The 55,954-nt window shown below is 33.9% G+C and carries 72 protein-coding genes (1 of these 72 cut by a window edge); 46 read left to right on the top strand and 26 right to left on the bottom strand.

Annotated elements, in window-relative coordinates; all coding sequences use genetic code 11:
* Positions 1-264, top strand: the 3' portion of a protein-coding gene (locus EJ01_RS07595) for a glycoside hydrolase family 26 protein (RefSeq protein ID WP_048082110.1). Its footprint begins 858 nt before the window's first position; only the last 264 of its 1,122 coding nucleotides appear in the window; its start codon lies beyond the left edge, outside the window; it ends in the stop codon at positions 262-264.
* Between the two features lie 137 nt (positions 265-401).
* On the opposite strand, the gene EJ01_RS07590 is transcribed toward EJ01_RS07595, so the two are convergent.
* A complete protein-coding gene (locus tag EJ01_RS07590; RefSeq protein ID WP_048082109.1) occupies positions 402-1,583 on the bottom strand; it encodes an argininosuccinate synthase in 1,182 nt (393 codons plus the stop codon).
* 81 nt (positions 1,584-1,664) lie between these two features.
* On the opposite strand from EJ01_RS07590, the gene EJ01_RS07585 reads away from it, so the two are divergent.
* From EJ01_RS07585 to ehbP, 18 genes are all read left to right on the top strand, one after another.
* Positions 1,665-2,384, top strand: coding sequence for a succinylglutamate desuccinylase/aspartoacylase domain-containing protein (locus EJ01_RS07585; RefSeq protein ID WP_048082108.1), 720 nt, complete (start codon positions 1,665-1,667; stop codon positions 2,382-2,384).
* A 50-nt stretch (positions 2,385-2,434) separates the two neighbouring features.
* Positions 2,435-3,115, top strand: coding sequence for a metal-dependent hydrolase (locus EJ01_RS07580; protein ID WP_048082107.1), 681 nt, complete (start codon positions 2,435-2,437; stop codon positions 3,113-3,115).
* A gap of 208 nt (positions 3,116-3,323) precedes the next feature.
* Positions 3,324-3,638 (top strand): Na+/H+ antiporter subunit E, encoded by a 315-nt coding sequence (locus EJ01_RS07575; RefSeq protein WP_048082106.1) that lies wholly within the window; start codon positions 3,324-3,326, stop codon positions 3,636-3,638.
* A gap of 15 nt (positions 3,639-3,653) precedes the next feature.
* Entirely contained in the window at positions 3,654-3,914 is a 261-nt protein-coding gene (locus EJ01_RS07570; RefSeq protein ID WP_048082105.1) for a monovalent cation/H+ antiporter complex subunit F, read from the top strand.
* Position 3,915: 1 nt separating this feature from the next.
* Entirely contained in the window at positions 3,916-4,191 is a 276-nt protein-coding gene (locus tag EJ01_RS07565; protein WP_048082104.1) for a monovalent cation/H+ antiporter subunit G, read from the top strand.
* Positions 4,184-4,420 carry a DUF4040 domain-containing protein gene (locus EJ01_RS07560; protein ID WP_048082103.1) on the top strand — a complete coding sequence of 79 codons (237 nt, stop codon included), beginning with the start codon at positions 4,184-4,186 and terminating at the stop codon, positions 4,418-4,420. The genes EJ01_RS07565 and EJ01_RS07560 overlap by 8 nt, the downstream gene beginning before the upstream one ends.
* A gap of 29 nt (positions 4,421-4,449) precedes the next feature.
* Complete coding sequence (locus EJ01_RS07555; RefSeq protein WP_048082102.1) at positions 4,450-4,812, top strand: cation:proton antiporter subunit C; 363 nt, start codon at positions 4,450-4,452, stop codon at positions 4,810-4,812.
* 87 nt (positions 4,813-4,899) lie between these two features.
* A complete protein-coding gene (gene ehbF / locus EJ01_RS07550; protein ID WP_048082101.1) occupies positions 4,900-6,396 on the top strand; it encodes an energy conserving hydrogenase EhbF in 1,497 nt (498 codons plus the stop codon).
* A gap of 14 nt (positions 6,397-6,410) precedes the next feature.
* Positions 6,411-6,749 (top strand): hypothetical protein, encoded by a 339-nt coding sequence (locus tag EJ01_RS07545; protein WP_048082100.1) that lies wholly within the window; start codon positions 6,411-6,413, stop codon positions 6,747-6,749.
* Positions 6,742-7,029, top strand: a complete 288-nt coding sequence (locus EJ01_RS07540) for a hypothetical protein (protein ID WP_048082099.1) — start codon at positions 6,742-6,744, stop codon at positions 7,027-7,029. Before EJ01_RS07545 ends, EJ01_RS07540 begins: the two co-directional genes overlap by 8 nt.
* Positions 7,026-7,526 (top strand): MnhB domain-containing protein, encoded by a 501-nt coding sequence (locus tag EJ01_RS07535; protein ID WP_048082098.1) that lies wholly within the window; start codon positions 7,026-7,028, stop codon positions 7,524-7,526. The genes EJ01_RS07540 and EJ01_RS07535 overlap by 4 nt, the downstream gene beginning before the upstream one ends.
* Complete coding sequence (locus EJ01_RS07530; protein ID WP_048082097.1) at positions 7,523-7,771, top strand: hypothetical protein; 249 nt, start codon at positions 7,523-7,525, stop codon at positions 7,769-7,771. The genes EJ01_RS07535 and EJ01_RS07530 overlap by 4 nt, the downstream gene beginning before the upstream one ends.
* A 142-nt stretch (positions 7,772-7,913) precedes the next feature.
* Positions 7,914-9,269: a 4Fe-4S binding protein gene (locus EJ01_RS07525; RefSeq protein ID WP_048082096.1), complete on the top strand. Its 1,356-nt coding sequence runs from the start codon at positions 7,914-7,916 to the stop codon at positions 9,267-9,269.
* Positions 9,266-9,763, top strand: a complete 498-nt coding sequence (locus EJ01_RS07520; RefSeq protein ID WP_048082095.1) for a 4Fe-4S dicluster domain-containing protein — start codon at positions 9,266-9,268, stop codon at positions 9,761-9,763. The genes EJ01_RS07525 and EJ01_RS07520 overlap by 4 nt, the downstream gene beginning before the upstream one ends.
* 30 nt (positions 9,764-9,793) lie before the next feature.
* Positions 9,794-10,240, top strand: a complete 447-nt coding sequence (locus EJ01_RS07515) for an NADH-quinone oxidoreductase subunit B family protein (protein WP_048082094.1) — start codon at positions 9,794-9,796, stop codon at positions 10,238-10,240.
* Positions 10,241-10,296: 56 nt separating this feature from the next.
* The gene (locus EJ01_RS07510) at positions 10,297-11,451 is read left to right on the top strand and encodes a hydrogenase large subunit (RefSeq protein WP_048082093.1); all 1,155 of its coding nucleotides are present in this window, start codon (positions 10,297-10,299) and stop codon (positions 11,449-11,451) included.
* Between the two features lie 65 nt (positions 11,452-11,516).
* The gene (locus EJ01_RS07505) at positions 11,517-12,515 is read left to right on the top strand and encodes a respiratory chain complex I subunit 1 family protein (protein WP_048082092.1); all 999 of its coding nucleotides are present in this window, start codon (positions 11,517-11,519) and stop codon (positions 12,513-12,515) included.
* 47 nt (positions 12,516-12,562) lie between these two features.
* Positions 12,563-12,823, top strand: a complete 261-nt coding sequence (ehbP, locus tag EJ01_RS07500; protein WP_048082091.1) for an energy-converting hydrogenase B subunit EhbP — start codon at positions 12,563-12,565, stop codon at positions 12,821-12,823.
* Between the two features lie 19 nt (positions 12,824-12,842).
* Here the strand turns inward: ehbP and EJ01_RS07495 are convergent, their stop codons facing one another.
* The 8 genes from EJ01_RS07495 to EJ01_RS07460 all read right to left on the bottom strand — a co-directional run bounded on the left by EJ01_RS07495 (position 12,843) and on the right by EJ01_RS07460 (position 18,736).
* Positions 12,843-13,472 carry a flavodoxin family protein gene (locus EJ01_RS07495; protein ID WP_048082090.1) on the bottom strand — a complete coding sequence of 210 codons (630 nt, stop codon included), beginning with the start codon at positions 13,470-13,472 and terminating at the stop codon, positions 12,843-12,845.
* A 58-nt stretch (positions 13,473-13,530) separates the two neighbouring features.
* Positions 13,531-14,175 carry a flavodoxin family protein gene (locus tag EJ01_RS07490; RefSeq protein WP_048082089.1) on the bottom strand — a complete coding sequence of 215 codons (645 nt, stop codon included), beginning with the start codon at positions 14,173-14,175 and terminating at the stop codon, positions 13,531-13,533.
* Between the two features lie 24 nt (positions 14,176-14,199).
* Positions 14,200-14,775, bottom strand: coding sequence for a nitroreductase family protein (locus EJ01_RS07485; protein WP_048082088.1), 576 nt, complete (start codon positions 14,773-14,775; stop codon positions 14,200-14,202).
* A 42-nt stretch (positions 14,776-14,817) separates the two neighbouring features.
* A complete protein-coding gene (locus tag EJ01_RS07480) occupies positions 14,818-15,516 on the bottom strand; it encodes a flavodoxin family protein (RefSeq protein WP_048082087.1) in 699 nt (232 codons plus the stop codon).
* A gap of 10 nt (positions 15,517-15,526) precedes the next feature.
* Positions 15,527-16,297: an EFR1 family ferrodoxin gene (locus EJ01_RS07475; protein WP_048082086.1), complete on the bottom strand. Its 771-nt coding sequence runs from the start codon at positions 16,295-16,297 to the stop codon at positions 15,527-15,529.
* A 99-nt stretch (positions 16,298-16,396) separates the two neighbouring features.
* The gene (locus EJ01_RS07470; RefSeq protein WP_048082085.1) at positions 16,397-16,948 is read right to left on the bottom strand and encodes a nitroreductase family protein; all 552 of its coding nucleotides are present in this window, start codon (positions 16,946-16,948) and stop codon (positions 16,397-16,399) included.
* A 143-nt stretch (positions 16,949-17,091) separates the two neighbouring features.
* On the bottom strand, positions 17,092-17,520 hold the full coding sequence (locus EJ01_RS07465) for a flavin reductase family protein (protein ID WP_052375959.1): 429 nt from the start codon (positions 17,518-17,520) through the stop codon (positions 17,092-17,094).
* 445 nt (positions 17,521-17,965) lie between these two features.
* A complete protein-coding gene (locus EJ01_RS07460; RefSeq protein ID WP_048082084.1) occupies positions 17,966-18,736 on the bottom strand; it encodes a carboxymuconolactone decarboxylase family protein in 771 nt (256 codons plus the stop codon).
* A gap of 143 nt (positions 18,737-18,879) precedes the next feature.
* Between EJ01_RS07460 and EJ01_RS07455 the strand changes: the two genes are divergently transcribed.
* Positions 18,880-19,161 (top strand): PadR family transcriptional regulator, encoded by a 282-nt coding sequence (locus tag EJ01_RS07455; protein WP_084689175.1) that lies wholly within the window; start codon positions 18,880-18,882, stop codon positions 19,159-19,161.
* Positions 19,162-19,269: 108 nt separating this feature from the next.
* Here EJ01_RS07455 and EJ01_RS17510 read toward each other — a convergent pair whose 3' ends face one another.
* The 9 genes from EJ01_RS17510 to EJ01_RS07415 all read right to left on the bottom strand — a co-directional run bounded on the left by EJ01_RS17510 (position 19,270) and on the right by EJ01_RS07415 (position 28,761).
* Complete coding sequence (locus tag EJ01_RS17510; RefSeq protein WP_169740447.1) at positions 19,270-19,425, bottom strand: hypothetical protein; 156 nt, start codon at positions 19,423-19,425, stop codon at positions 19,270-19,272.
* A gap of 148 nt (positions 19,426-19,573) precedes the next feature.
* Positions 19,574-20,023 (bottom strand): SRPBCC domain-containing protein, encoded by a 450-nt coding sequence (locus EJ01_RS07450; protein ID WP_048082083.1) that lies wholly within the window; start codon positions 20,021-20,023, stop codon positions 19,574-19,576.
* Positions 20,024-20,094: 71 nt separating this feature from the next.
* Positions 20,095-20,856 (bottom strand): flavodoxin family protein, encoded by a 762-nt coding sequence (locus tag EJ01_RS07445; protein ID WP_048082082.1) that lies wholly within the window; start codon positions 20,854-20,856, stop codon positions 20,095-20,097.
* Positions 20,857-20,901: 45 nt separating this feature from the next.
* The gene (locus tag EJ01_RS07440; RefSeq protein ID WP_048082081.1) at positions 20,902-22,191 is read right to left on the bottom strand and encodes a GMC family oxidoreductase N-terminal domain-containing protein; all 1,290 of its coding nucleotides are present in this window, start codon (positions 22,189-22,191) and stop codon (positions 20,902-20,904) included.
* Complete coding sequence (locus tag EJ01_RS07435) at positions 22,188-22,793, bottom strand: L-2-amino-thiazoline-4-carboxylic acid hydrolase (protein WP_048082080.1); 606 nt, start codon at positions 22,791-22,793, stop codon at positions 22,188-22,190. Before EJ01_RS07435 ends, EJ01_RS07440 begins: the two co-directional genes overlap by 4 nt.
* The gene (locus EJ01_RS07430; protein ID WP_245611172.1) at positions 22,790-25,573 is read right to left on the bottom strand and encodes an AMP-binding protein; all 2,784 of its coding nucleotides are present in this window, start codon (positions 25,571-25,573) and stop codon (positions 22,790-22,792) included. The genes EJ01_RS07435 and EJ01_RS07430 overlap by 4 nt, the downstream gene beginning before the upstream one ends.
* Positions 25,555-26,787 (bottom strand): polysaccharide pyruvyl transferase family protein, encoded by a 1,233-nt coding sequence (locus tag EJ01_RS07425; RefSeq protein ID WP_048082078.1) that lies wholly within the window; start codon positions 26,785-26,787, stop codon positions 25,555-25,557. The genes EJ01_RS07430 and EJ01_RS07425 overlap by 19 nt, the downstream gene beginning before the upstream one ends.
* A 139-nt stretch (positions 26,788-26,926) precedes the next feature.
* A complete protein-coding gene (locus tag EJ01_RS07420) occupies positions 26,927-28,108 on the bottom strand; it encodes a DUF116 domain-containing protein (RefSeq protein WP_048082077.1) in 1,182 nt (393 codons plus the stop codon).
* Between the two features lie 11 nt (positions 28,109-28,119).
* Entirely contained in the window at positions 28,120-28,761 is a 642-nt protein-coding gene (locus tag EJ01_RS07415) for a TetR/AcrR family transcriptional regulator (RefSeq protein ID WP_048082076.1), read from the bottom strand.
* 441 nt (positions 28,762-29,202) lie between these two features.
* Between EJ01_RS07415 and EJ01_RS07410 the strand changes: the two genes are divergently transcribed.
* Positions 29,203-29,514 carry a hypothetical protein gene (locus EJ01_RS07410; protein WP_048082075.1) on the top strand — a complete coding sequence of 104 codons (312 nt, stop codon included), beginning with the start codon at positions 29,203-29,205 and terminating at the stop codon, positions 29,512-29,514.
* 1 nt (position 29,515) lies between these two features.
* Here the strand turns inward: EJ01_RS07410 and EJ01_RS17260 are convergent, their stop codons facing one another.
* A complete protein-coding gene (locus EJ01_RS17260; protein ID WP_157203587.1) occupies positions 29,516-29,653 on the bottom strand; it encodes a hypothetical protein in 138 nt (45 codons plus the stop codon).
* A 354-nt stretch (positions 29,654-30,007) separates the two neighbouring features.
* Here EJ01_RS17260 and EJ01_RS07405 point away from each other — a divergent pair, with 354 nt between their 5' ends.
* From EJ01_RS07405 to EJ01_RS07390, 4 genes are all read left to right on the top strand, one after another.
* Positions 30,008-30,475, top strand: coding sequence for a pyridoxamine 5'-phosphate oxidase family protein (locus EJ01_RS07405; protein WP_048082074.1), 468 nt, complete (start codon positions 30,008-30,010; stop codon positions 30,473-30,475).
* Between the two features lie 7 nt (positions 30,476-30,482).
* Positions 30,483-31,082: an NAD(P)H-dependent oxidoreductase gene (locus EJ01_RS07400; protein ID WP_048082073.1), complete on the top strand. Its 600-nt coding sequence runs from the start codon at positions 30,483-30,485 to the stop codon at positions 31,080-31,082.
* 28 nt (positions 31,083-31,110) lie between these two features.
* A complete protein-coding gene (locus EJ01_RS07395; RefSeq protein ID WP_048082072.1) occupies positions 31,111-31,926 on the top strand; it encodes a DNA-formamidopyrimidine glycosylase family protein in 816 nt (271 codons plus the stop codon).
* A 250-nt stretch (positions 31,927-32,176) separates the two neighbouring features.
* Positions 32,177-32,833, top strand: coding sequence for a DUF5612 domain-containing protein (locus EJ01_RS07390; protein WP_048082071.1), 657 nt, complete (start codon positions 32,177-32,179; stop codon positions 32,831-32,833).
* Positions 32,834-32,847: 14 nt separating this feature from the next.
* Here EJ01_RS07390 and EJ01_RS07385 read toward each other — a convergent pair whose 3' ends face one another.
* From EJ01_RS07385 to EJ01_RS07375, 3 genes are all read right to left on the bottom strand, one after another.
* Positions 32,848-33,132 (bottom strand): hypothetical protein, encoded by a 285-nt coding sequence (locus EJ01_RS07385; protein ID WP_048082070.1) that lies wholly within the window; start codon positions 33,130-33,132, stop codon positions 32,848-32,850.
* 196 nt (positions 33,133-33,328) lie between these two features.
* Positions 33,329-33,628 (bottom strand): hypothetical protein, encoded by a 300-nt coding sequence (locus EJ01_RS07380; RefSeq protein WP_048082069.1) that lies wholly within the window; start codon positions 33,626-33,628, stop codon positions 33,329-33,331.
* A 383-nt stretch (positions 33,629-34,011) separates the two neighbouring features.
* Positions 34,012-34,302: a hypothetical protein gene (locus EJ01_RS07375; protein WP_048082068.1), complete on the bottom strand. Its 291-nt coding sequence runs from the start codon at positions 34,300-34,302 to the stop codon at positions 34,012-34,014.
* Positions 34,303-34,587: 285 nt separating this feature from the next.
* On the opposite strand from EJ01_RS07375, the gene hcp reads away from it, so the two are divergent.
* The 4 genes from hcp to EJ01_RS07355 all read left to right on the top strand — a co-directional run bounded on the left by hcp (position 34,588) and on the right by EJ01_RS07355 (position 36,983).
* Entirely contained in the window at positions 34,588-36,072 is a 1,485-nt protein-coding gene (gene hcp, locus EJ01_RS07370; RefSeq protein WP_084689174.1) for a hydroxylamine reductase, read from the top strand.
* Positions 36,073-36,212: 140 nt separating this feature from the next.
* Entirely contained in the window at positions 36,213-36,401 is a 189-nt protein-coding gene (locus tag EJ01_RS07365) for a hypothetical protein (RefSeq protein ID WP_048082067.1), read from the top strand.
* Between the two features lie 28 nt (positions 36,402-36,429).
* Positions 36,430-36,645, top strand: coding sequence for a ferredoxin (locus EJ01_RS07360; RefSeq protein ID WP_048082066.1), 216 nt, complete (start codon positions 36,430-36,432; stop codon positions 36,643-36,645).
* A gap of 17 nt (positions 36,646-36,662) precedes the next feature.
* Entirely contained in the window at positions 36,663-36,983 is a 321-nt protein-coding gene (locus EJ01_RS07355; RefSeq protein ID WP_048082065.1) for a cupin domain-containing protein, read from the top strand.
* Between the two features lie 27 nt (positions 36,984-37,010).
* On the opposite strand, the gene EJ01_RS07350 is transcribed toward EJ01_RS07355, so the two are convergent.
* From EJ01_RS07350 to EJ01_RS07335, 4 genes are all read right to left on the bottom strand, one after another.
* Positions 37,011-37,820 (bottom strand): CRISPR-associated protein Cas4, encoded by an 810-nt coding sequence (locus EJ01_RS07350; protein WP_048082064.1) that lies wholly within the window; start codon positions 37,818-37,820, stop codon positions 37,011-37,013.
* 233 nt (positions 37,821-38,053) lie between these two features.
* Positions 38,054-38,323, bottom strand: coding sequence for a hypothetical protein (locus EJ01_RS07345; protein WP_048082063.1), 270 nt, complete (start codon positions 38,321-38,323; stop codon positions 38,054-38,056).
* Positions 38,324-38,454: 131 nt separating this feature from the next.
* The gene (locus EJ01_RS07340) at positions 38,455-39,744 is read right to left on the bottom strand and encodes a homoserine dehydrogenase (RefSeq protein WP_048082062.1); all 1,290 of its coding nucleotides are present in this window, start codon (positions 39,742-39,744) and stop codon (positions 38,455-38,457) included.
* Positions 39,745-39,907: 163 nt separating this feature from the next.
* Complete coding sequence (locus EJ01_RS07335; protein ID WP_048082061.1) at positions 39,908-40,930, bottom strand: DNA polymerase subunit beta; 1,023 nt, start codon at positions 40,928-40,930, stop codon at positions 39,908-39,910.
* 447 nt (positions 40,931-41,377) lie between these two features.
* Between EJ01_RS07335 and EJ01_RS17970 the strand changes: the two genes are divergently transcribed.
* The 17 genes from EJ01_RS17970 to EJ01_RS16470 all read left to right on the top strand — a co-directional run bounded on the left by EJ01_RS17970 (position 41,378) and on the right by EJ01_RS16470 (position 55,409).
* The gene (locus EJ01_RS17970) at positions 41,378-41,506 is read left to right on the top strand and encodes a hypothetical protein (RefSeq protein ID WP_269221174.1); all 129 of its coding nucleotides are present in this window, start codon (positions 41,378-41,380) and stop codon (positions 41,504-41,506) included.
* A gap of 57 nt (positions 41,507-41,563) precedes the next feature.
* Complete coding sequence (locus tag EJ01_RS07330; protein WP_048082060.1) at positions 41,564-42,916, top strand: radical SAM/SPASM domain-containing protein; 1,353 nt, start codon at positions 41,564-41,566, stop codon at positions 42,914-42,916.
* Complete coding sequence (locus EJ01_RS07325) at positions 42,888-43,814, top strand: ABC transporter ATP-binding protein (RefSeq protein ID WP_048192867.1); 927 nt, start codon at positions 42,888-42,890, stop codon at positions 43,812-43,814. Before EJ01_RS07330 ends, EJ01_RS07325 begins: the two co-directional genes overlap by 29 nt.
* Before the next feature lie 4 nt (positions 43,815-43,818).
* On the top strand, positions 43,819-44,565 hold the full coding sequence (locus tag EJ01_RS07320) for a hypothetical protein (RefSeq protein WP_048082058.1): 747 nt from the start codon (positions 43,819-43,821) through the stop codon (positions 44,563-44,565).
* Between the two features lie 33 nt (positions 44,566-44,598).
* On the top strand, positions 44,599-45,504 hold the full coding sequence (locus EJ01_RS16945; protein ID WP_048082057.1) for a CPBP family intramembrane glutamic endopeptidase: 906 nt from the start codon (positions 44,599-44,601) through the stop codon (positions 45,502-45,504).
* A gap of 187 nt (positions 45,505-45,691) precedes the next feature.
* Positions 45,692-46,072 carry a PPC domain-containing DNA-binding protein gene (locus EJ01_RS07310; protein WP_048082056.1) on the top strand — a complete coding sequence of 127 codons (381 nt, stop codon included), beginning with the start codon at positions 45,692-45,694 and terminating at the stop codon, positions 46,070-46,072.
* Positions 46,073-46,109: 37 nt separating this feature from the next.
* A complete protein-coding gene (locus EJ01_RS07305) occupies positions 46,110-46,682 on the top strand; it encodes a DUF366 family protein (protein ID WP_048082055.1) in 573 nt (190 codons plus the stop codon).
* A 112-nt stretch (positions 46,683-46,794) separates the two neighbouring features.
* On the top strand, positions 46,795-47,277 hold the full coding sequence (locus EJ01_RS07300) for a 6-carboxytetrahydropterin synthase (protein ID WP_048082054.1): 483 nt from the start codon (positions 46,795-46,797) through the stop codon (positions 47,275-47,277).
* Positions 47,278-47,303: 26 nt separating this feature from the next.
* Positions 47,304-48,005, top strand: coding sequence for a 7-carboxy-7-deazaguanine synthase QueE (locus EJ01_RS07295; protein ID WP_048082053.1), 702 nt, complete (start codon positions 47,304-47,306; stop codon positions 48,003-48,005).
* Between the two features lie 11 nt (positions 48,006-48,016).
* Positions 48,017-48,592, top strand: a complete 576-nt coding sequence (locus EJ01_RS07290) for a CBS domain-containing protein (protein ID WP_048082052.1) — start codon at positions 48,017-48,019, stop codon at positions 48,590-48,592.
* Entirely contained in the window at positions 48,589-49,401 is an 813-nt protein-coding gene (locus tag EJ01_RS07285; protein WP_048082051.1) for a CBS domain-containing protein, read from the top strand. The genes EJ01_RS07290 and EJ01_RS07285 overlap by 4 nt, the downstream gene beginning before the upstream one ends.
* 85 nt (positions 49,402-49,486) lie before the next feature.
* Entirely contained in the window at positions 49,487-50,428 is a 942-nt protein-coding gene (locus EJ01_RS07280) for a CBS domain-containing protein (protein WP_048082050.1), read from the top strand.
* Between the two features lie 49 nt (positions 50,429-50,477).
* Positions 50,478-51,320, top strand: a complete 843-nt coding sequence (locus EJ01_RS07275) for a CBS domain-containing protein (protein ID WP_048082049.1) — start codon at positions 50,478-50,480, stop codon at positions 51,318-51,320.
* Between the two features lie 45 nt (positions 51,321-51,365).
* The gene (locus tag EJ01_RS07270; RefSeq protein ID WP_048082048.1) at positions 51,366-52,190 is read left to right on the top strand and encodes a CBS domain-containing protein; all 825 of its coding nucleotides are present in this window, start codon (positions 51,366-51,368) and stop codon (positions 52,188-52,190) included.
* A gap of 39 nt (positions 52,191-52,229) precedes the next feature.
* The gene (locus tag EJ01_RS07265; RefSeq protein WP_084689173.1) at positions 52,230-53,444 is read left to right on the top strand and encodes an RNA ligase; all 1,215 of its coding nucleotides are present in this window, start codon (positions 52,230-52,232) and stop codon (positions 53,442-53,444) included.
* A gap of 471 nt (positions 53,445-53,915) precedes the next feature.
* The gene (locus EJ01_RS07260; RefSeq protein WP_052375954.1) at positions 53,916-54,941 is read left to right on the top strand and encodes a hypothetical protein; all 1,026 of its coding nucleotides are present in this window, start codon (positions 53,916-53,918) and stop codon (positions 54,939-54,941) included.
* 72 nt (positions 54,942-55,013) lie between these two features.
* Positions 55,014-55,409: a hypothetical protein gene (locus EJ01_RS16470; RefSeq protein WP_052375952.1), complete on the top strand. Its 396-nt coding sequence runs from the start codon at positions 55,014-55,016 to the stop codon at positions 55,407-55,409.
* Positions 55,410-55,954: the final 545 nt, after the last annotated feature.

Genomic DNA, 55,954 nt, shown 5'->3' with positions numbered 1-55,954 from the left:
ATATCTAAAACAAAACCACTTGCAGTTTTGGAATTTGGAGTTAACGAAGGGAAAGATAAACCTCAATGGATAAAAGAAGCACTTGAATCAATAAAAAATGGAAAATATCCAAGAATTAAAGCTGTAAGTTACTGGAATGAAAATTGGGAAGAAGATGACGGAACTACCTCTAAACTAAGGATAGATTCATCTAAAGAATCTCTGGAAACATATAAACAAGAAATAAGTAATCTTTTCTTTATAGATAAACCAATATTTAATTAAATAGCCTTTATTTTTTAGATAACAGCCGCATATTAATCCATAGCATACTGAATACTTAAAAAAGGTTTAAAGCTGATAAATTTTATTTAAAATAGTATACGATTCAAAATGCAAATAAAAAATAAAAACAAAGGACATTAGTCCTTTTTACATATCTTATTATATGTTGCAGCCTGCATACCGTAGTTTTTGACCATTCCAGTCATTTCACGCTGGTCTATTCCTTTGTCTTCAAAGGAAACTGCTTCTTCACTGTAAATACTGTAAGGAGATTCCCTTCCAAGTATCCTCATGTTTCCTTTGTGGAGTTTCACTCTTACAGTTCCAGTTACCCTTCTCTGCATGTTATCAACAGCGCTGTCAAGGTCTTCCCTTAGAGGATCATGCCACAGTCCATCATATACAAGTTCAGAATAGATTTCTGAAATGTATGCAGCGAATTTAAGCTCGCTTCTTGTAAGTGTGAGCTGTTCTAATGCTTTGTGAGCAGTTATAAGTAAAATTGCTCCAGGTACTTCGTAATTTTCCCTTGATTTGAGGCCAATTATTCTGTCCTCAATAATATCAATTCTACCAACACCGTGCTTACCTGCAATTTCGTTGCATTTTCCAATTATATCCAGAGGTTTCATTTCTTCATTATCTAAAGCTACAGGCACCCCGTTTTCAAATTTGATTTCCAGTACCTGTGCTTCATCTGGAGCATCTTCAGTTGAATTTGTCCAGCTGAATGCTTCTTCTGGTGTTTCAACCATTGGGTCTTCCAGGATATCTCCTTCTATGGATCTTCCCCATATGTTTTCATCGATACTGTAAAGTTTATCAGAAGCAAGAGGAATACCATGGTCCTTTGCATATTTTACTTCTTCTGTTCGGGTAAGATTTAAATCCCTTATTGGAGCTATTATATCTGCATTGGATTTAGATCTTATCATAGCTTCAAATCTAAACTGGTCGTTACCTTTACCAGTGCATCCATGAGCTATTGCGTCTGCACCTTCTTTTTTAGCAAGTTCTACGATTTTCATCGCTATTAACGGCCTTGCAAGTGCAGTGCTTAATGGATATCCTTCATATAATGCATTAGCTTTAATTGCTTTGAATATAAAATCTTCTGCAAATTCATCCTTTGCATCTATAGTATAATGTTTTGAAACGCCTATTTTATCTGCAGCTGACGCTGGTCTTTCTATTTCATCTTCAGGCTGTCCTACATCTACGCATGCTGTTACAACTTCCATGTCATATTTTTCTTCAAGTAACTTGATGCACACTGATGTATCTAGACCTCCACTGAATGCGAGAACAACTTTTTTCATTATTTCACCTTGATTATTTATATGAGTCTATAAAAATATAAGATAACTATAAACAATTATCAATTTAAACTTGGTGGAAGTATGGCTATCAAAAATATAACTACAATATCTAATGAAACTAAGGGAGAAATTGAAAAAAATATTCACTTAATGGAACATGTTCCTGAAAGTGAAATCATAGCTGACTTAGTTCAAACAGCAAAATCTGGAACTCCCCTTTTAAAAATAGGCCACGGATTTCCAAAAATAATGATAACTGCAGGAATACATGGAAATGAACTCCCACCGCAGGCAGCTGCAGCCAGGCTTATAGCAAATTTATCATATCAAGATCTAAATGGAACAATTTACATAATACCTTTTGCAGTACCCCATGCCACTATGGAAAATTCAAGGAGATTTAAAGGAGTAGATATGAATAGAGCCGCTTCAAAGGGAGGATTTATATCTAATAATATATTAAATGCCATTAAAGACCTTAAAATAAGTGCGGTAGGTGATTTTCATTCCACCAAACCCGGGAGCAATCCCGGGGTTGAAAGTGTTTTTTGTTCTAAAAGCCCATGTTATAAAAGCTATTTGATAGCAAAGTACATAACAGAGTCTACTTCTTCAAAAATAATATGCCATAAAGAAGCCGGCGCCCTATACAATGGAGCGCTTGAAGATGAATGTAATCTTGAAGGAGTCCCGGCCGTGACATGTGAAGTTGTATCACAAAATGGGCTAGTAACCAATAAAAGCCAGGAACGGTCTTACCTGCAGATGATATCCTACTTAAAATATTTTGATATAATTTAAATTCAATTTCACCACTAATAATCCATTATTTTTCTATTACAGTGATTAAAATGCCGTCTTACAAAAAACATGCCCTCTTCTCCATAATAATAACAATACCATTCGTTCACGATATCTTCTATCTTTCACTTGCATTAATTGGAGCGTCCATGATAGACATGGACCACCACATACGGAAGAACGATCTAATTCTTCTAGCAGTATTAGGGGTTTTACTGACACTTTCGCTTTATATTTTGAAACTGCCATTTTTAATAGGAATTTCATTAATTGTAATGGCATTTATCTTCTATTTATCAAAACACAGGGGATTTGTACATTCCATATTCGGAGTGCTGGCCCTGTCATTTTTACTTGCTTTTTCCATCATTGGAATTTATGCATTACTTCATGGGTTTAATATAGATGAAAAGATCAGCCTAATTGTAATTTCTGTCATTTTAGGCATTGTAACTTTAAATAAAAAATTTTTACTGCCTTTTTTTATTCTGGTGCCTGTTGGAATAATTATAACAAAAAATCCAGACTTAAACCTGTTTTATGCATTTTTAGCTGTATTAATTGGGTCTTTAAGCCACATACTACTTGATCTTTTCACTCCCAGCGGAATACGATTATTTAGTCCACTATCATCTAAAAAATTTAAAAAAAATTATGGAACCATTTTATTTATATTATGGGCATTTTTAGCCTTTATTTATGTTTTTAAGTTTAACAGTACCCTATTTTGATTTAGGATCATGAAGTTAAAGTGGTTCCTGTTTTTGAGTAATAAATTAGGGCACACTAGTCATCCAAAGATAAAAGGGGTAGCTTTATATATCATGTTTTATCATTATAATTACATGATATAATGGTTGATTTTCAAGGTGATGGCCTAATTTCACCTTAAGCCATAAAAATTAAATGATTACATTGTTTGCAAAGAGAGGTTACTCCATGAATATCATATTCAAAATGTTTTATGCAATTGCTTATTTCATCGTACTTATTATAGAGATTATAAAAGCTACTTTAGATGTAGCAGGAAGAACGTTGAATGGTAAAGTCGAACCAGAAATAATAGAAATTGAAACTGAACTTAAAAGGCCAATTTCTCAGGTTATACTTGCAAATAGCATAACTTTAACCCCAGGTACACTTTCAATTGATGTAGACACTGAAAACTGCATTATAAAAGTTGCAACAATCGTTCCAAGAAAAAAAGAGGATGTAATTCCCTTTGAACCATATATTAAAGGGTGGCTAGAGTAAATAAAAGGTGTTAAAATGGATATACTAACGATATCTGAATACATTTTGATGGGGGCACTTGCAATCTATGCAATTGCTACAATACGGATTTCAACAAGGAAAACCATATCCATGGGTATTGTAGGGCTGCTTGGTTTGAGTATTGCAGTAGCAACATTATTAGTTTTAATAGGACAAGTTTATGGAATATTATATTGTGAGACTATAGCCCTTGCACTGGTTATTCTGGGCCCTATAGGTACCATAGCGTTTTCAAAGGTTATACGGGGATGGTAATTTGGATGATATAATAACTTTGATAAGATCAGCGGTAATGATAATAGCTGCAATCCTCATAGTCCTTACAGCAATTGGACTAATTAGATACAAAGATGATAAAGATAAAATTCTCTATGCAAGGATACACATGCTTGGTGTTACAGATATGGCATGTATCGTGGCGTTAATTGCCCTTTACCAGCCTTTTTTAGCTATTATATACTTATTCCTTACACCGCTCGCATCTCATGCTATAGCTAATGCTTATTATTATGGAGAGGAAAAAAATGATTGATTACATATTAATGATTATAGCAGTCTTCGGAGCAATTATAGCTTTAATTCAAAGAGATCTCCTTAAAGCTGCCATATTAACTGGAATTTCAGGAACTGCAATTGCTTTTCTGTTCCAATACTTACTGGCTCCAGATGTAGCATTAACTCAAGCAATTGTAGGTTCAGCTATAATACCCGTATTTATTGCACTCGCAGTTAAGAAAACACGTAGAATGGAGGAAGAATAGTTACATTTATTGCATCTTGAGGGATTATCATGGTTATAGATACACAGCTTGCATCGTTTTTTACATCAGGGGCATTAATAATAATAGGCATATTTGCCGCTTTATTTATTGATAATTTAATAAAAAAAGTCATAGGGCTAGCCTTTATTGCAGATGGAGTAAATCTATTCATTATCACAATGGGATATAAAGCCGGCGGGATCGTGTATATTTTCATGCCAGGCATGGTAATTGACCAGTTTGCCCAAAATGCATCATATCCACTCCCATTTGCTTTAGTTCTCACCAGTATTGTAATTGGGGCAAGTACACTGGCTGTAATGCTCGGTTTAATAATACTACTATACAAAAAGTACGGGTCAATAAACGCGTCAAAGATTCTTGGAGAGTAAAAAGATGTCCGGAATAAAAAACACAGATATTCAAAATCACATTAATCTGTCTTTGAATACACCTAAATGGTTAATTGGGGGCGAACTATGAACCCATTAATTCCACTCATGGTTATAATTCCAATTACATGTGCATTGCTTTTAAACCTGTTCCATACAAAGGACCGTATTGTAAAAATACTCTCAATTGTAGTAGCTTTAGCTTTACCGATTATACCTTTAGTTACAACCTACGGTTTTCACTACGTAGGAGGGTATAGCACATTAGCAAACAGTCCCACGCTAGCACAGGGATTACCAGCTTTCATTACAAATTCTGCGTTAAACCTGTTCCATATGGGCATAGTCTATTCATTTGGTAGTGCTCAGCAGATTTTAATATTTATATTGGGCTTAATTGCATTTTTAGCAATATTTACGTCTTTAAGCGAAACAAAAAAAGCTTCTGGAGTCTATGCATTCCTGATGTTTATGGGAACAGCTGCAATGACTGCAATTCTCCTTACAGATGACATATTCAACCTTTATGTCTTCTTTGAAATTGCAGCAATAGCACAGGTTGGTATTGTGGTTGCATCTAAAATTAAAGGCAGTTACGAGACGGCCTTAAAATATATGATTCTAGGAAGTATTGCTTCCCCATTACTATTACTTGGAGTAGCGCTCCTTCTAGGAGTTACAGGTAACGTAAATATAACAGATATAGTTTATTCCCTACAACATGGATTAGTAGATCCTAAAAACCCGGTACTGCTTATGGCATGTGCACTTATAACATTTGGATGGCTTTATGCATCAGGACTCCCACCATTCCATACTATAAAATCAGATATATACAGTAAAGCTTTGCCTCATGGAGCTGCTTTGCTCCAGGTATTTTCAGTATTTACACTTGCAGCACTTGGAGTCATAATCCTCAGAATATTCTCATATCTGGCATTTTCAAAGGTATTTATAATAGCCGTATCTTTAGCTGCGATGATACTCAGCATAACCATGGCACTCATGCAGACCGATGTCAAAAGGATTATTGGATATCTCGCTGTTGGTGAATTAGGTTATATTGGATTAGGACTGGGAATTGGAACTGCAGCCAGTATAACAGCAGGGCTTTTCCAGGCAGTAAATGAAGCAGTGATAACCGCTTTCTTGTTCATAGGATTCGGTAATATCCTTTATAAGACAAAAGAAAGTGATATCAGAAAACTCGGTGGAATGATGGTAGAGACACCTAAAACTGCCCTACTTGTACTTTTAGCAGGGCTTGCAATGGCCGGTGTTCCACCACTCAACGCATTCCAGAGCAAATTAATGTTAATTCAATCAGCTTTAAGTGCAGGAATACCTGAACTAGGTATAATCATGATACTTCTAAGTATTGTGACATTTATGACATTTATGAAGGCATTTTATGCCGTTTATATGAGGCCTAAACCAAGAGAACTTGAAATCAAAGAGGGTAAAATACCTAAAGCAACCATATTCTCTCTGGTTGTACTCCTGATTGTATGTATTATATTAGGTCTTTTCCCACAGGTTGCAACTGGTTTCCTGCAGGGACTGGCAAATAGCTTGGTAATATAAAATAGAGGGATTCTATGGGCATTTATGATATTATAATAAACAGAATAAAGAAAGTTCAAGGACAGGATGGAGAAGATAAACCTGTAACCAGTATTGAGACTTCATCAATGTTAGCAGCAGAAATAACGCTTTTATCATCCCTTTTGGTTGCAGTGATAATGTTAAGATTCTTCAACAATGCTTTAATGATCGTTGCAGTTCTGCTGGTAATTGTAATAGCATTTTTTGCAATGCCTGTCATGCCAAAATTAAAGGAAGAACAAAATGATTCACTTAATGGAATGGTATTCTATACAATTTTAGCGCTGGGAATCATTTCAGTATTGTTTTACTGGGGGAGTTTAAATGTCTGAGGGATTAAGAAATCTTATTGCAAGTATTTCATTATTATTATTCGCCGTGACACTATTCCATACCATATATGGGTTTGATCAGATATTGAACCCCGGAATAAGTTATATTTATAACTGGATAGGCCCTCATATCGCTCCAAACATGGTTACAAATGTAGTATTTGACTGGAGAGGATATGATACACTTGGAGAAGCACTGATACTTGTAACTGCAGTTGTTGTTGTACTGCTTATATTTGGAAGAGGAAAAGTTGATTACGGTGGGGAGGAAGACAAATGAGTACAATCCTTAAATTATTTGTATTCCCAATATCACTTATAATAATTCTCATAGGGCTAAATACAATTCTTGGAGGACATATAACCCCTGGAGGAGGATTTCAGGGAGGTGCAATGATAGCAGGAGGCATAATATTCTGTATCATTGTCTATGGACTTGAAGAAAGTCCCATCAAAATTTCACACAGCTTTATGGCATCCCTCGAAAGTGCAGGCGCTTTAGGCTATATATTTTTAGGACTTGCAGGATTAGTATTCTCAGGGTTCTTCATGTACAACCTTGGTGTTGATCTTTACAATATAGTACCACAATTCATACAAAACCTGTTTGACTATCCTGACCCCGTACATGCAGGAATTATACCCTATCTGAACTTTGTAGTGGGTTTAAAAGTGTTAGTTGGTCTAAGTGCAGTGGTAATAGCTTTCTTAGAGAGTGACAAACTTCTTAGAAGCAATGAACAAAGTGAGAATCTTTTTGGAGAGGATGAACAATGATTTTCTACCTTGGTCCATTGGTACTTGGATTTCTGCTGGGATTCATATTAGGAACAAGAATAAAACCAGTTCCAGAAAGTAAATTGAAGTTTGATAAAGAAGTTTATGCCATTGTGGTAATTGTAGCAATCATAATAGCTTACTATCAGGGGCCTTTCCCATATTATCAAGATATTCCTTTAGCATCCGGAATTTTATCAGGCATTGTAGGTATAATCGTTGGTAAATTAACTTTCGGGAGATAATAAGACTTTAAAACAAGAAGGTAATAATATCTAAAAAACATTGATTTAGAGTTAGAAGTGCAGTGTAGTAAGTACACTTCACAATAATCAAAGATCCAAATCACGTTTAAACATTCGAAAAAAAAGTTAGAGGGTAAAGATTATGTTTTTATCAACAAAAAAATGCGAAGGCATCGGAGAATGTATCAAAGAATGCCCCACAGGTGCCATTAGATTAATAGACGGTAAAGCATTCAGCTGTATTACCTGTGGCGCTTGTGAAGAAGCATGCCCCAACAGAGCTATTTTTAAAAATAGATATGGAGGTTATGTTGTTGATAGGGCAAAATGTAACGCATGCGGAGTCTGCGAGTTAACCTGTCCTGTAAGCAGCATATCAATTGAGGGAGATCTGGTAAAAGGGATATGTTCCAGATGTGGAATATGTGCAGACAACTGCCCAATTGGTGCCCGTGTTGACGCGTATGACGTAATAGAAGACAGACAAATTAAATTCCTTGAATCTTTAAATCTTACAAACCCACCGCAGATAAAGGTTAAAAAAGAAGAAGGAAAAGCAAGCAGAGTTAATGTGATTACAGACACGCAAAAGTGTACATTCTGCGGTAGATGCGAATATTACTGCCCAACAGACGCCATTATAGTCAACAATACCCTTGAAGGCGTGTGCCAGGAATGCAGAATATGTGAAGATGTATGCCCTGCAGGCGCCATATCAAACGGGACAATAGACGAAACAAAGTGTACCCTCTGCCTTAAATGTGTTAAAGAATGTCCAAACAATGCAATATCCATTGAAGACTTTAAGATTAAAAGGAATACTAACTCCAAAGAAGCTGAAGGCTGCATTATTTCATGTTTAAACTGCGGCTTGTGTACCGAGGCATGTACACATGGAGCGCTGCAGATGATAAATGGTAAAATACGTTATGACCCTTCACTTTGTGAGGAATGCGACACCATGGAATGTCTAGATGCTTGTCCAGTAGGAACATTAAGAGTATCTGATGAAAAAGAACGGCCTATTAAAGGATACTGTGTTTCATGCGGCAGATGTGTTAAAGCATGTGATGTAAATGAAGCAAGGGGCTTCAAAACAGTTACATGGAAAGGTGATGTGTCTGAAGATTGTATATCTTGCGGCATATGTTCCGAAATATGTCCAAAAGATGCAGTTACTCTTAAAAGGGGAAGTATCGAAGTAGATCTTGAAAAATGCGTGCTATGTGAAAAATGTGCAATTCACTGCCCTCAAGATGCAATTCCACAAACCACAATGAGAAAAAAATCCATAAAAGATGGTTTTGTATTTGTAGAAAACAAGTTATGTATGAACTGTAAGCTTTGTATTAAAACCTGTCCAGAAGAAGCAATTACTGAAGATGAAATGGGCAGGGTTACAGTAGATGATTCAAAGTGCATATACTGTGGTGCATGTAGCAATGTATGTCCTGCACGAGCCATACTATTTGAAAGAGAATTCGAGGTAGCAAAATGAAAAACTTAGGCATCATATTTTTAGAGGGAATATACAGCAACATAAAAAGGATTCTTTTCGCATCAGATCGAGTAACTGATATGGAACTTCGAAATAAAATCCTGAATGGAGAAATTGTGCCTACAGATAAGGTTGCTGAAGTACCCTGTATTGGATGTTCTGGATGCAAAAATGTATGCCCGACAGGCGCGATAGAAATGGTAAGCCTTGAAGAGCCTGTTGAAGTAATAGAAGGTATCATTAAAAAAGAAAAGCCAGAGCTGAATAGTTTAAAATGTGTGCATTGTTACCATTGCCATGATTTTTGTCCACTTTACGCATTATTCGGAGAAGCGGGTACTATACATCCCAATGATGTCGGAGACGTGAATCCAGATATAAAAGAGTTGCTTAAAAAGCCAGTTAAGATATCTGAAGATAAAATAGCTTATATTTCCAAGTTTCTCTCTGACAATGCAGTAATAAGAAAAAGAGAAGATCAAAATTCTAAATAATAATCAAAACAATCACTAAGAGGGATGAGTTTGAGTTTAAAATCATATTCAAGAGCAAGAGCCGTGCATGTGATGCTTGTATATACTGGAGGATGTAATGGCTGCGATATAGAAATAGTAAACTGTATACTTTCACCAAAATACGACGCAGAACAGTACAAAGTATTTTTAACATGGAACCCAAGGGAAGCAGACGTGCTTGTAGTTACAGGGCCTGTTACCAAACATGTAGAAGCGCCTTTAAAAGCAATTTATGAATCAATTCCAGAGCCTAAAGCTGTTGTGGCAGCAGGAGCATGTGCAACAATGGGCGGAGTTTACAAGAACATCCATGGAGATATTCCCTCTGAAGAAATATCCGGACCTGTTGATCAGATCATACCAGTAGATGCTAAAATCCCAGGATGTGCTGTAAGGCCAGAAGATGTCTTATCCGGAGTTGTATCAGCTTTACCTTTACTATTAAATGCAAAATAAAATTATTGAATTATAATTAACGAATTAGGGAAAAATAAGCTTAGCAGGGATATATTATGAGTAACAATAACCAGGTTAACAGCAAAGTAATCGAAACAGAAGTTCCTCTGGGAACAGTACACTCTGCAGCATTAGAACCATACAGAGTAAGATTATTTGTTGAAGATGAATATGTAAGAGATGCCGAGATAACAATAGGTGTCAACCACAGGGGAATCGAAAGAATAATGGAAGGGCTGCCTGTTGAAAAAGCAAATGCCCTTACAGAAAAAATATGTGGAATATGTTCCCATATCCACATCTGGAACTCATGCCTTGTAGCTGAAAAAGGGCTTGAAATTGATGTTCCTCCAAGAGCAGAATATATAAGGCTTATTATGGGCGAACTTGAAAGATTACACAGTCATTTGCTTTATCTAGCCCACGGATGCGAGGTTTTAGGTCACGAAACGTTTTCAATGAGGATATTTTACATAAGAGAGACTGTAATGGAACTCCTCAGGATGATCGGAGGTAACCGTGTCCAGTACGGTGTCCCTGTAATTGGAGGTATAAGACCTCGTTCAGATCTAAATGAAATGAGGATACAGAAAATCAAAGAAGGTATGGATCTTATCGAAGAAAAAGTTACAGAGTTTGCAGACAGGTTCACAAGGGATCCTATGATAATGTCCCGTGTAACAGGAGTTGCTGCGCTCAGTAAAGAAGATGCCCTAAGGTTAGCTGCAACCGGGCCAACTCTCCGTTCAACAGGAGTTGAAGTAGATTTAAGGAGAGACATGAGGCAGTATGACCCCTTTGAATTTGAAGTAATTACTCAAGAGGACGGGGATGTTAAATCCAACCTTTTAATGCGTGCACTTGAAATTTTTGAAGCTATAAAAATAATAAGACAGGCTGTTAAAGACCTTCCAGAAGGAAAAATCACAAATAGAAGCTGGGAAATGCATGATACAGGCATAATAAGAAGCTATATAGAAGCACCAAGGGGTAAACTCTACCACTCTTACAGGTTAGAGGATGGAAGAGTAAGAAATTCTATAATACGGACACCCTCCATAACAAATATAAATGCGATGGAACATGCCTGTGTTGGAACTCACATAACTGATGCACAATTAGCAATAGTTCAGTGCGATCCATGTTTTACATGCACCGACCGTGCAATACAAATAGTGGATCACCCGCTCAAGAAATCAACAATAAAATAGTTTAAACTTATTCAAATTTTTAAAAATAATATCGAATTACAGTTAATAAGTAGGAGAAATGGCAAATGGATACATCAATGATTATAAGTTCGGCAATTGCAGTGGTTGGAACATTAATTATAGCATTTGCAGTCAGTGTCTGGCTTCCAGGTATTGAAAGAAAGTTCGTTCATGCAAGAATTCAACAGAGAGTAGGCCCTCCAGTTTCAAGTCCTGGACTCATGGCTCCCATTAAGTTTTTCTTTAAACAAGCCGTAACCCCAAACTCTCCAATGCCAAGGTTATACAATGCAATTCCTTTAATTAGCCTAATTATAGTAACAGCTATACTATTAATTATAATGCCACAAATGTACTTCTTAGGAGGATTAGCGAGCATTATAGCAGTTGTGGGATTGTTAAAAGTTGAAGAAATTACATACATGTTTATGGGTTCACTTTCCAAATCAGTATTATCAGTAAACATGCCTTTCCCAGACCATGCAAAAGGAGCTAAACACGTGGATGCAACACGTTCATTTATTGAAGAACTAAGTACCCTGCGTGCATTTAGACTTATAGCTTTCGGGTCATTCCCACTTTACATAGCGCTTTTCGTGCCTGTTGCAATGTCTAAAAGCATATACCTCAGCAATATAATTGCATTCCAGCAGTTACATGGTCCAGTACTCTTTACTGTAGCTGGTGCCATAGGTGCTGTCGTCTATTTCATTGGTTCCATGATATTACTCAACGAATACCCATTTGCCATAATGAAAACCAAAGCAGACGTTATAGAAGGACCAATGCTCGAGTACATGTCAAAATATAGAGCATACACTTATATTACAAAAGGTTTATTGATATTCGTGCTTGCAAGCTTATTTGCAACCATGTTCATCGGAATACCACCAAACCTGTTCAGCCCAGGAATACTGGTAACACTTGCAACAGCAATAATATTCCCAATTTTGATTGCATCAATGAGTGCATTCTCCCCAGTATTCACATTCAAACAATTTTACCCAGTTGTAGCTGCTACTTCAATATTAGGAGCAGTAGCTATTGCTGCATCTTTCCTGTAAAAAAATTAAGTTAATATCCAGAAAAATTAGATCATGAGGACAGTAATATGAAATTCGTAGTAAGACCTCTCCATATCATAAGTGTTGGAGGATACATCGTTGAAGTCGATTTTCCATACAGGAACATCATCGTTGTAAACCCAACAGAAGAGCCTATAAAAATTGATATCCCTGTATTTTCTACAGAATGGATCGATGAGCAACGGAAATTAGGACTAGAAATTATCCCTACAAAGGATGATGATTCATTTTTAAAGGCATTTAAAAAAGCTAAGGCTAAACTGGATATATTAAAAGCCGAAGCTTAATTTTTATTTAATTTAAAAATTAATTACTTTTTTTCAATATTTCCTCTGCAACATTATCAGCCTGCTTTAAAACATCTTTTCTACAGACAATGTCTCCTTTATTCAGTACACCACATGCCCGAATCAGGTAATTTTTGCTGAAACCTTTCTTTTCAAAGAAATATTTATATCTGGTGAAGATATCATTGAACATATTTTCGTCTGGATGTCCCTGGGCCAGTATCATGACCAGACATTTTCCAGATTCTAATCTACTGGAATTAGGATTAGTTATAAAATCAGGGGCATTAAAAGAGTATGTCCTATCTATAAAACCCTTAGTCTGAGAAGTAAGATCACCGTAATAAACACTAGATGCTAAAACTAAAACATCTGATTCCCTGACAGCTTCAAGGACTTCCTGAAGGTCATCATTTATAATGCATTTTTCTGCATCAGTGAGGCATTTTCTGCACCCCTGACATCCCATGTAATTAAGCTGATTAAGGTTAAATGTTTTTATTTCATTTGCAGGATTATCAAAATTTTTCATTTTGATACTGGAAAATCTATGATTTTGCAAGCCCTGAAAGTTCTTTAGAAAATAATCTGCAAGACTAGAACTATTTCCGTTTACCCTTGGACTTCCTTTAACGCATACAATTTTCATTTCTTAAACCTCTAACCATTTAGATATCAAAAATAAATTAAATTCAAGGATATGAAAATTATTTGCTTTTACTCCCTGCAAATCTAACTCCCATCTCAAAAGCCTTCTGGCAATCTTCTGGAAACACTTCTTTCCGCCTTTTTGCTTTCCTCTTCTCATCAAAACGAGTGGCAAGTACCTTAGAATAGTCTCTGAACTGATACGTATCATAGCTGAAGAGCGATTCTGCCTCTCCAAATATCAACCTGAGATAATTTTCATTGGTATTGAAGTGTGTAGCATATCCATATGATTCTATCTGTTCTTCAGCAATATTCATGGTGTAAATAAATGCAGAATGGATCTTTTTGGGGAAAAGAGACTGTATAGGCTCAGTGTATGTTAAATACGGAAATATCAAACGCTCAATTAACGACCTCATTTCACCAGTGACTGTCCCCAGATAAATTGGAGAACCCAAAATTATTGCATCAAAATCTTCAATTCTTTCTAAAATAGGCGTAAGGTCGTCTTTAACTGCACATTTACCATAACTTTTACTGCCCTTAGTTTTGCACGAAAAACAGCTTTTACACCCTTTAAAATTTAAATCATAAAGATTAACTAGTTCAGTTTCAGCTCCCTTAGATTCAGCCCCTTTCTTAAGTAAAGTTGCAGTATTCCATTTCTTTCGTGGGCTGCCGTTAAATGCAATCATCTTCATATTATTCCTCCATTTGAAATAAAATTAATAACCTAACCATCTAACCTTTTGTTTTAGCTCCGCATCTAACCGTGGGCGGGGCTCTGGAACTTCATCTGGATATCCCAAAGGCGTTACTGCAACGATCTCCTTGTCAGGAGAAATACCCAAAATACGGCGCAAATTATTCTCATCATGGAGCGGTCCAGTCATCCAGCAGGTGCCCAGCCCCAGATTAGTAGCTGCAAGTACCAGATTTTCCATGGCAGCGCTTGTACTTTCAAGATTTGCTTTCCTAACATTAGGTTTCTCACTTGCTCTGGTGAGCACTACTATAACTACAGGAGCCCCTCCATACCGGGCTGCAAAATCTACAAATTTCTCATCGAAAGCTGTTTCTTCAGATTCATGCATTATTTTTTCCACAACAGCCTTGAAACTGTCACCCATTGATTTAATCAGCTCCCCTGATACAACGATGAACTCCCACGGCTGCCAGTTCATTGCAGAAGGCGCCCAATTGGCAGCGTCCAGTATCTTTAAAATATCCTCTTTATTTACATGCTGATCCTTATATTTTCGAACAGATCTCCTGTTTTTAACTAAATCAAAAAATTCCATATTAAATCATCTCAATTTTTTAATGCTTAAAAAACCATCATATCACTTATCTGTAACACAACTTGCAAACCTGGCGCCTAACTCATAGGCTTTCCTGCAATCTTCTGGAAATAATTCTTTACGTATTTTTAATTTTTTTTCTATGTCAAATGCTCCCGAAACATATTTCGAATAATCATCAAATTGATAGGTATCAGTTACAAATAACGATTCAGATTGCCCTAAAATTCTTTCTAAAACCAGTTCATTAATAGACTTTAAATGTTTATCCCAACCTAATTCTTTCATCCGCGCATTATCCATACCCATTGTATAAATAAAAGCTGTTTTTATTCTTTTTGGGAAAATAGAAGACTTCTTTGGAAAAACACGACTTCTAAAAAATAGTGCAGGTGCCCCTTCATTATAAACAAAATTAGGAAACACTAAACGCTCTATAAAAGACCTCATTTCTCCTGTAACTGCCCCTACATAAATAGGCGACCCCATGATCAATGCATCTGCTTGTCTGATTCTTTCCAAAACAGGAGTTAGATCATCACTCATGGAACAACGTCCATAATTTTTTCCATTCTTTAATTTACATTGAAAACAGCTGATGCAGCCTTTATAATTTAAATCATAAATGTGGATTAGTTCAGTCTCTGCTCCTTTTGATTCTGCTCCTTCAAGAGCATTTTTGAGTAAAGTCCCAGTATTCCATTTCTTCCGTGGACTGCCGTTAACTGCAATTACCTTCATAATTCTTCTCCTAATTACTAAAGTCTACATTGGGGTTTACATAACGTCCCCGTTTTTCTGTGGCATTGCCGTATTGAATTGCCCTTGTAGGACATCTGTTGATACATGCACTGCAGTGGCTGCATTTTTCAGTTACCCATTCTGGCTTTCTAGATGAAAGCTGAATTGCTCCAGAAGGACATATCTCTTCACATAAGCCGCAGCGGGTACATGCATCAGTAGCATAAAATTTTTTAGTCTTGCGGTAAGTTCCATATAATTTATATGCAACCGGAGACAATAGGGCAAAATAACCACGATCGGAGACAAAATTACCTTTTTTATTAACTTCCAAAAATCCAACTATTTTTTCTATTTGTTTTTCTGCCTCTCGAAGGGTTAAATCCTGTTTTTCCTTATCTGGTGTATCGTACATTATGACATAGTTACTGGGCATTTTAATTGAAAAAGCACTGTTTAACTGGAGATTTTTCTGTTTAAGCTTATCTGCAACCATTTTATCTGCATGCCCAATGGATCCGCCGCATGTGACAACAGTGTAAATAAATGGACTTCCATTGCTTTCTATTGTTAGATTGTCCATAAATTCAGCTACAATTGTAGGCAGTCCATAAAAATAAACTGGAAACACTATACCTACCTTTTCACCATCAGATACCTTATATTTAAAGTGTTTTTCATTTAATGCACCAGCCATATCAACGAGTTCCCCTTCACCAGCTTCATGCAGCTTTTGGGCAACGTAGAGTGAGTTTCCAGTGCCTGAAAAATAAAAAATCATTTAATTTCCTCCATAGTCAGGTTGCTGAAATATTTAATCAGTTAAATTATTTTCATATCATATCATTATAATTTATGATTTTTATGAGCATGACTAAATTTATTTTATATAATCCACTACATTTTTATTCCTTTCAGGGGCCACGTTATTAGAAGAACCCTTGTAGCCGAAGCAGACTGCATAATAAGGCTCATAATCTTCAGGCAGGTTAAATTTTGCAACATTTTCAGGATTTTCGAAGAAAAATTTAACAAGACCAATCCAGCAGGAACCAATATCCAGACTTTCTGCAGCAATTAACATGTTTTGAATGGCTGCACAGCAGTCGACAAGTGGAGATATTGCATCTTTTTTCCCAGAAACCACCACTACAGTTGGAGCGTTGTAAAAAAGATGTAAATGCTCGGATTTTCCCATATTAACCATCCAGTCAACTGATGATTCTGCCATTAACTTTTTAGATTCTGCACTCATTTCATCAATTAGTTCTTTATTCTGTATAACCGTGAAGTGCCATGGCTGATCGTTATGTCCCGTTGGAGCATATACGGCCGCTTCGAGTATCATATCAAGTTCTTCATCCTTAATCTGTTCTGGAAGGTATTTTCTAATACTTCTTCTACTTTTAATAGTTTCTAAAACATTATTCAATTTATCACTACCCTAATTTTAGTTATTATATTCATTAATCTGCATTTAATCCCATATATAACCTTTTTATTTTAAAATAATAATTATTAAGTGATTAAATTCCATTTAAAGGTTTTAAAATCAATTTTTAAATAAAGATAATTTCAACATGAACTCTCTATCCATTTCGCATCCAGAATTTCACCTGTAAAACTGGTACATAATCCCATTTTAGTTGCATTAACAAGTTTACATTCTAAAGCTAGGGGAAACTCCCTGACATATGGGGCATCTACAAGTTCACTTTTAACAGGAGTTAATCCACTTGAGGTAAATTTATCTTCATGTTTTCCACATTCTATTTTTAAATCATCTATTTCATCAATATAAGTCTGAGATGGGATATTTACAGTAAAAGCTTCCTTATATAAAATATTTTTATGTGTACTGGTAGTTTCTTTTATAGAAATTGAAATATGCTGAGGATCAGAACATGACATCTCCCTTAATATAGCATTTATAGCATTTGGATTACCTTCTTCATCATAAGTTCCAATTATAAAAATTGGAGTTGCGTATCTACTTCTTTTCATATTATCATCACCATAAAATTAAGATTTAACCCTAAAAACTCTGTGATTCGAGAATTTTAGGATTTGTAGTGTACAAGATAATAATTGAGCAGCATACTGAATGGTTTACCTCCCTTTTTCATTATTCTGCATCAATCATTTCACCGTATTCTATTTCCAGCTGACATCCTTTAGGGCCGCAGCACCAGTGTGGTAAATCAAATTCTACTAGCACAATTTCACCTCCTCTTCTTTTTATGTAGTATTGGTTATCCGATAGATAGTATTTATAATTATCGGTTATACGATAACTAAAAAAATTTTTATAAAAATATACTTTAAGAAGCTAAATGGAATTGCTCCTATGGTTTAAAAACAAATTCACAAGTATATTGAAACTTAAAATTCAATACACGTACAATAAAAATTATAGTCAGTTAACAGACACATCAATATATTGAACCATTTAAAGATCTGTAAACACTTTTTTTGCCACAGCAATACCATTTAATGATGCAGGAAATCCAGCATAAATATTCATAAGCACTATGGTTTCAATTATTTCTTCTTTTGTTAATCCAACATTTAATCCGGCACCAATATGAAAAGCAAGCTGAGTTTCAGCCGTACCTATAGCAGTAAGTGCCGCAATTGTGGCAATCTGTCTCATTTTAACATCTAAATTTTTTCTGCTGTAAATATCCCCATAACCATACGCAACGATATATTCAACCATATCTGGAGCAGTATCATCCAGGTTATCCTTTAATATCTGCACCTGATCACTTTTTAACTTAGATAACTCTTCAGATCCAGTAGAAAATCTATCTCCACTTTTATCATTCTTAACAGGAGTTACAGTTATGTTTCGATCCTTTACAACTTCCTTCAGCACATTAACTGCATTTAATGAGCTTGGAAACCCGCTGTAACTCGACATCTGTATTATAACTTCCATAATTTCTTCTACAGAACACCCCACGTTTAGTGCCCCATTGATATGGACTTTTAATTGAGGTGCAGCATTTCCCATTGCAGTTAATGCCGCTACAACTGCAATCTCTTTTTGCCTTAAATCAGTGCCGTCTCTAGAATAAATATCTCCAAACCCATATTCAATAATATATTTACCTAAATCAGGAGCAATATCTTTTAAACTTTCTAACACTACTTCTCCTGCCTTTCCATCAACTTCTTCTAATTTTGACCATCCTCTTTCATATCTATCATTTTCCATCGTATTATGCTCCAAATTTTCTAATGTTATTAATAATACCCGTGCTACCACTTATAATTATCGGTTTCCCAATATCGGATATACGATAGATAGAAAAAATTATTTAATTGAACACCAAATATACCAGCATGAAATGTTGTGAAATGAAAGGCTATTTAACATACCTCATACTATGGATTATAGGTAAAAATAGCATGAACGGGGCTGAAATTGGCAGAGAATTGGAAAAACGGAGAGGTACAAAACCAAGTCCCGGCACTATATATCCCGCACTTAAGGAATTGAAAAAAAAAGGCCTGATTGAAATTGACGAAAATAAAAATTATTCTTTAACTCCAGAAGGTAAAAAAGAGTTAAAATCATCCTGTAAATTTTTCTGCAATATATTTTACGATATAAAAGAAATGTCGGATTTTTGTGAATAGACCTAAAAATTTAAAGAATATACTTACTTAAATAAGATTATTTCAAAAGGATCTGATCTTAAACAAAGAAAATCAAAATATGAGGATTTGCAGCAGAGCGTTCTACCATCAACTAATAGGATGAACATTTAGCTCTACTAAAATCCTTTCCCTTTCCTTTTTAAGTTCTTCCACTAATTTCTCATCACAATCTTCTTTTTTCTCTAAATATGCAAGTGTCATGGTTATAGCTTCAAGATACGCTTCGTTTGGATTTACAGACATATAAAAACCCCTTTAATATCAATATTAAATTTTAAAATTATATAGTTAATTGAATTATTTAAAAATTACTAACAGAATAAACAAACCGATAACATATCTGCAATTAAAGAATTTACTTATTTTAAATATAAATTTAAAATTATAAGCATTAATTAACTTGATTATTATATCTATTCTCCGCTTCCTCTTTTAAAGCTTGGTTCATCATTTCAAAACCAGATTCTGTATCTTTTAGTGTTCCAGAGAAAAATGGAACAAACAAGCCGCTGAATCTTTCTTTTTGTATAAATAACACTTTATTTCCACTTATTTCATCAATAACTAAACTATGCTCACCGTCGAACAGTTTTGGAATCCAAAAATTCCCCAACCACCTTAATTCTCTTTCTGGATTATAAGTTAATATTTTAGGACTAAATTTCATCCCATTTGAATTAGGAGGGATTATAAAAACTTCAATTTGCGCCCCTTCCTGCAGTTTTCCAGATATTTTCCGGATAAATGGGTTCCATCTCGAAAAATCATCGAAGTCTGTGAGAATACTCCAAACAACACTTGCAGAAGCGTTTATTTCGATTTCCGTATAGATCTCCTTCATAACATATAATATAATTATTATTAATCAAATAATTTGCTGACAATAAAAAAAAAGAATTTAAATTTAATTTTCTAACTCTTTGGCTCCATGTCCCTCATCATGAAAAATGCAAATTTCATGATTAATGGTGCAAATATCTTTTTTAAAGGACTTACATTAATATCATAAAAAAATTCGCCCTTATCTTTATAAAATTCAAGATCTGCTGGAAGATATCCCAGTTTAGAAGTTTCCTTCAAGAATCTAAAGTGCATGTACTGCATGAAATTTGGCGGCTGCCTTCCTTCCTGAAGTTTCTGGTAAAATTCCTCAGCTGCTTTACTTATGTTTTTCTCATTCTTTTTCTGGAGAGCATCAGACTGAGGCCACGGCGGGGTTATCACACTAAGTTCAACTGGAGTTCCAAATCCCCAGATTTGAAGCTTTTTAAGGTAGTCAATGGTCTCCTTTAACCCTCCCCCTGCACTGGTGGCTAAAACCATAAGTTTTTGATCAAAAAAGCGGGGCCTGTGGAAAACAAATGCAAATCTATCTATAAAATTCTTCATAAACCCGCTTACATTTTCACAGTATACAGGGGACGCGAGTATTACACCATCCGCCTCAAACATTTTATTTTCAATTTCCGCCCGACTATCTTTTATAGGGCATAATTCTTCACCTCTTTTAACGCAGTTAAAACATCCATTACACATCTTCAAATCTGCGTCTTTTAAAAATAAATACTCAAACTCAATGTTGCCCATTTGTTTCATTCTTTCTTCGACTTCCCTAGTAACTTTATAAGTGTTCCCATTCTTCTTAGGGCTCCCCATTATTGCAAGTATCCTCATTTAACCGCCTTCCATTTTTTTTATAATTATTGTTACATCGTTATTTCATTTATTAATCCCATATTTTTCAGATATCTTTCCTGCCACCCTACATGCCATAGCTGAAGCAAGTAATATTGTAGGTAAACCCTGCGAACGAGGTGCCAGTGATAAATCAGCTGCCCATAAACCTTCTGACAGCCATGAAGGCTTCATTAAATCAACATCATCTTTAGTAAGCGGTGCAGTGCCGCCCAGATGTCCTCCATTATGCACACCATTAACATAGGGGCCCGAAACACCAGCATATTCCATAATTTTTTTAGCTTCTCCAATCGCATCATCAAGACGGGCATAATCCTCTTTTTTTATGGTTTTATGCACTTTTCCATCTGCAAAAACTGCCCCCTCTTCTATATCTGCAAGTTTTACCATTACGCCGACTCTATCTTCTATAGATACATTTCTCCATGGTTTATGGAACCAGTGGGAAAGGATATCTAAATAAGGAGAGAGAATATAATCTTCATGCTTTGTATACCACACCATAGGTGGTTCTTTAATCTGATTTCCCCCTTTAAGAACTCCTCCCAATGTAAGGACGATATCAACCCATAAATTATCTTTAGCCGGCAGGCTTGATGCTTTTAATATCTGTGCTGTTCCAATTCCACCTGCAGCTAAAACTACAATATCTGATTTAATAGCCTTCGATCCTACAATAACTCCCTTAGCCTGGCCTTTTTCTATTATAACTTTTTTAACGGGCGAAGAAGTATATAACTTAGCGCCTGCATCAACTGCATCATTTAAAAACCTTCGAGAGTCCCACCGAGCGCCAGTAGTACATCCAAGTTCGCATAATCCGCAGGATACACATTTAATTGAATCAACAGCTTTAGGAGTGGCCTTTGGTTCTAATCCAAGTTTTTGAGCGGCTTCAAACATCTTTTCTGTTACAGGCTGCCACCTTTTCCGGGGAAATTCAGTTACGCCAATATCTTTTTCAATTTTTTCAAATTCAGGACTAAGATCTAAGCCTATTTCCTTTAAACCATGGTCTGCACGCACTATGTTACCGCATGAAAGTACAGTAGAGCCACCAGTGGTCATACCCCTAACAAGTACAAGATCATCCGATGAACGCATAGTGTCCATAGGTGGAAACATTCTCGTGATTGTTTTTTCATTTCCTAAAAGGCCGGTTCTCCTAAGAGGACCTGCTACCTGTAAAAGCCGTCTGAAAGGTTTAAATTCTTTTCCTGCTTCCAGAATTATTACTTCAAATCCAGCATTCACTAATTCACGTGCCGCTGTCGCCCCTCCAGCTCCAGTTCCTACCACTATTGCCCTCATATTTTTACCTCATTTATACAAGCTATACACTCAGGTGCTCCTTCAGTAATTCTTTCTTTAAATCGCATGCCCATATTTTTATTTAAACCGTACACTACCCCTTCATCTGCAGCACTTAAAATCATGCAGGACTCTGGAGAATAATATTTAGATAAAGAACACCTATTTACAATCATAAACATGTTTCCTTCTTTATTTTCTATTTTAAACTCTATTCCAAGTATTTTGTAAAGTATTCCCGCTGCAAGTTCAAGATCATTGAAATTATCTCCTACTCCAAGTTTTCGGCGGGCTTCCTGCCCTAATTTAAAACCAACTTCAAACATGGATTTTCTTCCAATTTTAACGGCTTTTTCACATCCTAACTCTTGAATTAATATTTTAACACGTTTATTATGTGCCATAGCCATTGAAGATCTTCTCTGCCCAAGTTTTCCCTTTGAAATTTCATGATTTTTAATAAATGTTTCCATTTTTGAAGGTGCATACTCTTTTAAAAGATCATCAAGCCCATTTATCGTTTTTCGAGATACATTGTCCAGTTCTCTCCTTAAAATGAAATCTGGAAGCCAAATTGAGGCAAGTTTTAGCCGGAAGCTCATAAATCCACCCCAATACTGCCAAAATGTAATATACTGTCAGGTTTAGTTCCAGATCCATAAATAAAATTAATAATGTCTTCATAACGCTTTGAAATAGATTTTCTTTTAAGTTTGAGGTTTGCAGTTAAATCAGTGCCTATTGAAAGATCATTATTTAAAACAACCCATTTTTTAATTTCTTCTGGACGAGAAAGTTGAGTATTTATTTCACTGATAGCTTCATCGATTCCTTCAAGATTTGACTCTGCCCATAAAAAAGCACTGCAGTAAGGCTTTCCATCACCAATTACCATGGCTTCTTCGATCCCAGAGATATTTTTAAGCATCACTTCGATTTTGAGGGGGCTTATTGTTTTCCCATAAGAATTAACCAGGACTTCCTTTCTACGGCCTGTAATTACAAGACTGTCTTCAGGGGTTTCATAGCCCAGATCACCAGTATGGAGCCATCCATCCTCTAAAGAATCCGAATCATCTTTAAAATAGCCCGACATTACCTGTGGTCCATTTATCAGTATTTCACCGTCCCCATCTATTTTAATATATGTATCAGGGAGAGGTTTACCTACTGTCCCTATTCTATTTTTTCCAACTCTGTTAATGGTTATAAGCGGCGCTTCGGTTAATCCATAGGCATTATGAACTTCAATACCCAGTTCATGATAGTATTTGAGTAGTTCATCACTTACAGGTGCAGAACCAACGATTAATTGAGCACACCGATCCAGGCCTGCCCTTTTAAGAATTTCCCTCCGGATTAATTTTCCCAGAACTGTCTTCAAGATTCCAGAAGAATTAAGGTAAATCTGCCCTATTTTGGATTCCAATACATTGCACCATACCTTTTCATAGAAACGTGGCACTGAAAAGAATACATTGGGCCTCACTTTCTGAAGAGATTCTTCAAGATCATGAAAATTTTCCAGAAAATAGAGGTTTAAAGATGCAGGAGCATAATAAGGAGCATAAGTTCCCATAATTCCCTCCACCACATGGTTCATCGGAAGAAACGAAAGGTAAGATATTTCACCGGTTCTATTCTTCCAAAGGGGCATAGAAGCTATGAATTCTGCCATCCAACGGAGGTTCCCGTGAGTGAACATAACTCCCCTAGGTTTTCCAGTTGTTCCAGAAGTATAACGTATAGTGGCAGTATCATCAAAGTTTAAAGGAACATCTATCATTTTATTTATTGTTTCGCCTTTTTTTAGGAATTCTTCCCATGAAACAATCTGTGAGCTATTATTTATACTTTGCCTGCATAGTGCGATGACTGAAATATGAGCATCAAATTCCTTTAAATCATCTAAAATTTGAGGAGTACCTGCAAAAAGAATTTTCGCACTGCTGTCGTCCAGTATTTCCTTAATTTCATTTAAAGGGCTCGTATAATAAATAGGTACGCTTACTGCGCCTATAATACCAATTGCAATATCTAATATGAGATACTTTGTACTGTTATAACCAGCCACTGCTACTTTATCTCCCTTGTTAACTCCCATGCTCTGAAGGGCTTTTGAAGCAGATATTATGTTTTGATAAATGTCAGTTGCACTGGATTCTTTAATTTCACCTTTAACGATGTCATAATATTTAACAGGCCTGCTGTTCCTTTGAAGTCTGAATAAAACCTGTTCATGAACTGTACGATCAGATCTATGTAAGAAACCATGATAAACAGCGAATTCAAGGAGTTTAGGTAGGAAATTCTGCCATTTATATCTATATGGCCCCATTATTTCCCCGGCATTATCTCTCAAGTATTCTCTATTTTCATTAAAATAAGGAGAAAGAGTATTCACTGTTTCAAGTAATTTACCTGTTCCTTTTCCAAATAAATAGGCGTTAGATGAGATTTTTTGGAGTAATGAGGTATTTAATGGCATGTAAATTGGAGTACTAATCTTAATATCCATATTCTCATCACTCCATTTCCTTACAAATTCAATAAGTTCTTCAAGGGTAGGGAGTGATTCAACAGGTGCAGTTAAGTGAAAAGTCTTATTTACAGCCTCCCGATCAAAAGTAAGCTTTACAATTGAATCTGCAACGTAATCTACAGGCACTAAATTTATTTTCATTGATCTGGAAACAGGAATTATTTTTAATTTTCCGCTTAAATAAAGCCTGAGAGGCACATATACAGTATTAAATGTTTTAATGTATCCTGTAGAAGAATCACCTACAATCATACTTGGACGAAAGATAGATACCTCAAATCCAGATTTTCTCACAAGGACCTCACTTTCAAACTTGGTCTTTTCATAATCACTTAAAAACCCATATTTTGAGGTCAAAGAATCCTCAGATACAACGCCTTTTTTTCCACCTGCAACATAAGCTGTAGATACATGAGAAAATCTTTCTAATCCATGGTCTTCATGAGCTAACTGAGCTAATTTGAGCATATTTTCAGTTCCATGCACGTTGATTTTCTGGAGTTCCTCAAGGGAAGATTTTAATTTCCAGTCTGCAGCCGTGTGAATTATATGAGTAACCGTTTGAATCAGGTTTTTATATTCCTGATTTTCTATTCCTAATTCAGTTCGGGTAATATCCCCATTTAATACATGAATTCTATTACCTAATTCATCCAAAAGTTCTGGAAATTCCCACCATGCTCGAGAAAGCCTGTTTGTAGCATGTTGTTTATCATTACCCCTTATTAAAGCTATAATTTTATAGTTATAACTCCTGAGAAGTCTTAGGGCAACTTGAGTACCTAAAAATCCATTTGCCCCTGTTAAAAGTACAACTTTATTCATGTTTTCACTTTCCACCCTCTCTCCTGGAGAAAACCCTTAAGAATTTCGGGGTTTTTATGAGCACGGCCAATGTGCTGAATGAACCCATCTTTCAGTAGTCCCTGTTGTGTTTTGGGATTCTCAAGCAGTTCATTAACTTTCTCCTTTAATTTGTACCAGATTTCAGACGACATGTAATCTAATAAATAATTTTCTAACCCCAATTCTTTATAAAATCCTCTAAGACGAGTATCATGTCCTATAGCTATCTGTGGAACCTGAGCTTCAAGCGATAAGACACCGGCATGATAACGAGAAGTTACAAGAAGTTCAAGACTCCTGAGGATATTTGTCATTGTAGATGCATTGTACTTTCTTGATGAAAATATCTTTACCATTTCAGGCTTCTTCATTTTGTTTTTTATACATACAGCCAGTGGTTCATCCAGTTCTTCCATACAAATTAATGCCACCCTTTTACCATATTTTTCAATTATACGGTCCGCTTCTTCAGCCCATTTAAGAGCTAATTGTTCGCTTCCATCAACTCTCGATTTTGAACGTGAATAATAGTAAGGCCACTTATACAGGTTCTCCTTTTTGCCCCATGGCCGCATCACCACTGGCCACAAATAAAAATCAATTGGTGCCAGACCCACCACTCCCGAATCTAATTCTGGCCATATTTCCTTTAAAATTTCATCATCTTCTTTTTCAGTTTTGAATGTAAATGCACAATCAGCCGTTGTCCTGATAGGAGCTTTAACCCCTATTTTTTGGAGTTCATGGGCTGCGGATTCAGTTCTAGTTAAAATCAGATCAGTTTTGCTGGCTTCTCGTTTAACTAACCACCGGTTAAAAGAAGATAAATGACCTACATCCACTGCATATGCAATACTTGGCTTTTTAAAATCTTTTGCACATTTAGTAGCCCATAAAAAAGCCCATAAAAGCGCTGAAGTCCATGTATCCATGTAACAGCTCCCCTCAATCAGCAAGAGAACATCATGTTCTTTAACCAATTTCCTTATATCAAAAAAGAAAATCGAAGATATTGGAGCAACCTTCAAAAACTTGTCCTCTTTAAGGTAACGTTCTAAATTTTCTTTATTTAATGTTGGAACAGTAATAAGGGCTTTATTACCAAGAATTACCCTTATATCCTCAATTATAGCAAGTAATCTTGCTTCAGATCCCGTGTTATTGGCACCGTTGTATCCAAGTAAAAGAACTTTAAGATTTTTCTTCATGATAAATTCCCGATATCGTTATTTTTAAAATTGTTCAACAAATATAAATAGGTTAACATAAACTCGCAGCATAGTTGCAATAATAAACGACTAATCATTTTCCACGAAATAAGATTACTTAATGAACAATTCATCAACTCTAAATTGTATAAGACAGTGGTTCTACATGATTCAATTTATCAGTGTGGAGTAGCGTCATTAACTGGTTTAAATTAATAGAAGTTGGGAAACCTTTTTCGTCCCAGTGGTTTTTACAGCTAGAATAATCTAAAAGAACGCACTGTGCAGGAATTCCAAGAGATACTGCTTTCCATCCACCTGCAATTAAGTTAGGTACACATGCAACACCTATAATTCCCAGTTCATTTCTGTCTTCTTCTGTACTTTTTGAAAATGCAGAAGATTCATGGGAAACTATATAAACTTCAAAGTCGTGTTCATCACCCATTTTCGTTAATTCATTTACATTACAATTTTTTGAGCATCCCATACATTTTAACCCAAGATCAGTATCTTGTGCTCTACATTTGGCCCTTGCAGAGTATTTCATACAGCCAGGTAAGATTATAGCCTTTCTTGGTCTTTTTTCAAATTCTTTTCTAAATGAACGGTTCATGATTTCTGCTCCGACCATGTTCAGATGATATTCCACTTCCCTTCGGCCGCAAAAAATCACATCTTCTTGAAAAAGGTGTTCGTGATGTTTTTCAGCTAAAAATTTGTTTACATTTGCTGTGTACTGGCCAAGAACAAGTTTACTTTTGTATTCAAACCAGTCCGCAAATAGAAAAGCATTTGCTAAATACTGCGAAGCGATTTCAGGATCTTTAGCATTTAAAAAGTCTTTCCAAATTTCTAAACGTTTTAATTCCTGGTTAAAATCTCCTGCTGCCTTAAGATATGCTAAAATCTTTTTAAAGTTGACTACAGTTAAATCAGGTGAATCACTATTTTCAGATAGTAGAAATGGTTTCATTATCATTCCACGTATAATATCTATAGTTTCTTTTGCTGGCTCGTTTTGATTACGTTCTTTAACCAAGTTTTCCAGTATTTTTTGTGGATTTTTATCCAAATTAGCAGCCTTTGCACTGTACACTCTCCAGAATACTCCAAGCATTAAAAATTCAAATACATATTCATTGTAGCTGCTTATTTTACCCATATTAGTTTCTTCAATGTAGGACATGAAATCTGATATTACCTGTGTTTCAAAACCTTCAAATCCATTTAAAACATCATCTGCAAATGAGTTAATCTCATTATAATACTTATTAGAATTTTTTTGATTTCCTTTAAGAGAATACGTGATAGTTTCCATTTTAATAGCTCCTAAACCTTTATAGCTTTCAAAAGGAATTCTGCATGGTTATTCATCTTGTCCAAAGCTAGATCCATAAATGAATCAAAGTCTTCATCATATTTTAAGACAAAATACTCAAAGAAGAGGTATATCGCAAATGAAAAATATTCATACGCCAGTGTTCTGGGATTAAATGGCTTTATAAACCCTTTTTCTATCATTTTAGTGAAAATAGCTTCCCAAAAATTTATCGGTTCTTCTAAAAGCTCTTTTTTGTAGAAATTCCTTATTTTTTCATTATGATACATCTCAATAGAAACTAAACGCCAGATTTTTTCCATTTTAGGAGTATTAACCTGTTCTATAAATATCCGGGCCCCTACTTCAAAAAACACTTCAGGACCCTGATCCATTAATAAATCCCCTTCTTCTTCAGGCGGACCGCTTTGCTGAAGTTCAAACATGAAATAATCAATGATAGCATCTAATATCGCCTCTTTATTCCGATAATGATTGTATATTGAACTTTCCCTTATTCCAACCTCTCTTGCAATTTCACGAACTGAAACTCCATCAAATCCTTTTTGTGAGAAAAGATCGAGGGATACATCAAATATTTTTTCTTTAGTTGATTTTTTTTCAGTTTTTGAGTCAGTAGCTTGATTTTTCATAAAATTCCATCCCATTTAACTAACGTTCGTTAGCTTCTGAATATACCTGTATATGTTCTACTATTTAAAGCTAACGAACGAACGTTAGTACACCGCAGTTTGAACCCATAAAAAAAATGAACTGGTAAGGGTAAATTAGCTTAAAAATGAATAATGCCATTATATTTCCATAATTTTAAGTTTAAATATTTGCATACGCAAAAATAAGGTCATAAATACGCCAAATATGTGAAATAAACTGAATAAATCTCTTTAAATTATTTAAATATCCTCAATTTTAGGGATTTACCAGATTGTCAGTGGAAACATATTTACATAAAAAGATACATAATAGTAATCAGGTAGTTTTTTTTAATATTTTAAATATACCTCATTAAAACTGTAAAATTTGAAAATTGATTCTAAAATTGATTATTGACACGAAATTAGGAAAAAAAATCAATGGGGACATATTCATCTAAAATAAGTTTAGGAGGGAACAAAGTAATGGATATAAACCAATTAAATAGTAAAAGGAATGACATATTAGGGGAATTAAAGGCATATGAGGAACTCCAACTTGGATTAGAACAAATAAGTAAATATAATAGGGAAAATCACACAAACGACCAGTTAAAAGTATATACTACTGCCTACGAACCACATCTTGAAGAAATAACAGAATTAAGTGTTGCAGAAAAGATTGAAAAATTAACCAACAATCTGTTAACATTATCCGAAAAAATTAACACTCTAAAGATGAATTCCAAATAATCTAGCCTGATTTATGTTTATGGGAACAGATTGTAAATTCTTCATCTTTTAATTCAACTGAATATTTAACCAAATACTGTTTTTGCCCCGTTTCAGTCATTACCAGATATACGTCCACCCCTTCATCACTGATTATCATCTGATTATAACATGGACGTGCATCACCGCGTAATTTTCAGTAGTTGCCGTTCCAGAATTCAATACTACCCTATTTTCCATTGTCCACCTATTGGAACATGTTTTTCGTTTAAAAAGTAGATTATAATCTATTGCTAATTAGTGTACTAATCTGCAAAATTTAATATTTGTTTTAAAATGCATTAAACACATAACACCTCAATAACCTCTTTTTTATAAATAAAGTTATTATAATTTCAATTTTTAAATTTCAATTAGATTAATTCATTGAAAAAAACCAATTAATTATAATAACAATTTTTTATATTAAAATAAATTAAAATATGATTATACCCATAATAAATGAAAGATAGCCATGAGAAGAAGTGATAAAGAAATAAAAGATAAAAAATGCATAGAATGGATACTAAAAAAAGCAACAGTATGTCGAATTGCCCTTTGTGACAGTGAAATCCCCTATATTGTGCCTATGACCTTTGGATTTGAAGAAAACAGCATTTATCTTCATTCAGCACGTGAAGGGTTAAAAATTGACATAATAAGAAAAAACAACCAAATCTGTTTTGAAGCAGACATTGAAACAGAAATTTTAACTGCAGATAATGCCTGCAGCTGGGGAATGAAATATTACAGTGTAATTGGTTTTGGAAAGGCTCATTTTATAGAAAATGAAAAGCAAAAAAAAGATGCATTAGATATAATAATGCAAAAATACAGTAACAAACCAAATGAAACATTTGAATATTCAAAATCAGCTCTTGATAAAACCACTGCAATTAAAGTGGAAATTGAGAGTTTAACAGGGAAAAAATCAGGATATTAGTGATTAGATGAATATAATAGTAGTTTTAGGTCATCCTACAAAAGGAAGCTTTAATCATGCCATTGCAGATACCGTGGCATTCAAATTACGTGAAAATGGTCATGAAGTAACATATCATGATCTGTATACTGAAAAATTTGATCCATTACTTTTAGGTGAAGAAATCCCTAAAAATGCAGAATTAGACCCTAATATTGAAAAACACTGCAAAGAAATTAGAGATGCAGATGGAATAATTATCATACATCCCAATTGGTGGGGACAGCCTCCAGCTATTTTAAAAGGTTACATAGATCGAATAATACGTGCAGGGGTGGCTTATGAGTTTTTAGAAGGTGATAATGGAGAAGGAGTCCCAAATGGCCTGTTAAAAGCTGAAACTGCCATTGTATTTAACACGTCCAATACACCAGAGAAAAGAGAACTGGACGTATTTGGCGATCCACTTGAGACAATCTGGAAAAACTGTATCTTTGACTTATGTGGTGTGAAAAATTTTTACAGGAAAATGTATGGAGTCATTGTTACAAGTAGCACAAATGAACGGCAGTTATGGCTTGAAGATGTTGAAAAAACTGTTGATAAATATTTCCCACCAGAAAAATGAAAATTACATCAAATTATGAGGAATTAAAATGGCAGAACTACCCGAAATTATGGTTTTAAGCAGGCAGATGAATGATGAGCTGAAATCCAAAGGAATTAAATCAGTTGATGTAATACAGGAAAAATGCCTGAATATGGACGTTGGCAGTTTTAAAGAGAGAATAACTGGTAAAACTATTAAAAAAGTGTATAATAAAGGAAAATGGATCTTTTTTGAACTTACAGATAGCTACCATCTTTTATTGAACCTCGGAATGGGAGCAGACATCCTATATCATAATCTTGATGAATGTTCCGCAGAAGAATACCAGTGCCGTTTTAATTTTACAGATAATTCAGGGTTTACATGCAAGTTCTGGTGGTTTGGACATATAGATCTAGTCTCAGATAAAGAACTTTCAGAGCATAAAGCAACCCAAGATATAGCTATTTCCCCGTTAGATTCTAATTTTACTCTTGATTACTTTAAAAAAGTCTGCAGTGGTCGGGCTATGATTAAAAATATAATTTTAAATCAGAAGAAAATTGGAGGAATCGGAAATGTTTATATTCATGATATCCTTTTTAAATCAAAACTTCATCCCAAAAAAACGGCCAATTCTTTAGAACCATCACAAATCAATGATCTATTCCAAATTATGGTAGAAAATCTTAAATATTCACTTGATAAAAAAGGACTGGCATATGAAAAAGATTTTTACGGGAAAAATGGAGAATTCAGTAAAGATTACTTTTTAGTAGCATACAAAGAAGGAGAAAAATGTCCCGATTGCGGCAAAATCATTGAAAAAATAAAAACAGGAAGTACATCTTCTTATATCTGCCCAGAGTGCCAGAAGCTATAGAAATTTAGTGCTACCTAAAGAAGACATGGGTAATTTATTAACTTATAAGTGATAGAGTTCAATATTAATTGAAAAATTACACTTCTTACATTTAAAAAATAAGTTTAAAATTCAGTATTTTAGTGAACAAGATGCTTATTAACCTCTAAAATTTATATAATTAGTTGAATAGATTTAATCATATTTAAAACAAGATTATAATTAGTAATTTAATTATTCATTACAAATTCATTATTATTATGTGATTCAAATGGAAAAGATTGCAATTACAATAAAATCTGTAAATAAACCAGGTGTTTTGAGGGATATTACAGATTTAATGGCAAAATGCGGGATAAATATTATATATACTCATCTTTTTGTGGAAAAAGATGAATCTGCTTCAGTATATATGGAACTAGAAGATGTTAAGAACAGGGAAGAACTTAAAAAGAATATTTTGAAGTTTGAAGCTGTTGATCACATCGAAATTCATCCTTCCTTAACTGAAATATACGGAAAAAGGATCATAATAATTGGAGGAGGAGCTCAGGTTGCTCAGGTTGCCCAAGGGGCCATAACTGAGGCAGATCGGCATAATATAAGGGGCGAACGCATTAGTGTCGATACAATACCCCTTGTAGGAGAAGAAGAACTTGCAGATGCAGTGTATGCTGCAGGAAGACTTCCAAGGGTAGAAGCACTGGTTCTTGCAGGATCACTTATGGGTGGTAAAATTTCAGACGCAGTTGCAGAAATTAAAGAAGATCACGGCGTAATTGTAATAAGCCTTAATATGCCAGGAAGTGTTGTAAAAAATGCAGATTTAGTGGTAACAGACCCTGTTCAAGCAGGCGTTATGGCAGTTATGGCTGTTGCAGATACTGCAGTTTTTAATATAAAAAAGGTTAAAGGAAAAAAATTTTAATTTTAAAAAAAAGATTAACTCATCTCTATTGCCCTAATCAATATGCTAGCGGTGTTTTTAAGCTCTGGATCTTTTATATCTCCACTTTCTCTTATTTGAAGCGCCATTTTAAGGACCTTACTCACATCATCCGGTTTAAGATTTTCGGCCATTTCAAGATAGGTTTGATCCCTGTCTGTATCTACTTTAATTTTCTCTTTGTCTATCAGTTCCAGCATGACTTTGCACGCACCCATTACATCTCCACTTCCAGCACTTTCTTCACATTTTTTCACAAGTTCAACAGATTTGGAATCCATCTTTTATCACCAATTATATATATTGTGTTATAATTGGATTTATAGATGATTATTACTCAAAATGAGTTAAATAATATTTAATAAAGATTTTTATTCCAATATAATGATTATAAAAAGTTAATTTAGTAAAAATAATGATTTAATAGGTTATATTCATAAATAAAAAAATATAAGTAGGTTTATTTAGTTTAATCTGCTAAAGCATTTCTATTGCTCTAATTAGTCTTGCTGCAGCATTTCTAACATCAGTATCATCTATGTCTCCACTGTCCCTTACTATAAATGCAATTCTAAGAACCTGTGGTACGTCTTCCTTCTTAATATTTTGAGCCATTTGAATATATGACTCTCCAGGCTCGTCTTTGAGCACCACATTTCCGCGATCCATTTCTTCTAAAAGGACCTGACATGCACCCATTGTGCTTGTGTCTACTTCTTTATCTTCACATTTTCTTATTAAGCTTTTAGCATTTTCATCAAGAGGTATCTGTTTCATATTACCACATTCCCAATTTTAAATAAATATTATCAGAATCTAAAGTGATTCAATAGCTCTAATTAACCTATTAACCGCTATTTTAAGCTCAGGTTCAATTTTATTTCTTTAATTTTAAATGCCATTATAAGGATTTTAGTGACGTCTTCAGGTTTAATATTTTGAGCCATTTCAATGTAAGATTCATCTGACCTGCATTCATTAGTAAAGCCTATGTCTCACCTATCTATTTCTTCAAGAAGAATCCTGCATGCCCCCATAACAGTCGTATCTACTCCTTTATCCTCACATTTTTTATCAATTTTAATGCATTTTCATCAAAATGTAATTTCTTGTGAGCATATCATCAGTATGAGTAGCCCATTTAGAAATATAAAATAGAGTTAAAACTGTTCTATGGCCCTAATTAACCTGTTTGCAGCAATTTTCATTTCAGGACTTACATTTGGTCGCTCCTTGATTTTAAATGCCATCTTAAGAACATTTGGTACATCTTCAGGTGCAATATTTTGAGCCATCTGAATGTATGATTCATCTGGTTTGTCTTCACCTAAGTCTATTTCTCCCCTATCCATTTCTTCAAGAAGGACAGTGCAAGCACCCATAACGCTTGTATCTACTTCCTTATCTTCGCATTTTTTTATCAGCTTTAACGCATTTTCATCCAGTTCCATATTACCACCATTATTTTATTTGATCCTCAAATGATTTAAATTTAATACTTATTGAATAAATCATATTATTATTTAAAGCATTAGAACTTGATTAATACTTTATCAAAAATTCTAAATACAACAAAAAACAAAATCTATATTGAAAAAATGATTCTAACAATTTAAATAAATATTAAAGCATTTTATATCATTTTTATTAGATAAAAATGATTTATAACTCATTAAAATATCTACTTCTTACTATACTATAAAATTTACACATAAAATAATATGGGAGGTAATTAAGTGAAAAAATACCGTTGTTTAGCATGTGAATATGTATATGACCCTAAAAAAGGAGATCCAGATAATGGAATAGACCCTGGAACTGCTTTTGAGGACCTACCAGATGATTGGATATGTCCAGTATGCGGGGTGGGAAAGGATCAGTTTGAAGCAATGGAAGAAGAAGAAAAAAAAGAAGTTAAAAAAGAAGAACAGGAAATGTTCTGCTATCAATGCTCCCAAACAGCGAGAGGAACCGGTTGTACTATACAAGGAGTGTGTGGAAAAAGTGCTACAGCTGCAAGGCTCCAAGATAACTTATTATTTGCAATCAAAGGAATATCCGCCTATCTTTACCATGCCCGAGAACTTGGATATACAGACCCTGAAGTAGATGCATTCATGGAAAGAGGTTTTTACTCAACTCTTACCAATGTCAATATTGACGTTCCAGAGCTAATAAATCTGGCCCTTGAAGCAGGAAAAATGAATATTAAAACAATGCGGCTTCTTAAAACTGCATTAATCGAAACTTATGGAGAACCAACCCCCGTCCAGGTTAGTACCGGGACAAAAAAAGGTAAAGGGATAGTTGCAACCGGCCACAACCTTAAAGCACTAGAAGAAGTGTTAAAACAGACCGAAGGAACTGGAATAAATGTTTATACACATTCAGAACTCCTTCCAGCACATGGATACCCTAAATTAAGGAAATATAAACACCTTGCAGGTCAACTTGGTAAATCCTGGTTTGATCAGAGGGAAGTATTTTCAAAATATCCCGTCGCAATCCTTGGAACATCAAACTGCGTACTGCCTCCAAGAGATGATTATAAAGACAGGATGTTTACTACAGGAGTTGCTAGATTAACTGGCGTGCAGCATATTGATGGTTACGACTTCTCATCACTTATTGAAAAAGCTAAATCATTACCTGAACTCCCAGAGGAACCTGGAGACACAATTTATTCAACCGGATTTGGAGCATCAACAGTCCTTTCACTCGCACCGAAGATTAAAGAACTCGTAGAAGCAGGAAAAATAAGGAGATTCTTCCTGGTTGGAGGATGTGACGCCCCACTTGCAAAATCACCATATTATACCGAATTTGTGCAGAAATTACCTAAGGACACAGTTGTTTTAACCCTTGCCTGCGGCAAATTCAGAATGAACCAGCTGCCTCTCGGAGATATTGAAGGAATTCCGCGTTTAATAGATATAGGGCAATGTAATGATGCAATAGTAGGTATTGACATTGTAACTGCACTTTCAGACCTCTTCGGGCTTGAAATAAATGAACTTCCATTAACCATTGTTTTAAGCTGGATGGAACAGAAAGCAGCAGCAATCCTGTGGAGTTTACTGTACCTTGGAATTAAAGGAATTTATCTGGGCCCAATAGCTCCAGCATGGGTAAATGAAGACATCATGAATTTCCTTGTTGAAAACTACGACATCAAACCAATTAGTACTCCTGAAAAAGATATTAAAGAGATTTTAGGGTAATTAAACCCTCACTCGAAAATCAAGATTTTCCATGCCCCAACACATTTTGTGTTAGGGGTCACATTTTCCCGCATAATTTGTTCTATTCAATACGAAAAATATTTTTATTACCTGCTTTAATAATTAATAAGGTGATTTAAATGACAGATGATCCCAACATTGACAAGGAGTTTGAAGCCCAGTTAAAAGGTAAAATGGGCTGGAAATGTGCCTGTTCTCTAGATATTGTTGATAATGAATCCACCCTCAGATCTGTTACGTGTAAAAAGTGTGGTAAAACCTTTAAAACTAATAGAGATACAGAATTTTGCTTTAAATGTGCAAAATAAAATTTTTAATTAAATTTTAGGTGAAAACATGGCAAAGGTAGAACTGGAAAGGATGATGTGTATATCCTGTGGAAACTGTATTGATATATGCCCCGACTTCTTTGAATTTGCTGATGACGGGCTTTCCCATTTAAAAGCACTGGAAAATACAGAAGAAACTGAAGAAATAGAAGTTGAAGACCCAGCTTGCTGCACACAAGCAGAAGAGCTCTGCCCTGTAAGTATCATACATGTTTATGATTAAGTTCAGGAGGGTAAAAAATGGAAGATATTAAAGGAAAAGTATTAAAAACTGCGGATTTAATTGAATACCAGGATGGTTCTGTTGTAAGCCGTGAGATAATAAGAAAAGACACAGGTACAGTAACCATATTTGCTTTTGATAAAGGGGAAGGGCTAAGCGAGCACACAGCCCCCTTTGACGCCATGGTTCAAATTATAGACGGTAAAGCCGAAATCACTATCTCAGGCAATAAAAATGTCTTAGAAACAGGTGAAATGATTATAATGCCTGCAAATGAGCCCCATGCATTGACGGCACTTGAAAAATACAAAATGGTCCTGACAATGATACGGTCTTAAATTTAATAACTTTTTTTACTTTTAAAATCAACCATAATACTCACAAATATCCACATATTCACATTTTTCGCATTTATTCTTATTTAACTTGAATTCTGGAATTTCCTGCTTTTCAAACATGGTGAGCATATCATCCAACACTCCAAAAAGCTTATTATGCAAAACTGAATTAACAACAACCGGCCGCCGTTCACATATCTTAATATAATCAACAAAACCAACCAGCACTTCCTTATTAAGTTCATAATCCATAAGAACAGCGCAAGCTGCAACTTGAAGTGCATCTGCTAACCAGACACCTTTAGATGGGGGCATTCCAGTTTTAACTTCCACAGGGTAATAAACACCATTTACTACTTCAATTTTGTCAATTTTTCCCCTTAAATTAAGTTCTTCATTTTTTAAGGAAAACTCTAAAAGGGACTGCGGGAAAAACATTTCTGCAATTTCATTACCCCGTTTAGAGGTGGTGTTTAAAATCTTTTTAATTTTTAAAGATAAAAATTGAGATTCTAATTTTAGATCATCCTCTAAATCTCCACATATATTTTTTAAAGTTGAATGATCCATTTCATAGTTATTAGAGTACTTCTTTGAGACCTTTTCGATAAACAGAGGGACTTCTTTAAAGATGGTACTAAAAATATATTCCAGTTCAATATTCTCTTTTATACGCCACATGTTTTGCTTTGTAATCTCTTCATAACCCCTTCTAATCTCATGTACCAGTTTTCCATGTATCATTTCACGCGTTTGAATATTGTTCTTTTTGGTATGGTTTAAAAATGCTTTTACGGGACAGTATACAAATTCTGATATTGAAGAAACTCTGATCATTTAAAACACCGAAAAATCTCTTTTTAAGCACGATTTCATATTAATTTTTATAAAACTCATATAAATAATATAAGATATACAAAAATTTGTATGATATGACTCATTACACACCAAATAGCACTTAAAAGATTATATCAAAAAATTTTAAACACCAATTAAAAATCAAACAAATTTTACAGCTTCATGACTATTTAAAAAGGATTAATATGGCATAAATAAGTTAAAAAGAGCAGTTATTTAATTTCACGTATAGCTTCATGATAAAATTCAGTAAATTCATTGATATGTCTTGATATATATCTAATATCATCTTCTTCGCCATTTAGAGGGTTTAATTTTAAAACTATAAATAGATTTAATCTCCCTTTGTCCACAACATGTGCTTCTTCTTTATAGGTTGCCAATTTAGCTTCTATTTCATCTTTCCAATCTTTAGGTGAAACCAGGTCTGCAAAATTGAGTTCAAATCCGTCTTCTCCAAATGATCCAACAAATTCTAACATGGTAATATCTTATGATATTCCCTATTCTTATATTTTTATCATTTATGATTTAACGCAGTTACTTAATAATAATAAAAATAATATTAAAAAATTTTGTTATTTCAAATTAAATTGTAAAAAAATGAATACATTTAGTCTTCCAAAACCCGGATAAAGAGGGTATCTTCTTTGACTAAATCAAGCTCATCAATTTCTTTAACGGCGCTTCTAATATTTTTTTCAAGTGCCTCATGAGTCACCATGAAAATTGGAACTTCTCCACCTTCATTTTTCCTTCTCTGATTTACAGATTCTAAGCTGATATCATACCTGCTTAATATACCAGATATTGTATGTAAAACTCCTGGTTTGTCAAGTACAGTAAGGCGCAGGTAATATTTGGAACAGATATCTTCAATATTTTTTATTTCCATGACTTCTGTGTCTTTTGGACCGTATATGTTAGGCCGTTCCATATTTTCCATAATATCAAGACAGTCACCAACTACAGCACTTGCTGTTGGCATCATTCCCGCACCAGGCCCATATAACATAACTGGCCCAACTATATCTCCAACCAGATATACACCATTGAAAACACCATTTACAGATGCAAGAAGATGATCTGCAGAAATTAAAGTCGGGTGCACCCTTACTTCAAGCTTTCCCTCTTCAATCCTTGCAATTGCAAGGAGCTTTATAGAGTATCCCAGTTCATTTTTGATGAATTCAATATCTTCCTGTTTGATTTTACTTATACCTTCAACATGGAATTTATCTTGCTCAACATATGTTCCAAAACCTAAAATGGTAAGTATAATCAATTTTTGAGCAGTGTCATGCCCTTCAATATCAAAAGTGGGATCCTGTTCTGCATAACCCTTATCTTGAGCTTCTTTTAACACTTCATCAAAATCAAGGCCTTCTTCAGTCATTTTAGTTAAAATATAGTTTGCAGTCCCGTTTATGATACCATAAATAGATTTAATGTGGTTTGCTGCAAGCCTTTCATTTAATGGTTCAAGTAGAGGAATACCTCCCCCAACGCTGGCCTCAAAGCAAATCCGGACGTTATTGTCATTTGCAGTTTTTAAGATTTCTTCCCAGTGTTTTGCAAGTAAAGCTTTGTTTGCTGTGACCACGTGTTTTCCATGATTCATAGCTTTTAAAATGAATGTCTTTGCAGGTTCGTAGCCCCCGATAAGTTCTATTACTATATCTATTTCTGGATCTTCCAGAATATCATTGATATCAGTTGATAAAACATTTTTATCTACTGCTACGCCCCTATCCGTTTCAATATCCAGATCTACGATTCTTTTAAGCTTTATTTTTGCACCTACTTTTTGCTCCATAAGGTTCAGGTTCCGGTTGAAAGTTTCTACAACTCCTGCTCCAATTGTTCCAAACCCAATGAGCCCAACATTATAAATATCCTTCATCAAACGCCTCCCTATCAAGATAAAAATTTTAATTTTTTAAAATGATTGTAAAAGATATCAATTGTTATAATTTGACAGTTTTAAATCTTTTCTCCAAAGCAAAATCAAATTTGAAAGTTTAAGTAACTAAGCTCTATCCTTCAACTGTTAAAAATTTTGATTTTTAACGCGACAAAATCGGAGATTTTGTCAGTTTGATGTATTCATCTAAAGCTTCTCTAGTTGTGCCAACTACAAGCCTATACCTCACATTTTTATCAGTAACTTTTTCTAATTTACCCTTTGCAATTATTTCTTCACCCTCTTTTGCCTGTCCAGAATAAGTATGAGTAAATGAGGCAATTTCAGTTATATCAGCATCAGAACCTTCTAAAATGTTAACATCTTCAATTTTGTAAGTAGCGGGGTTATCAAATGCTGCTATGGCATCAGATACCTTACATTCTATCTTTACAGTGCCCAAAGATTCGTATTTTTCTTCCCCATATTTTCCTGTTATTTCATCCCAGTCACGAGTGGAAAGAATATCAAAAAGAGTACCGTCGATTACGCCTCTATTATTTTTACGTTTTTCATACCACTTGAACTCTTCATAGCTTAATGTGTCATCTTTTATTCTCTTTTCGTATAAGTGCTCCCAGTATTTGTCACTTATACTCTTCAAATCACTCTTGTCTTTAATTTCTCCAAAGGTATCCATTGCCTTCCTGTGGTTTTTAAGTCCGTAAAATACAAAATCTATATCAGAAACGGCTGGATCATATAAACCCGGCAAAATTGAACCAGAAACCCCCATTTTTGAATAAGGAATACCCGCCTGATCATGGAAGATACCCGCCAATTTAACAACCTTTTTAAGCAGTTCATCATTATCTGAGTTATTTAATATTTCATTTAAACGTTCTTCTGGTTTTAATATTTTTTCAACATTATTTAATGGGACGCCCATCATCTTAAGACTGTCATCAGGCCCAAAAAGATATTCCGGATATTTACCCCCTAAAAAATCGTAAGCCTGTTTAGAGTCCACTTTAGAATATTTCTGGCCATTCTTAGACCTGTTACCATTAGGATCAGGGACATATCTCAAAAATGAAAGAATCCTGTCTTCTGGATGCAGATAAGAAGTTGTGGCAAAGAATAAATTGTCTTTAGTGTATATGAAATCTCTTGTTCTGGCTCTCATAAGTTTATTTAGTTAATTAAAACATTATAAATATAACCACGTTATCTAGAAAAAATAATTAATTAAAACATCTATTTTAAATTTTGTCTATAAAATTCTTTAAATTAAGTATTTAGCTTTATTCATATTATTAACACGCCAATTATTATATCGGCACTATTTTTTGAATAATTCAGCCTTTACAATGATTTTCAGTTGTTTCTGAATTTAATAAAGAGTATACCTCACATATTAATAAATTCTATCTTTAAAATACTTTTTTGAAAATAAATGAACTAAGTCTTAATAATTTTCAATGCATGTTCAAAACTGGTAATTAGTACAATTTTGATTTTATGTATCTATTTTTATTTTAAATCGTATAATAATAACTAAATTTAGTACTATAATAACGTTTATATGTTTGATTACAATATTAATCATAAATAATAAAAGAGGTGATAAATAATGCAACCTGAAACAATTGGAACACAATCTATGTGTTTAACTTGTTTAGTTTGTAGATTCTGCCCAACATGGCAATACAAAGTACCATTAGGCGTAATTGCTGTTGTAGCTAAAAGCAGTTACCACTAATATTATAAATTTTAGTTTTTTGGGATGAAAGTATCCATTATTTAATAGAGGCAGAATATGAATAAAATATTTCCTACATTGAAAAAGGATTATGCATTACATTTGGGGCCAAAGCAGAGTTTTATTTACCCATTTGCATTTGGAAGTAATAATACTGTTTATTTAATAAATACAGATGCTGCAAAAATACTTGAAACATGTAATGGCAATATAAGTTTAGATGAAATTGTTAAAAAATTTGTTAATAATCCTAATGACTATGCTTTTTTGTTTAAAACATTCAAATTGTATTTAGAGAATTCCAGTTTTGTTGAACTATTCGACCAACCTACATCAACTAATTTTAGAGTAACTGGAAACTGGAATTTTCCAACACCTACTCACGTTTCAATTGAGCTTACTTACCACTGTAATTTTTCATGCAAACACTGCTATTCTGAAAGTAGCCCAAATAAAGAGCAATTATGGGATAAAAAAAAGCTATTTGAAGTTATAACAGATTTAGCACGTTCTGGGATCCGAATAATTGAATTAACTGGCGGTGAACCTTTAACTCATCCGGATTTTCTTTCAATATTAAAACTTTGTTCACAGTTTTTCCCATTAATAGGAGTCAATACAAATGGATATTTATTGAATAAAGATCACATTAAACCATTCTCTAAACTCAAAAATAGATTATTTTTTCAAATAAGTCTAGAAGGAGATAACCCAAGATACGTTGATACTTTTTGTGATAAACAAGGGGCATTTGAGAATTCCAAAAGAGCAATTCAAATTTTAAGTAAAGAAGGGTTTATCACCAGGGCTGCTATGACAGTGACACCTCAAAACCTAAATCAAGTTCGAAACACTGCCAAATTAGCTAAAACGCTAGGAGCGACAAAATTTATAATAGCAACAGTAGTTCCCATGGGACGTGGCCAATCAAATGATTTAATCTTTTCTTCAGGAAAACTTTCAGAATTACTTAATGAAGCAGATATGCTTAAAAAAGAATTTGGAGATTTTGTATTTGATGCTCCCGAAGCTCTTACTAAACAAATACATGAAGATGAACACTTAAATTGCGGAGCAGGTAGCAGATCAATATGTATTACTCCTAATGGCAATGTAAAAATGTGTCCAATGTCCAATCCAAATGATCTATATTTAGGTAATGTTTACAGTGAAGATTTAAATACAATATTCTCAAGGAGCTTACCACTAATTATGCCCGAAGTGGAAGATCCTAGACCAGAAATATGCGGCTTATGTGAAAATATCGATTATTGTGGACACTGTCTAGCTCGAGGAATACAAAAATATCATGAAATAGGAAACTCTTGCCCATGGGGAAAAACCAAGAAAGTATCTTCAATGTTGAAGGAGGCTCAAAAGATTGTCAGACACAGTTATGAGCTTGAATAATGTCCATAAGATTTATGGGGACTTCAAAGCCCTAAATGGAATTTCACTCAAAGTCAAGAAGGGACAGATATTTGGATATCTTGGCCCTAATGGTTCAGGGAAAACTACCACTATAAAACTAATTTTAGGTCTTATTAAACCATCTTCAGGAGATGTCAGAGTATTAGAACAAAATCCATACATTAATAACAATAATGTAATGCAGATGAGAAATCTCGTGGGGGCCATGCTAGAAATAGATGGACTATATGAAAAATTAACAGGGCTACAGAATATCCTTTTTTGGGCCAACCTGCACAATATGAATAATCAAAGAGCAAGAAAATCTGCAAACGAGGTAATTGGCGCTATGAACCTATCTAAATGGGCTAATGTCCAAGTTGAAAAATATTCACATGGTATGCGCAAAAGGTTAGCTTTTGCAAGAGCTTTAGTATCCGATCCTCAAATTTTAATATTAGATGAACCAACTTCTGGAGTTGATCCAGAATCACGGTATTTAATTAGAGAAATGATGAAAGAGTTAGCACAAAATGATAAAACTATCTTTTTTTCTTCTCACGACTTAGATGAAGTGCAAAAAACCTGCTCAAACATTGCCATATTAAATAAAGGAGAAGTGATCTCATATGGTGCTTTGAATGATATTCTTAGCACATTTGGAGCACGTAAACTGCAGGTACGTCTGATATCTGTAGAAGATACCCAAATATTCGCCAAAAAATTGCAAAATTTTGGATATAATATTAAAATAGATGGCCAGGTAATTTCTTTTTATCCAAAAAAAGACTTGAACATTTTTGAAATAATAAATCCTCAAAAAATAGTTGATACTTGGAAATCTGAATCTTCCCTTGAAGAAGCTTATTTAAATTTGGTTGCAGATAATAACAGGTGAAAAAATGAATCTACAATTAATAACAATTATCTTAAAGGAAATAACTGAAGTTTTAGAGCGTAAAAATTATTGGGGAGGATTAATTGTATATTCTGTCTTTTTTTCATGCATAGGAGTTTATCTTTTTTATTCTATTATTAATCAATCACCAATTCAAGACTCAAATGTTATAAAAAACTTTGGTTTAGAAATATTTTTGATCATATTACCTGCATTTGCAATGTGGTTGTTTAATGAACAATTTGTTAAAGAGAAATTTGCTGATGAAAAATTGTTTAGAAAATTTGAAACAATATTAACCACCCCTGTTAAATTAACTACTGTTTGGGCAGGCAAAATAGTTGCAATTTTTTTACTTAGTTATCCTTTAGCTATACTCACTATACTTACTTTTTCTTTGATATGGATGATTTTAGGCGACTCAAGTTCAATTCTCATTCCATCAACAGCCTCATGGGTAATGATAATCTTTGTTGCTCCGATCACTCCCATAATTTATGTAGCATTCACAGGTTGGGCTATTTTAAGATTCGTTAGTTGGCAAAGAATAATGGAATTGCTATTTTTCATAGCAATTGCAGCATTCATAGGCATATTCTTTATATCACGCAGCTTTTTGACGCCCACAACCACAGAACCTATAACCAATTGGTGGACAGTAATTTTTAGCATTACAGTATCCATTGTATTATTTACATTAATCTTTTATTTGATGTCACATCTTGATAAAGAAAGAATTATGTTCAACTAGAACTATGAAAAAATATAATATAAAGGCAATAATATGTACCAAAAATCATTTTTAAATAACGTATATGAAGGTAAGAATAACTGGTGGCGGTATTTAATCGTATTTATCTCTTTACCATTAATAACAATCATATTAACTTTAATTTTTATATTTATTATAAATTTTAATTTTGATATAATTTCAAATCAGTTATTTACATTTGTATTGTTAATTATCAGTTCTACAGTTTCATTTTTAGTTTTTTATGTTTTAATAAGATTTATTCATCACAAAAAACTCATATCGTTTATCAGCACATATTCCAAAATAAATTGGATAAAAATTATAAAAGGTGCGATTCTTTGGTTGTTAATTCTATGTATTTTTACCACTTTGTCATTACTCTTGTATCCAACAACATATAATCTATCTTTTGATTTAAATGCATTTGGAAACTTGTTAATCTTAAGTTTAATTGCATTTATTATACGAGCTTCTTTTGAAGAAATATTTTTTCGTGGATATTTAATGCAAGGAATGAAATTGCTGTCAAAAAAACCAATTGTAGCCCTTTTAGTTACATCAATTTTATTTGGGATTTTTCATTTTTTTAATACAAATAATATAAATATGGGCATTTGTCTAGTTTTGGATTCATTTATTTTCGGAATGATGGTAGGTATAATAACTTTAAGAGAAAATAGAATTGAAACAGCGGTAGGTGTTCATATTTCAAATAATGTATTTACAACAGCTATAATCAACACTCCTACTGCAAGTTTTGGTAATTTACCATCCATATTTACAGCTCAATTAAATCCATATATAGGTTTATTAATGACTGTTATGACATCTTTAACTTTAATAATGATTTTATTTTGGAATAGGAAGGAAACTTTTTACAATATTTTCCATATAGAACAAAAAGGCATTATTAACAAAGTTAAACCCAAAAATTAGTAAATATACTTTCATTTTTGCCGTAGATACAAGATTATAATTTTTTTTCTAAGTCATATATTAAATATAATTATAATTTCTAAAATGAAATAGTGTAAATACTTTCGATAGTCTATTTATAAATAATAAATACTTCGAATATTTTTCAATGAATTTAGAAATTAACTGAATTAATACAATTTAAGCTATGATAATCTCAAGACTAAAACCTCAAGAAAACCTTAAAAAAGGCATTATTAACATATCCAAGCAGAATAGAATCAAATCAGGTATTATAATCTGCATGGTCGGCAGTTTAAATTCAGCCACATTAAGAATGGCAAATGGTAATTATAAGACATTTGAAGGGCCATTTGAGATTGTATCAGCTGAAGGTACCATTTCAGCAGACGGCGTCCATGTACACATATCAATTTCAAATGCAGAAGGTCATGTATTTGGAGGCCATTTAGGTGACGGCTGCATAATCAATACCACTGCAGAAATTGGTATCTTAAAATCAGATAAAATTTTTAGAAGAGTATTTGACCCAGAAACAGGTTATAAAGAGTTAATTATTGATGATTAAACATAATGATGATTATAATAAAAGATAAAGTGAAATCATGAAATATAAAAAGTTAGAAGAAGGATTAATTTATGATGGTAGCCCCATTCAACCATTTTGGGCGTTTACAGAACATAAAGTTAAAGGATCCAGTATTGTAGCATGGATAGGACCCCTAAATATAGAACCAGAAGAACTCATAGACTATGAAGATGTGGGCCTTGAAATAAAAGCTGACAAAATGATGCACTTTATAGTAGAACATTTTGACCGCCAGCCTGCAGACCTGAAGACATGTTACCACAGACAGAGGATACTTGTAATGATAGTTAAAGATATTTTAAGTGAATTAGGTATTAATACAACCCGTGAAGGTGATGACATCTATTTTGAAAACAAAAAACTCAGTATTTCCATAGCAACATGCTCCAACAGCAGCATGAAAATACATTTCGGGATGAATGTTATAAATAAAGGTACTCCTAATGATGTAAAAACCATAGGGCTTTACGAATGCCTGGAAGACATGGATGATAAAAAAATAGATGGCATAATTGATAAAATATGCGAAAGTTATATTAATGAAATTGAATCTATTGAAGAAGATATCACAAAAACCAGAGTATTTTAACCAATACATTTAATGCTCTTAAACTATAAAATTAAATTTGTAATCTAGTATTTAATGAAATAAATAATTATAAAGTAATATTACTTAATTTAAAGTATTACGAGGATATATAATGAAAATAGAGATAAATGGAATACACGCTAACTTAAGATTCTCATCAGCACACATGATCCCTTTACACGAATCATGCGGCGGAATACACGGACATTCTTACATCGTCGATCTAACTGTGGAAGGAGAAAGAAGTGGAGAATTCGGATTTGTGGTTGATTTTAAACAGGCAAAAAAAATTGTGAGAGAGATTTGCTCAAAATTTGATCATAAGGTTTTAATTCCATGCAACAGCGATGTTATTGAATTTACACATAAAGATGACAAATCTGTAGAATTTAAAATAGGTGAAAAAGAATACAAACTTCCTCTGGAAGATTGTTGCCTTTTAGAACTCAAATCAACCTCTGCAGAAGATCTGGCGGAATACTTTGCCGAAGAAACATTTAAATACTTAAAGGCATCAAATAATAGTGTCTCAAGTGTTCAAATTTGTGTAAACGAAGGCATTGGACAAGGTGCCTACTTCCAAACATGTGAATGACTGCATAACTAATGTGGTGACCATAAATGAAAGCCCATATAAATGAGATTTTCTCAAGCATTCAGGGTGAAGGCAAACTAATTGGAAGAAGGCAAATTTTTGTAAGATTTTCTGGATGTAATCTTCACTGTAATTACTGTGATACCCCCCAAGGCTTAGATCCTACAAGTGGATCCTCTTTTTCAGAAGAACAACTTTTTAATTCTGTAACTAATTTAATGACTCCTGATTTTCATTCTATTTCTTTAACAGGCGGAGAGCCATTACTGCATGCAGACTTTATAAGATCATTTTTAGAAAAATATGATTTTGACTGCCTGCTTGAAACCAATGGTTCATTACCAAATGAAATGGAGAAAATAGCAGAGTTAATTAAATATGCTTCTTTAGATATTAAATTACCGGAGCATCGTTCAACTTCTAATTGGGATAACCTATTTAAAGATGAATTAAAATCACTAAATCTATTAATAGATAATAAAACAAATATATATTGTAAGATAGTTATACTGCCCTCTACAAAAGTTGATGCAATAGAACTGATAGCTTCAAAGATACTTGATGAAATTTCAGATGCTTCCAAGTTATCAATGGTTATTCAACCTGCATATCCACTCAATTACTGGATAGCGAACAATGCAAAGTTATTTGAATTCTCTGAAGTGGTAGGAAACTATTTAGATGTATTAACAATACCTCAAGTTCATAAACTTCTGAAAGTACGTTAAGGTGTTTAAAAATGGAAATGGAAACAAAAGTCACAGTAAATGATGCAATGACATCAAATGTAGTCACCGTAAGCTCCGAAAACAGCGCTGCAGATGCTGCCTATTTAATGAGCCAAAATGAAGTGGGTTGTTTAATAGTAAAAAACAACAACGAACCAGAAGGAATAGTTACAGAAACAGATATCATCAACAAAGTTGTTGCTCATGATATCAAAGCCAGTGAGATATCCGTCGATGCAATAATGACCAAAAACCTTATAAAAATCGATCCTGGAAGAGAATTAAATGAAGCTGCTCGATTTATGTCAAAAATGAATATTAGGCGGTTAGCTGTGGTAAAAGAAGGAGTTCTTAAAGGCATATTAACTGCAAAAGACATAATGGCCGTTTCTCCAGAACTGACTGAAATTCTTGTTGAAAATGCAAGAATGGAAAATCAAAAAAATCAAATAGGTCATGAAAATATAAATCCGCCTGTACCTGGAGTTTGTGAGGCATGTGGAAACTTTATGGATGATTTAGACGAAATTGATGGAAAATTTGTCTGTGAAGACTGTAAAGAAGATTTAGAAGGTGATTTAATTTGAACAATGTTGGAGATGTTATGACACCTAATCCTGTCACAGTTTCTGTAAATACGAGTGTAACTAAGGTTAGATCTATATTAAGAGATGAAAGCTTTAGATGTGTTCCTGTAGTTTCTGGAAAGCATTTAGAAGGAACAATAACTCGTGGAGACATGATGCGCATCTCTGCAACAAAATCAAATATTGAAGCCCGCGGGATTATGGAACACCCCAAGGTCATTACAACACCAGAAGTAGATATTAACGAAATTGGAAAACAAATAATAAATGCAGATATTATTCAGGCACCTGTTGTTAAATCAGAAGATGATATGACTGTTGTAGGAATGGTAAGTGTAGCTGATATTCTTGAGAATTTAGTAGATAGAGAAGTAAAGCCTAAAAAGCGGAATGTAGGCGAATCAACAACACGAAACGTTGTTACATGCAACTATGATGATCCTTTATCAAAAGTATGGGATAAAATGGACGATACCGGATATTCTGGACTCCCCGTACTTAAAAAGAAAAAAATAATAGGCATGATAACCAGAAAAGATATTATAAATTCTGGCCATGTAAGACTTTCCAAAGAGGGAGGAGTTAAAAAGCCTACAAAGGTAGAAAGTGTTATGAAAACCCCCCCATTAGTCATCACCGAAGATAAGGACATTAAAGAGGCTGCAAAATTGATGATTAAATATAATATTGGAAGATTACCTGTAGTTGATCATCCAGTGCACATTAAAAAAGAACCCGAAAGAGTAAGAGAAGCAGAACTTGTTGGAATAATAACAAGGGAAGATGTTTTGGGGTCGTATATAAATTGATTTTAAAATATTATTTACATGACTTAAATAATTCAAATTTATTTTTAGAGATTACTTCAGGTTTAGTTTCATATGAGGTGTACTCATGAGAAGAAAAGAACTAATAAATATAGTAAAATCTAGAGAAAGAGCTCCATTGGAGTTTGAAACCCATATAACAGAACACGAAGGCGATATTATGAGCATCGCCAAAAGAGAAGTAGTAACAGTACCTCAAAGTGCTACAATCAAAGAATCCGCAGAAATAATGGTAAAAAACAAATTTAGAAGGCTCCCAATTACAGACCCAGGGACCGGAAAAATCCGTGGAATTGTGACAGCCATGGACATACTTGACTTTTTAGGTGGTGGAGACAAGTATCAAATTTTAGAAAAAAAACACGACGGTAATTTTTTATCCGCCATAAATGATCCTGTAAGAGAAATTATGACAAGTAATGTAGAGGTTTTAAGTCATAAAAGTTCCATTGGTGATGCAGTTTCAAAAATGCTGAAAAAAGAAGTCGGTGCATTCCCAATAATAGATTCAGATGAAAAAATTGTAGGAATAATCTCTGAAAGAGATTTTGTATTTCTCCTCTCAGGAGTCTTAACTGATGAAATTGTGGAAGATTTCATGACAACATCACTTATAACAACTACTCCTGGAACCCGAATTGAAGGGGCATCTAAAATTATGGTTAGAAATAAACTTAGAAGGATCCCTGTAATTGGAGAAGAACGAAAAACACCTCACCCTGAAAATGATAAGCTTGTTGGAATTGTTACTTCAACAGATATCTTAAAATTCTTAGGTAATAATACTGCATTTGAAAAATTAGTCACAAATGATGCTGAAGAAATCCTGAATACCACGCTTTCAGACATTATGATTAATGACGTGGTCACCACCAATTCCCAAACACGATTAGGCGAAATATGTAGTATAATGGAGACTAAAGGTATTGGAGGGCTCCCCGTAGTTAGAAATAGCGATTTAATTGGTATAATAACAGAAAGCGATATTTTAAGGGTAATAAGCGGATGAAATTCTCGCTGCATTATAAATACAGGATTAATAGCTTCATGGTGGTAAAATGTTAGTAAAAGATGTAATGAATGACGAAGTATTTTTAATTCATGAAACTGAACAGGTAGCCCACGCAAGGAAAATTATGCTAAAACACGGAGTTAGCAGAGTCATAGTTACAGACCGAGATGATAATCCAATTGGAATTGTTACAGAAAAAGATTTAACACGTAAATTAAGAGGAAATGGCCCTACATGGAAAAGGAGGCCCATAGATACAATATCCATCAGAAGAGTTATGAGCAATGGCCTTATAACAATAGATGCCGACAGCGACCTGAAAGAAGCTGTTGAAACTATGCTGAGGGATAAAATAAGTTCAGTTCCAGTTGTAGATGATGAAGGTTTAGCAGGAATTATTACAAAAACGGACCTCATGAAATTTTATGCATCCAAATTCCATAACAAGTGGAAAGTTTCAGATCTTATGACCAAAGATGTAGTAACTGTAAATCAAAACCATACTATAACTCACGTCATAAGCGTTATGAATGAAAATAACATAGATGGACTTGTTGTAATGTTTGATAATGAAATTGCAGGTATTATAACTCCATCCAATATCTCCTTTGCTGAGGTAAATGATCCCGATACAGGAGTAAGTGTTGAAAGGGTCTACTTTGTAAGACAGGGAGTAGAAGGGGAAGAAAAAAGAAAAGCTAGAGACCTATCCATGTTAACTGCAGAAGATATAATGACCGAAGATGTTGTTAAAATCAGCAAAGATATAGATGCATCAGAGGCTGCCCAATTGATGTGTAACAACTATATAAGTCATCTTCCTGTTGTTGAAGACGATTCTCTTGTTGGAATAATTACAAAAACAGATATTATTAAAGGAATTCAGTAAAAAAGCTTAAATTTGGTTATATATTTGTAAAGCGGAGTGAATAGTATGCACATAAAAGATATAATGAGTTCCAAAGTTGTTGTAGTAGATAAAGATCAGAACCTTAATGATGCATTAAAACTCATGAAAAAACATAAAATTTCACGGCTGCCTGTCATAAACACCAACAACGACCATGAAAGAGAATTAGTAGGAATTATAACTGAAAAAGATATTGCATTACGGCTTGGTTCATCCAGATATGGTAATATGCCCCCTTCACATTTCCATGTATCCACAGTTATGACTCCAGATCCTATAACTTTAAATGCGGCTGAAAATCTGGGAAAAGCTGCCAAAATAATGATTGAAAACAAAATTGGCGGAATACCCATTGTAGAGGACGGAGAAATCATAGGTATCATTACAAAAACTGACTTCATTAAAACATGCCAGGGAATACCTTATAATAAGACTTACATAAAAGACAGGATGCAAACTGATGTAATGACTGTAAATCCAGGAGATAGGCTGGTTCATGCAAGAAGAATATTAATTGATGAGGATATTGGAAGGCTACCCGTAATGAACGGCGATGAAATTGAAGGAATTCTAACTGCTAAAGACATAGCAGATTCAATGATATCCTTTAGAAAAATTGTCCCTGACAAGTATCAGGCTGCAAGGATAAGAAATCTCATTGTAGAAGATATAATGACTCAGAATGTAAGGACAATCAACGAAGAAAAAACAATAGCTGATGCTTCAACCTTTATGATAGATGAAGACTTCAGCGGAGTACCTGTTACAAGCGACACCGGAGAAATTACAGGTATGATCACTAAAACCGACCTTATGAACTTCATTGCAGAATTAGAGGAGGTTTACTGAATTTTACCCGAAGTCAAATGCCCCAGCTGCAATAAAAATATGAACATAGATTGGAGGAGGAATAACTCCCTCACCCACTTTTTTTTTCATTGTTCTACCTGTGATCTAGAATCTAAAGTTGTTATAGAAAATTTTTTAGATAAAAAACTTCACGAGATCCTGCACGTGAAAGCAGAGAAACTAGATCATGCAATTAAAACAGGCATTATTAAATTTTTTGAATTCCATGGATTTCCCGCCATGCAGTTTAAAAAAGACGTTGGCGTAATGGAAACAGGAACTGTAATTTATTTTAGGAATAAAATCGAAGTAATAAGAGGCTTTCCCAAAATAAGAAGAACATTAATGCTTTCACCAACTCTTAAAAATCATTTCAAGGATAAAATCGCTCTTGAAGAAAAAATGAATGGATACAACGTACGTATAGCATCAATAGGCGACGAAATAATTGCTATAACAAGGCGGGGGTATGTATGCCCATATACTACAAAAAAAGCGTTAGAAATTATGGACTTAAAAGATTTCTTTAACGACAATCCAGATCTAGTTATATGTGGAGAAATGCTTGGTACTGAAAATCCATACGTGGCCCATTATTACGAAGAAGTTGGAGATATAGGGTTTAGAGTATTTGATATACGCAAAAAAGTCTCAAATGAGCCAATGTCCATTAAAGAAAAAACAGAATTACTTGAAAAGTATGGTTTACCTATTGTACGGCTTATTGGAATATATGAAGTTAATGAGGCACTATCTATCATTAAAAAAGTGATTAAAGAAATAGGAAGTGTCGGCAGAGAGGGAATTGTAATTAAAGACCCTTCTATGGAAATTCCGCCCTTAAAATATACTTCTTCAGAGGCACATGACGATGAACTCCGTTATGCATTCACCTATCCATTTGACTTTGGAAGAGATTTTTTCTTTAGTAGAGTGATAAGAGAAGGTTTTCAGGCATTTGAAATGAAAGAAAACAAAGAAGAACTTGAAAAAAGAGCACATAGGCTTGGAGAAGCAATTTTATACCCAATGATAGATACAATTAAAAATGTGGCCTCTGGAAATACTGCAGGTGAAAATTTAATAATTGATGTAGCTAACGCTGAAGAGGCTGAAGATTTTCTGCATTATCTTCATGATCTTGGAGTATTTGCAGTTCTGATTAAATTTGAAGGTAATAAAGCCGTAATAAGGAAAATACATCAATCTACAACAGATAAAATTACCAACTATATAAATGGAGGTCTTTACTGAATTCAGTTCCATCAAACACTTTAAAAGCTTAAATTTAATCTCATAATTGTCATTTTAATATAAACTAAAGCCAGTGTTTAATTTAAGGCTCTATAAACCACTAATTTTGAAACTAAAACATATTTTACATTTTTTATCACAGACTAATTAACCCTATTTTTGATAAATCAGGATAAAAATTAGTTTTTAACGATTTGTGCCTATGCACGTTTAATATTTTTATTATACATATATCAAATTAAAAAAGGCATTATTTCTTACATAATATCAAAATTAGATTTTAAATCTACTTTTTCAGCGCTAAAGACCCATTTTACAATTTTGACTTATAAAAAACCCATTATTATTTAAATTAGTAATAATAAAGTTAATTAAAATAATAAATGACTGATATTTTCGAGAAACATCTCACCCATTAGGTCAGAATATATCAAATTTTTGGTTAAATTTATTTAAATTAGGTCGTATTATATGAAAAGCAAGATTATAAATTTTATTATTGGAATACTATCCCTCTTATTACTATTTTCAATAATAGCATCTGATTTATCAACCCAAATAGAAGAATCTAAATTACAGAATATAGTTGATTTAAATAAAGTTTCTAAATTAAATTCCACAAATGAAAATGCAGAACTTGGCTCAAATGATACCTTCAATGATACTGGATGTTGTTCCGTTTTAGTTCATGTAAGGCCAGGCCGTGATGTACTTTCCTACAGAAGAGATTCAGTTAATTTTGCAAATATACTGATTGATAAAATAAATTTCAACGGTCAAACTGCAATTAAAGAGTATAAAACCCAACGAGGATATTTCACCCATACCATAATTACTCAAAATGGATGGATAATTGGTATTGGAGGAAAAGATGACCCTGATACAACTAAACGCCTAGAGCAACTTGCAAGTGATATAATTTCAAAGGGTTATATTGAAAAGGGAGATATGAACATGGCAAATACCATTATAGAACGAAATGGATGGGGACATTTCCTAATAAAATCACCTGATGACAGTGTGGGAATAACTGCATGTGATTACAGGGTTCATAAAAGCATAATCAAACTATTCAAAATGAAAAATGGAGATTACATCAAAGTACCCAATAACCCCAGATATTACGGCAAAGGTAAATTCAACAGGTTCAGCAGTGATCCCGGCAAGGCAGCAATAAAAATAATAGGTAATGATATCTATGGACAATCTCGTCGAGACGTCATTACTTACGATTATAATTCTGCAAAAATCAATATTTGGGCTTCTTTCGATGGAGGAGCATTTTTAGGAGGTCCCAGAGGAAATCCAGATGACATTCAATACATGGGAACTAAAATAAATGGTAATGACTTACCAGTGATTCCAGGCAAAAGATTCCTTGGAGAAGAGGATTTAAACATTAAGCCCAATATTAATTCAGTATTCAGTAATCAAAAGATAGCTTCTTCACTTAACAACATTAATGTAAAGGATTCTTTAGCTCAATTTAACGTTTAATTCATTTATTTTATAATTTTTTAAATTTTAAGCAAGCCTCATACTCACTTTGTAAGTTTGGAGGCAGCGTGGATGGGCAAATACAAACTTTTAGTATTTATAATCTGTTTTAGCATTATTGGAATAGCCGGAACCTTATATGTATTAACTAATATCAGTAACTCCAACAGTACAGTTATTGGTTCAGATAATAGAGGTTATGTTACAAAAGAGGTTTATGCATCAAATAACCCAAATCAACCTAAAATAGCCGTAATTACAGGCATACATCCCCGTGAAAAAATAGCAATATCCCCCATAGAATCTTTAATCAAAAATTATGCATCAAAACATGACATCGAAATAACCGACTACATCATACATGTTTTAGACAATCCAGATAAATTTACCGCAGAAAAAATAACGGTAAATGGCTTGCAGCACAGTATATCATCCCAAATATTAAAAAATCAGATTATAAACTTGTAATTATCTTCCACGCCCACGGGCAGGGTTATGGAGATGGTTTTTATATTGCAACACCATCTAGGGATAACAGATCAGTAGCACTCGCCAAAAATGTTAAAAAAACGCTGCCTTCATTTAATTATTATCAGTCCCCAAAAATACACCATATAAAGCGGCCTCCGTAATACGAGTTTCAAATCCTATTGCAAATGAAGGTTACCCCACACTTGTCTATGAAATTCCAGAACAAAATACCACTGAAAATGCTACTGAAATGACAAACTCCTTGATTCATGTACCAATAATTTAAATGCATGATAAACGTTTATTGCCTTGATTATATTAAATAAGAAGTACAAATATATCAAAAATATTCTTTTATATCCTATTCGCATAATTTGTGTATCTATTTTTAAACCCTATAAAAGTAAAAAAAATGGACTATTTTTATTTAAATATAATGACCACACAAATCAAAGTATCACATAGATACTGTAAATTATAAAAAAATAATTTCCAATTTTCACTAAAAAAAAGTGAAAATCCTGTAAATTAATAAAAAAAAA

Origin of the sequence: Methanobacterium veterum, assembly GCF_000745485.1 — an archaeon.
Lineage (GTDB): Archaea > Methanobacteriota > Methanobacteria > Methanobacteriales > Methanobacteriaceae > Methanobacterium_D > Methanobacterium_D veterum.
The sequence above is the reverse complement of the archived record's forward strand: the minus strand, read 5'-3'. Positions and strand labels throughout refer to the sequence as shown.

Bases quoted from the DNA above. Each gene is read 5' to 3' on its own strand.
- EJ01_RS16945 (WP_048082057.1), top strand. From the start codon at position 44,599: ATGTACCAAAAATCATTTTTAAATAACGTATATGAAGGTAAGAATAAC.
- EJ01_RS07455 (WP_084689175.1), top strand. From the start codon at position 18,880: ATGAAAGGCTATTTAACATACCTCATACTATGGATTATAGGTAAAAAT.
- EJ01_RS07355 (WP_048082065.1), top strand. From the start codon at position 36,663: ATGGAAGATATTAAAGGAAAAGTATTAAAAACTGCGGATTTAATTGAA.
- EJ01_RS07400 (WP_048082073.1), top strand. From the start codon at position 30,483: ATGAATATAATAGTAGTTTTAGGTCATCCTACAAAAGGAAGCTTTAAT.
- EJ01_RS07525 (WP_048082096.1), top strand. From the start codon at position 7,914: ATGTTTTTATCAACAAAAAAATGCGAAGGCATCGGAGAATGTATCAAA.
- EJ01_RS07465 (WP_052375959.1), bottom strand. From the start codon at position 17,520: ATGAAAAGAAGTAGATACGCAACTCCAATTTTTATAATTGGAACTTAT.
- EJ01_RS07480 (WP_048082087.1), bottom strand. From the start codon at position 15,516: ATGAAGGTAATTGCAGTTAACGGCAGTCCACGGAAGAAATGGAATACT.
- EJ01_RS07415 (WP_048082076.1), bottom strand. From the start codon at position 28,761: ATGAAAAATCAAGCTACTGACTCAAAAACTGAAAAAAAATCAACTAAA.
- EJ01_RS17970 (WP_269221174.1), top strand. From the start codon at position 41,378: ATGCAACCTGAAACAATTGGAACACAATCTATGTGTTTAACTTGTTTA.
- ehbF (WP_048082101.1), top strand. From the start codon at position 4,900: ATGAACCCATTAATTCCACTCATGGTTATAATTCCAATTACATGTGCA.
- EJ01_RS07580 (WP_048082107.1), top strand. From the start codon at position 2,435: ATGCCGTCTTACAAAAAACATGCCCTCTTCTCCATAATAATAACAATA.
- EJ01_RS07530 (WP_048082097.1), top strand. From the start codon at position 7,523: ATGATTTTCTACCTTGGTCCATTGGTACTTGGATTTCTGCTGGGATTC.
- EJ01_RS07310 (WP_048082056.1), top strand. From the start codon at position 45,692: ATGATAATCTCAAGACTAAAACCTCAAGAAAACCTTAAAAAAGGCATT.
- EJ01_RS07375 (WP_048082068.1), bottom strand. From the start codon at position 34,302: ATGGAACTGGATGAAAATGCGTTAAAGCTGATAAAAAAATGCGAAGAT.
- EJ01_RS07385 (WP_048082070.1), bottom strand. From the start codon at position 33,132: ATGGATTCCAAATCTGTTGAACTTGTGAAAAAATGTGAAGAAAGTGCT.
- EJ01_RS07475 (WP_048082086.1), bottom strand. From the start codon at position 16,297: ATGATTTTTTATTTTTCAGGCACTGGAAACTCACTCTACGTTGCCCAA.
- EJ01_RS07510 (WP_048082093.1), top strand. From the start codon at position 10,297: ATGAGTAACAATAACCAGGTTAACAGCAAAGTAATCGAAACAGAAGTT.
- EJ01_RS07540 (WP_048082099.1), top strand. From the start codon at position 6,742: ATGTCTGAGGGATTAAGAAATCTTATTGCAAGTATTTCATTATTATTA.
- EJ01_RS07520 (WP_048082095.1), top strand. From the start codon at position 9,266: ATGAAAAACTTAGGCATCATATTTTTAGAGGGAATATACAGCAACATA.
- EJ01_RS07330 (WP_048082060.1), top strand. From the start codon at position 41,564: ATGAATAAAATATTTCCTACATTGAAAAAGGATTATGCATTACATTTG.
- EJ01_RS07270 (WP_048082048.1), top strand. From the start codon at position 51,366: ATGCACATAAAAGATATAATGAGTTCCAAAGTTGTTGTAGTAGATAAA.
- EJ01_RS07395 (WP_048082072.1), top strand. From the start codon at position 31,111: ATGGCAGAACTACCCGAAATTATGGTTTTAAGCAGGCAGATGAATGAT.
- EJ01_RS17510 (WP_169740447.1), bottom strand. From the start codon at position 19,425: ATGTCTGTAAATCCAAACGAAGCGTATCTTGAAGCTATAACCATGACA.
- EJ01_RS07390 (WP_048082071.1), top strand. From the start codon at position 32,177: ATGGAAAAGATTGCAATTACAATAAAATCTGTAAATAAACCAGGTGTT.
- EJ01_RS07260 (WP_052375954.1), top strand. From the start codon at position 53,916: ATGAAAAGCAAGATTATAAATTTTATTATTGGAATACTATCCCTCTTA.
- EJ01_RS07365 (WP_048082067.1), top strand. From the start codon at position 36,213: ATGACAGATGATCCCAACATTGACAAGGAGTTTGAAGCCCAGTTAAAA.
- EJ01_RS07290 (WP_048082052.1), top strand. From the start codon at position 48,017: ATGGAAATGGAAACAAAAGTCACAGTAAATGATGCAATGACATCAAAT.
- EJ01_RS07555 (WP_048082102.1), top strand. From the start codon at position 4,450: ATGGTTATAGATACACAGCTTGCATCGTTTTTTACATCAGGGGCATTA.
- EJ01_RS07380 (WP_048082069.1), bottom strand. From the start codon at position 33,628: ATGAAACAGATACCTCTTGATGAAAATGCTAAAAGCTTAATAAGAAAA.
- EJ01_RS07300 (WP_048082054.1), top strand. From the start codon at position 46,795: ATGAAAATAGAGATAAATGGAATACACGCTAACTTAAGATTCTCATCA.
- ehbP (WP_048082091.1), top strand. From the start codon at position 12,563: ATGAAATTCGTAGTAAGACCTCTCCATATCATAAGTGTTGGAGGATAC.
- EJ01_RS07490 (WP_048082089.1), bottom strand. From the start codon at position 14,175: ATGAAGATGATTGCATTTAACGGCAGCCCACGAAAGAAATGGAATACT.
- EJ01_RS07305 (WP_048082055.1), top strand. From the start codon at position 46,110: ATGAAATATAAAAAGTTAGAAGAAGGATTAATTTATGATGGTAGCCCC.
- EJ01_RS07295 (WP_048082053.1), top strand. From the start codon at position 47,304: ATGAAAGCCCATATAAATGAGATTTTCTCAAGCATTCAGGGTGAAGGC.
- EJ01_RS07575 (WP_048082106.1), top strand. From the start codon at position 3,324: ATGAATATCATATTCAAAATGTTTTATGCAATTGCTTATTTCATCGTA.
- EJ01_RS07275 (WP_048082049.1), top strand. From the start codon at position 50,478: ATGTTAGTAAAAGATGTAATGAATGACGAAGTATTTTTAATTCATGAA.
- EJ01_RS07410 (WP_048082075.1), top strand. From the start codon at position 29,203: ATGGGGACATATTCATCTAAAATAAGTTTAGGAGGGAACAAAGTAATG.
- EJ01_RS07570 (WP_048082105.1), top strand. From the start codon at position 3,654: ATGGATATACTAACGATATCTGAATACATTTTGATGGGGGCACTTGCA.
- EJ01_RS07585 (WP_048082108.1), top strand. From the start codon at position 1,665: ATGGCTATCAAAAATATAACTACAATATCTAATGAAACTAAGGGAGAA.
- EJ01_RS07535 (WP_048082098.1), top strand. From the start codon at position 7,026: ATGAGTACAATCCTTAAATTATTTGTATTCCCAATATCACTTATAATA.
- EJ01_RS07280 (WP_048082050.1), top strand. From the start codon at position 49,487: ATGAGAAGAAAAGAACTAATAAATATAGTAAAATCTAGAGAAAGAGCT.
- EJ01_RS07320 (WP_048082058.1), top strand. From the start codon at position 43,819: ATGAATCTACAATTAATAACAATTATCTTAAAGGAAATAACTGAAGTT.
- EJ01_RS07350 (WP_048082064.1), bottom strand. From the start codon at position 37,820: ATGATCAGAGTTTCTTCAATATCAGAATTTGTATACTGTCCCGTAAAA.
- EJ01_RS07450 (WP_048082083.1), bottom strand. From the start codon at position 20,023: ATGAAGGAGATCTATACGGAAATCGAAATAAACGCTTCTGCAAGTGTT.
- EJ01_RS07505 (WP_048082092.1), top strand. From the start codon at position 11,517: ATGGATACATCAATGATTATAAGTTCGGCAATTGCAGTGGTTGGAACA.
- EJ01_RS07440 (WP_048082081.1), bottom strand. From the start codon at position 22,191: ATGAGGGCAATAGTGGTAGGAACTGGAGCTGGAGGGGCGACAGCGGCA.
- EJ01_RS16470 (WP_052375952.1), top strand. From the start codon at position 55,014: ATGGGCAAATACAAACTTTTAGTATTTATAATCTGTTTTAGCATTATT.
- EJ01_RS07485 (WP_048082088.1), bottom strand. From the start codon at position 14,775: ATGGAATTTTTTGATTTAGTTAAAAACAGGAGATCTGTTCGAAAATAT.
- EJ01_RS07360 (WP_048082066.1), top strand. From the start codon at position 36,430: ATGGCAAAGGTAGAACTGGAAAGGATGATGTGTATATCCTGTGGAAAC.
- EJ01_RS07545 (WP_048082100.1), top strand. From the start codon at position 6,411: ATGGGCATTTATGATATTATAATAAACAGAATAAAGAAAGTTCAAGGA.
- EJ01_RS07405 (WP_048082074.1), top strand. From the start codon at position 30,008: ATGAGAAGAAGTGATAAAGAAATAAAAGATAAAAAATGCATAGAATGG.
- EJ01_RS07445 (WP_048082082.1), bottom strand. From the start codon at position 20,856: ATGAGGATACTTGCAATAATGGGGAGCCCTAAGAAGAATGGGAACACT.
- EJ01_RS17260 (WP_157203587.1), bottom strand. From the start codon at position 29,653: ATGATAATCAGTGATGAAGGGGTGGACGTATATCTGGTAATGACTGAA.
- EJ01_RS07265 (WP_084689173.1), top strand. From the start codon at position 52,230: ATGAACATAGATTGGAGGAGGAATAACTCCCTCACCCACTTTTTTTTT.
- EJ01_RS07425 (WP_048082078.1), bottom strand. From the start codon at position 26,787: ATGAAGAAAAATCTTAAAGTTCTTTTACTTGGATACAACGGTGCCAAT.
- EJ01_RS07590 (WP_048082109.1), bottom strand. From the start codon at position 1,583: ATGAAAAAAGTTGTTCTCGCATTCAGTGGAGGTCTAGATACATCAGTG.
- EJ01_RS07460 (WP_048082084.1), bottom strand. From the start codon at position 18,736: ATGGAAAATGATAGATATGAAAGAGGATGGTCAAAATTAGAAGAAGTT.
- EJ01_RS07335 (WP_048082061.1), bottom strand. From the start codon at position 40,930: ATGAGAGCCAGAACAAGAGATTTCATATACACTAAAGACAATTTATTC.
- EJ01_RS07495 (WP_048082090.1), bottom strand. From the start codon at position 13,472: ATGAAAATTGTATGCGTTAAAGGAAGTCCAAGGGTAAACGGAAATAGT.
- EJ01_RS07420 (WP_048082077.1), bottom strand. From the start codon at position 28,108: ATGGAAACTATCACGTATTCTCTTAAAGGAAATCAAAAAAATTCTAAT.
- EJ01_RS07345 (WP_048082063.1), bottom strand. From the start codon at position 38,323: ATGTTAGAATTTGTTGGATCATTTGGAGAAGACGGATTTGAACTCAAT.
- EJ01_RS07435 (WP_048082080.1), bottom strand. From the start codon at position 22,793: ATGAGCTTCCGGCTAAAACTTGCCTCAATTTGGCTTCCAGATTTCATT.
- EJ01_RS07560 (WP_048082103.1), top strand. From the start codon at position 4,184: ATGATTGATTACATATTAATGATTATAGCAGTCTTCGGAGCAATTATA.
- EJ01_RS07340 (WP_048082062.1), bottom strand. From the start codon at position 39,744: ATGAAGGATATTTATAATGTTGGGCTCATTGGGTTTGGAACAATTGGA.